Here is a 56,882-nt window from a genome sequence, read left to right as displayed (position 1 = left end):
GCCGCCGGCAGCCTGCTGGCGGCGCTGGCCGATTCGCTCACGGGCCTGCTCGCGGGCCGCGCGCTCCAGGGCGCGGGGGCCGTGTCGGCCGCCGTGACCGCCCTGCTGGCCGACCAGACGCGCGACGCCGTGCGCACCAAGGCCATGGCGCTGGTGGGCGGCAGCATCGGCCTGATGTTCGCCGTGGCGCTGGTGGCGGCCCCCGTGCTGGCGGCCCACATCGGGCTGGCGGGCCTGTTCGGCCTGACCTGCGCCCTCGCACTGGCCGGGGTGGCGGTGGTGATCTGGTGGGTGCCTGCGGAGCCCGCGCGGCACGGCGATGCCGCACGGGGCCGCCTGGCCGACGTGTGGAGCCACCCGGATCTGCTGCGCCTGAACCTGGGCGTGTTCGTTCTGCACACCGTGCAGCTATCGATGTGGGTGGCCGTGCCGGCCCTGCTGGTGCAGGCCGGCCTCGCCAAGGACCACCACTGGCAGGTCTACCTGCCCGCCGTGGTGCTGTCGTTCGGGGCCATGGGCGGGCTCTTCGCGCTGGAACGCACCGGCAGGCTGCGCGCGGCGCTGCTGGGCGCCATCGCGCTGGTGCTGCTCGTGCAGGTGGGCCTGGGCACGCTGGCGTCCAGCGCCGCGCCGCCGACGCTGTGGGTGCTGGGGCCGCTGCTGTTCGTCTTCTTCTGCGGGTTCAACGCGCTGGAGGCCAGCCAGCCCAGCCTGGTCTCGCGCATGGCGCCGCCCCAGCTGCGTGGCGCCGCGCTGGGCAGCTACAACACGCTGCAGTCGCTGGGGCTGTTCGCCGGCGGCGCGCTGGGCGGCGCGCTGGTGAAATGGGCCGGGGCTCCGGGCCTGTTCGCGGCGACCGCCGCACTCACGGCCCTGTGGCTGGCGCTGACCTGGCCGCTGCGGCCCGTGGGCCGCGGCGGCCATTGAGCACAACAAGCGGCGGCGGGCCTGGGCACGGCCGGGCGCTGCCGGGTGGGGGCTTCCATTGCCCCCCGCTTGCGGCACAATGGCGCGTTTGGCGCCCGGAAACTCTCTCCAAATCCGGCGCTTTGTTACTTCCTTAAGGCAAAGACAGCACCATGGCATCCGTAAACAAAGTCATCATCGTCGGCAACCTGGGCCGCGACCCTGAAATGCGCACTTTCCCCAGTGGCGACCAGGTGGCCAACGTGACGATCGCCACCACCGACAAGTGGAAAGACAAGCAGTCTGGCGAAATGCGGGAAGCCACGGAATGGCACCGCGTGGTCTTCAACGGCCGCCTCGCCGAGATCGCCGGCCAGTACCTGCGCAAGGGCTCGCAGGTGTACGTCGAAGGCTCCCTGCGCACGCGCAAGTGGACCGACCAGAGCGGCGTGGAAAAGTACAGCACCGAAATCCGCGCCGACCAGATGCAGATGCTGGGCAGCCGCCAGGGCATGGGCGGCCAGGGTGGTGGTGGCCAGCAGGGCGGCGGCTATGACGATGGCGGCTACGGCGGCGGCGACCAGGGCGGCGGCGGCTATGACCAGGCCCCCCGCCGCGCCGCGCCCGCGCCGCGCCCCATGGCGGCACCCGCCCAGCGCCCCGCCCCCGCACCCGCGGCCCAGGCACCGCGCGCGGCCTCGGGCTTTGACGACATGGATGACGACATCCCGTTCTGATGGACCCACCCCTCTTGCAATGACCCGGCCAGGGGCCCGCAGCACGGACGCTGCGGGCCCTTTTTTTTTGCCCCGGCGGGCGCCGCGCGGCGCTTTTACACCGGCCGCGGCGCCGCCCACCCCGCCACTTTGTCCAGTGCGGCACCGCCGCAACGGGGCCAACACTTTTTTACATCCGGCGCGCCCAACTCGAAGATCATCTCGTCCTTGCCGGCCGCTGCATCCAGCAGCGGCGGCAATTTCAGCCTGTATCCACAACATTCAAGCAAGAACGAGAGAGAGGGAACGTCATGCCAGGATTCGTCCGCAAGATTCTGATTTTCATCACCGGCTACGCATGGCTGCTGCTGCTGGCCGGCCCGGGCCTGATCGGCCTGTCGCTGTACAGCGGCTGGAAGGCCGAGGGCGACCATGCCTACGCGGCGCGCGAGAGCCTGCAGTCCGTGGCAGGCACCGTGACGCAGGCGTCCGAGGTGACGGTCAAGCGCAAGCGCCGCTCCACCAAGAAGTACTACGAAATCAGCGTGAAGCCCGATGCCGCGGGCGCCGAGGAGCGCAAGCTGCGCATCGACTACAGCACGCCCCAGCAGCTGGTTGGCAACCTCATTGACGAGAAGATCACCGCCCTGGTGGACAAGAGCGACAGCGACCTGGTGTACGAAGTGGCGGTCGATGGCAAGCCCGTGATCAGCTACGAGGCGACCCGGCAGCGCCTGCAGGCCGAGGCGGCCTCCTCCGCACGGTCCTTCAGCGGCGCGGGCACCTGGATCTTCGCGATTGTGCTCACCCTGCTGGGCGCCTTGGGCGTGTGGTGCAACCGCAAGCTGCGCGCCGCCGACCAGGAGCAGCAGCTCAGCGCTGCCTGAGAATTTTTCACAGAGAGGGAGGGAGGGGCGCTGTGGCCATGCCCTTCCCCTGTTTTCACAACGATCCAATGGAGGAATGCGCCATGAACCCCAATGCACTGACCCCTTCGACGCCCGAGGGCGCGCCGTTTGAACGGCGCGACTTCATCGTCTCCACCTACAAGCACCTGGGCGCCGCCATGCTGGCCTTCGTGGTGCTTTCCGCCGTGCTGATGGCGACCGGCTTTTCCGGTGCAACGGCCAAGATGCTGCTGGGCAGCGGCAACAAGTTCCTGTGGCTGGGCGTCATGGGCGCGTTCATGCTCGTGGGCTGGCTGGCCTCGTACATGGCCGACAACTCTGAAAACCCGCAAACACAGCTGATGGGCCTGGGCCTGTACGTGCTGGCCGAAGGCCTGATCTTCGCGCCGATGTTCGGCATCGCGCAGATCGTGGCCCCCGGCGCCATCGGAGCGGCGGCCTTCATCACGCTGCTGCTGGTGGGCGCGCTCACCTGGACGGCGTTCACCACCAAGACCGACTTCTCGTTCCTGGGCGGCATCCTGAAGGTGGGGGGCCTGGTGGCCCTGGGCACCATCGTTGCCGGCGCCATCTTCGGCTTCAAGCTGGGCATCTGGTTCTCCGGGATCATGGTGCTGTTCGCGGGCGCCTGCGTGCTGTACGACACCTCGCGCATCATCCACGACTACCCCGCCGACCGCCCTGCGGGCGCCGCGCTGCACCTGTTCGCCTCGATCGCGCTGATGCTCTGGTACGTGCTGCGCATCCTGATCAGCCTGGCGACCAACGACGACTGAGCCGAGCCGCCCGCGCGGCCCGCAAGGCCGGACTCCCGCCCGGAGTCCGGCCTTTTTTGTTGAGCGGCCACAGATGGAGGCAAGAAAACCGCCTCACCCCTTGCTGGCAAAGCGCCAGAAGCTACAAAAATAATAGCAAACCAGTGCACGCCACGCCGTGCGCACTGCCGGCCGGGACGCCAGGGCACTGCCGGCAGCGGGATGCGCCGGGCCGCCGCGCCCCGCCCAGCAAGCCCGCAGCCCCTTGCGGTGCCCCATTTCCCATCGTCCTTTGGGCCTGCTGCTGGCACAATTGGACACCGCCAGCCAGCCTGCATGCCGCGCATGCGCGCCGGCTGGCGCGCCGAGTGCGCCTTGCGCCATGCCCCGGTGCGGAGGCCTCCAGCACTGCGGCAGGTGCCGTGCTTGCGCACCCGCGCCACCCACCTGCCACCCACTGATCTTTCTTTCTGTCCATCATGCGCAAATCTCTTTGGCTTTCTTTGTCCTGTGCGGCCTTGCTCGCCAGTTGCGGCGGCGGCTCCTCCGATGGAGCGGATGTGGGCCCCGCCCCGGGGGTTCAGCAGTTCCCTGGCGGCGTGTGGGAAGGCACGGTGGGCACGGGCGCGGCGCAGCGCCAGGTCGTGGGCTACATCGATCCGGGCCCGATGGGCACCGGCGGGGAGTTCTACCTGGCGCGCGAAGCTCCCGGCGCGGCGGGCTTCGATGCGCTCTACGGGCGCCTGAATGTCAACGTCACCGCGGTGCTGGCCACCGGCGTGACGTATTTCTCGGTGCAGGACGGCAAATTCGCCACCGGTCTGACGCTGCGCGGAACGGCATCGAACAGCGGCAAGATCGGCCGCACCGACGGCATCAGCGGCAACTACAGCGATCCGGTGCAGACGGCGGCCGCCTCCGGCGCCGTGGTGCCGTTGAAGCTCTCGTACAGCAGCCTCAATTTCCACACCGCGACCGCCACGCTGATCGAGGGCACCTACCGGGGCACGGGCCTGTTTGGCGGCGGATGGGTGCTCACCGTCACTCCCCAGGGCCAGCTCTCGGGCCGCATTGGCGGCTGCCTGGTCACGGGCTCGGCAACGCCCCGCGCCGCGGGCTCGCCCCTGTACTCGCTCACGCTGAACCTCTCCGGCGACACGACCTCCTGCGGGGCCAGCGGCACCCAGCAGTCCGGCATCGCCGTGCTGCGCTTCGACGCGGCGGGCGTACCCAACGGCATCTGGGCGTTCACGCGCAACGCAACGGGCCCCGACAACACCTACACCCTCAACGGCATCGCCGACCCGCGCACCACGACGCCGCCCTCGGCCACGCCGCTGTCCGTGGCGGGCAACTGGCAGGGCGCCTTCACGCTGCCCACAGGCGTGATTGGCGACACGTCCGTCTGGGGCAGCGTGCTCCCGGATGGCGGCCTGTTCTTCTACACCAACAGCAGCCTGGACCACAATGCGCTGTACGGCCGGCTCATCCGCTACGCGAACAACGCGACGAACAACCGCTTCGTGACCGCGAACGACGGGGTGTTCTTCAACCGGCTGCTGGCCAACACGGGCGCCTACAACGAGTCCGTGCTGATCGACGGCACGCTGCAAAGCGCCACGGGCTCCAGCACCGCCAGCCTGTTCACCGGCACCTTCAGCTACCCCACCCAGCCCGGCGGCGCCCCGACCCGCTTCAGCGTCCAGCCCGACCCCCTGTATGCGCTGCCCGCCGGCAAGGTGCCCACCACGGCCCTGATCGTCGGCACCTACAAGATGGCAGGCACCGGCTTTGGCGGTGACACCACGACGCTCACGGTCTTCGCCGATGGCGCGATCACGGGCCTGACCACCAGCGGCTGCGAGGTCGCGGGCAAGCTCCTGGGCGAACTCGGCAGCGGCCTGAACCTGTACCGCGTGGAGGCGTTCGGCTACCTCGACAGCCCGAATGCCCCCATCACCTGCGGCCTGTCGTCCGGCCCGCCGCAGTCCGGTTCAGCGGCTGCGCAGTTCGACGCCAACGGCAACGTGGTCGGCCTGCGTATCCTGACCGCCGGGCTGTCCGTCGCGGGATCGCGCGCCCACACGGTGTTTGTGGGCGCCAAGCAGGCCACGCCCTGAAGGTAAGGGGGTGTGGCGCCCTGCCGCGAGGCGGGGGCCACCCGCCGGCCCCTCGACGGCTTGTGCATGCGATGCCTTGCGTGCGTGCAGGCAGGCTGAGGCACACAGGTAGGTAGGCTGGCAAGCAGGCCACACCCGTGGCCGCCAGCAAAAAAAGGCCCGCCGCACTTCATGTGCGGCGGGCCTTTTTGTTGCCTGCAGAAAGCTGGTGGGCCCTCTGGGAAGTTCTGTGGCCTCAGTAGCTATAGGGCGACCGCAGCGGGTTGACCGGGAAGGCCTGCAGGCCGCTGTAGGGCTGGAACGCGTACCGCACATACAGGCCCCCCGCGAATTCGCGGTAGTTGCGCGCGTTGTTGAGCGACAGGTGCCCGCCCAGGAACACCTGCGGGTGCATCTGGTACTCCATGGCGGCGCCCAGGTTGTAGCCCAGGCCCGTGCGGGACTGGCCGGGGTAGATGGCCGTGGCGCCGGTTTCGCCGAAGGCCAGCGCGTCGCTGGCCGCCTGGACGGCACTGGCCTGCCGCGACGGGCTGTTGGGGAAGTACGGTGCCGCGTCTTCCTTGAAGTACTGCACGCCCACCGAGCCCTTGAGCTGGTAGGACAGGCGGCCATTGCGCTGCGCCCATTCGACCGGAATGCCGAAGGACACGAATTGCTGCGGGCTGAAGTACCCGCCGTGGCCCACGGTGAAGTAGCGCAGGTTGCGCTGGTACGACAGGCCCGTGAAACTCAGGCCGGCCGTGAGGTCCTCGTTGGAGGTGCGGTGCACATGCCAGTACATGCCGCCGCCCAGTTCGGCCCGCGCATTGCTGCGCACACGGGTGCCGGTCAGGCCGTGCAGCGAGCCGTAGCCGTACACGCCCAGTTCGCCATCGTCCCAGGTGAGGTCCAGGCGCCCGCCCGTGGCCGACACCCCCCCCCAGCGGTCTCCCGTGCGCGCATCGCGGGCACCGGCGAACGACAGCAGGCTGTCGGTCACCGGGCGGCGCGACAGGTCTCCCGCCACGGTGAGGTTGTCGGTGAGGGCCGTGCGGTATCGCACGCCGGCCGTGACGTCCGACTGGCCGAAGCCCAGCGGCGTGCTGCCGATGTCGGCCCGGAAGCCGCCGTTTTCATAGCCCACGCTCAGCCCGATGCCGCTGTCGCTCTGCGACCCCGCCGCGCGCTCGGGCATGTCCAGCGCGGTGACCGGGCCGCCGCCAAAGCGGCTGACGGTGCCGTACGGAGACCCGGGCGATCCCGCGCTGGCGCCCGTGGGGGTCACGCCCAGGAGCAGGTGCCCGTCGCCCACGCTCATCTTCAGCTGGACGGGGGCTTCGATCTCGGAATGCTGGCTCATGCCCGCCTCGCCCTGCCGGGCACGCGCCGTGGCACCGACCGAGAAGCTGGATATCTGGCTTTGCTGGACTTCCCGCAGCTCGTCGCGGGCCGTACGGGGCCGCGCAGGGTCCGGCACGTTGCCCATCCCGGCCGTGGCCCAGGCCGAGGGAGCCGCCGCGGCAGGCGCACCGCCGCGCTGCAGCGGCTGGGGTGCCGCCGCATACCCGCCATAGGCCTGCGCGGGCGTGAGGTAGCCCCCGCTGGCGGCGGGCTGCGCAGGCACCTGGGAGGCGGACGGAGCAGCGTACGCGGGCGCCACGGCCGGTGCCGCGGGCGCGGCGGCGGACGACCGCTGGACGGGGGCCTGTGGCGCCGCGCCGCGTGCCGCCGTGGCGCGACGCGCGGTGCCTGCGGATGCAGCCACATCGGCCACCGCGGCCGGGCTGGCGGCCTCGGGGTAGTAGCTGGCGGGCGTCATGGGGGCGGCCGGGGCGTAGGCCTGTGGCGCCGTGCCAAAGCGGCTGGCCCCCGCCGGATCCGGAATGTACAGGCCTGCGGGCGCATTGCTGCGCGCCACGGGCTGCGGGGCGTACTGCTGGGGGGTGTAGCCCACCGGCGAGCGCACTGCCGTCGTGGCGGCGCCCGGCACCGACAGCCCACCACCGGCACGCTGGAACTGCTGCCCGGCGCGCTGGGCGAATGGATTCCCGGAGCGCGCCGGACCCGCCGGCACGCCACTGGCGGCCAGCACGGCATCGCGCTGCGCGTTTTCGGCCGCAACGGCCGCCGTGAAGAACTCGGTGGCCTTGGAGTTCTTGCCTTGCGCGCGGTACAGCCGCCCGGTGGCGGTCAGCACCTCGGGATCGCGGGGTGCGCGCGCCAGCGCCACGGACAGCAGCGACTCCGCGTAGCCGTAGTCCTTGGCGCCGGTGGCCATGGCCGCGGTCTGCAGGAGCAGGGACACATCATTGGGCGACTTTTCCAGCAGCCGCGCATACAGCGCCTGCGCCTGGGCATAGTCGTTGTTGGCCGCGTACATGCGGGCCAGCGCCGCCATGGCCAGGGGTTCGTCGGGCTGCTCGGCCAGCAGGGGGGCGAGCGTGTCGTAGGCGGCGACCAGGTCGCCCGCTTCGCGCAGGCCCTCGGCCTGGCGCACGATGTAGGCCCGGCGGATGTCGCTGAAGCTCTTGCGCTCGCGGTCGTTCATGGGGGCGGTCTGCAACTGCCGCAGGATGCCCGCCAGTTCCACGTCCTGCTGGGTCTTGAGCAGGGTCGCCGCGTACTGCAGGCGCAGGCCCACGTCGGGCCGGGCGGTGCGTGCCAGCACCTGGCGCACCATGCCCAGGGCGCGCTGCGGCTCGCCCGCGTCCGCGTAGGCCAGGGCCATGGCCCCCAGCAGCTCGGGATCTTGCGTGGCAAAGGACTCCGCCTGCGCCAGGGCGGCCAGCGCCTCGGACTGCCGGCCTTGCGCCGCCAGCGCCGACGCCGCCGAGGCCTGCACATGCACCCACACGCGCTTTTGCAGCGCGGCGATGTCCCGGGTGCGGTGCTTTTCGGGAATGCGGTCCAGGAGGGCCAGCGCACCCGGCCAGTCACCGGCCTCGGAGGCCAGCAGGGCGCCCGCGTACAGCGCCTCGGGCATGTTGGGGTTGGACAGCAGCAGCCCGTCCATCACGCCGCGGGCCTCGGCCACCGCGCCCATGCGCAGGTACAGGCGCGCGAGGTCCAGCCGCACCCAGGGGCTGGCCGGGTCGTTCAGCAGCGCGTCTTCCAGCGCGGCGCGGGCAGCCGCGACATCGCCGCGCTCCGTGGCGGCGCGCGCCTGGCCCAGGGCCTGCGCGGCGCGCAGGCGCCCCAGGGCGCCCACTTTTTCCTGCTGCGAGGGGGACAGTTTCTCGACGAGCGCCAGCGCTTCGGCGGCCTTGTTGTTCTGCGCCAGCACGCCCACCAGGCCGCGCACCGCGTCGGGGTTGTCGGCCTGGCGCGCCAGCACGCGCCGGTAGGCCGCCTCCGCCGCGTCGTATTGGCCGTCTTCGACCAGCAGGTCCGCCAGATCGCTCTCCGCCGTCACCTCGGCGGGATTGAGCCGCACGGCCTGTTCCAGCGAACGCCGGGCCGCCGCCGTGTCGCCGCGTTCGCGTTCCGTGGTGGCCTGCTCCACCAGGCTCCAGTAGGTGGCGCTGTCCAGGGCCTGCTTCCAGCGGCTGGCCGATCCGGCGCGCGAGGCGCGCTCCAGCAGCCCCCGCGCCTCGGCAAACCGCTCCTGGCGCAGCCGCAGGATGCCCAGGCCGCCCAGGGCGTCGCCATCGCTGGGGCGCGATTCGAGCACGTTCAGGAAGGCGGCCTCCGCCGCGTCCAGTTCGCCGTCGTCCAGGGCCTGGAATCCTGCCGTGGTGCGCTGGCGCAGCGGATCGGCCGTGCGGCCGGGAGCGGCCTGGGACTGCTTTTGCAGGTTCTGCGCCTGCACCAGGCGTGTCTGCACCGCCGTGTCGCCAGGATTGGCGCGCAGGAACTCCTGGTACAGCGGGATGTCGGCCGAGCGATTGCCTGTCCAGGCCAGCGCCTTGCGCCAGCTTTCCGTGGCAGCCTTGCCCACGTCGGGACGCCCCGCCAGCCGCGCCAGCTGGGCGATGCCGTCGCGGCGCGTGGACTCGCGGTAGGTCAGGTGCTGCGCTAGGGCCAGCGCGATCTGCGGATCCTCGGGCGACTCCTGCGCCAGGCGGCTCAGGCCGCGGCGGGCTTCGTCCCAGCCGCCCGCCGTGGCGCCCAGGGTCTGGTAGTACTCCAGGGCCAGCGGCCCGGTGGGGGCGCGGTCTCCCAGCGCCGCCTGGTAGGTGCTCAGCGCCTGGCTGGCCTGGCCGCTGCGGGCCTGCTGGCGCGCGGTTTCGATCTGCGGCGCGCTGCGCCCCGTGCGGATGGACTCCTGCAGCCGGCTCACCAGGGGGCTGCGCGGGTGCGCCGCCTGCAGCTGGTTCAGGTAGCGCTGCGCGCCCTCGGGGCGCTGGGCATTGAGCTCCACCAGCGCCATCCCGTACAGCGCCTGGGCATTCTGCGGGTTGATGCGCAGCAGCTTCTGCCATGCCTCGCCCGCCCGCTCGGTGTCACCGCGCTCCTGCCAGTACTGTCCCTGGTCCAGCAGGGTCTGCTCCGCCCCGGTCTGCGCCCAGGCCGCGGCGGGCGCCATCAGCGAGGCCAGCAGCCCCATGGCCAGTGTGTGGTGACGACGACGTTTGGAGGACATGCCTTCCTTCTCCCTGCGAGGTTCCCGGCCACCGAGGTGCCGGGACTGTGTTGCGTGATTCAGAAAATACCGGGCGTGCTTCGCCTTGCCTCAACCTTTTTGCTTGAGCCGCGCCCGTGCGCGCGCCCTGAGCGACAGGTACATGATGATCGCAATCAGCACCGCCGCCGACACGCCCAGCAGGATCAGCAGCAGCGGGTTGCGCGAAAGAAACCACTGCGCGTACAGCAGGGGGCCCAGCTGGCCCACATGGTAGTTTTTCTCGGCGACCAGGCTGTCCACCTGCTTGCCGCGGATCACCGTGGTGCTGCCCTGCACGTGCTTGAGCAATTCGGCGTCCAGCAGGGCATCCATCACCTGCCCCAGCCCCGCGGGCTGGTTGCTGGCCACGAGCACCACGCTGCGGCCGCTGCGCAGGGGCGATTCAAAACCAGCCACCAGCGCATCGGTGCTGTTGCTGGAGAACGCGACCTGGTTGCGCCGCGCGTGCACGCTGGACTCCTGGCCAAAACCCCACCAGCGCAGCAGGCGGTTGGCGAAGTCCGACATCTGGAAGCTCTTCGCATCGCCCTGCAAGGCCGCGGGGATGGCGCTGGCCCACTGCTTGAGCAAGGGCTGGTTGCCGCCGGAGGCAATGACCAGCAGGTCCTTGTCGGCGAGCCTGTCCACCTGCTGGGCCTGCGCCACGGTCACGCCCAGAGCGGGGTACCCCGTCACGCGCCCCATGACGCCCATCAGCCCCAGGTAGGCCGTGTACTCCTGCACCCCCGGCTTGTCCGGCATGACCACGGCGGACTCCGAGAGATCGGCCATGCGGGTGAACGGGAACCCGGCATTGCCGAAGGCGGCCAGGTCGGGCATCGCGATGAAATGCGGGAAGCCGGAGATGTCGATGGTCGAATCGGCCTCCACCGAGCCGCGCACGTTGTCCAGCGGCACGTCCTTGCACGCGCCCTGCTTGACCACGTCGTAGTAGTAGTGCATCTGCAGCTGCGACTGGGCTGGCAGCTTGAACAGCGGGATGTGGAAGCTCTCGCGCTCCGGCGCCATCTCGCCCTTGGGCATCACCGTCGTCAACAGGCGGTCGAGCGCGCCCGACTCCTCATGGTTCACCGCATGCAGCGGAAGGGACCGCAGGAACTGCTGGTTCACGTTGATATTGAGCGTGGACTTGTCCGCGTTGGGGCGCGGCGTATAGCGGTAGCGCAGGTCCACCGGGATGCCCTTCTGGCGCCACGCGAACAGGTCGGGCGGCAGGAAGAAGTTCACGCGGATCAGGTCGGGCGAATAACCGGACACGTTGAGCGCCTGGGCTTCGACCAGCTCGCCAAACTTCACCGGACGGTCGTTGGCCAGCCAGTTGGGCGCGTCGTAGGGCTTGCGGGGCTTGAGTTCCGTGACCTCGGTGATCCGCGCCAGCGGGCCGGACAGTGCCGAGGAGCCGATGGCCAGCGCCTTGGCGGCCACGGCCAGCTCAGCCTCGTCACGCCCCATGACCAGCAGCAGCTTGCCGTTGCGGTCGGCCGGGTGGCTGACCACCGCCACCGTGGGGCCCTGGATTTCGGGCAGCGCCAGACCCGCCGGGGCCTGGCCCCGGCCGGCCACCATCACGACGGCATTGCCGCGCGGTGGCAGTTCGCCAATGAAGGAGGGGAACTTCGCGCCCCGGAAACCCGCCAGCGCGCCGAACCAGGAAGACATGGTTCCCGCGGCCTGCAGCATGCCCGCGTTGGGCGCCGCGTTGAACACGATGGGCAGGTCCAGCGGCCGCACGTCCCGGCGGTCGAAGAACGGCTGGGGCAGCAGCGCCAGATCGTTCGTCTGCGCCACCGGCGCGACGGTGAGCTCCAGCACGCTGTCGTTGCCGATGTTGGCCCACAGGCTGGAGTGCAGCGGGTCCTCGCACTCCATGGTGTAGTGGCCGATGAGCTGCAGGTTCAGCCGGTTGAACTCGGTGATGAGGCGCGGCGGGATGGTGATCTCGCGCTGCAGGTTCTCGCCCGCCTGCTGCGTGTTCACCGGAATCGTCGCGGCCACCTGCTCGTTCACCAGCACCTTGATGTGGGACAGGTTGGTGAGCAGGGCGGGCGAGTACGAGTAGTTCAGCTTCAGCCGGGCGCCGGTGACCACCTCGTCGCCGCGCACGCTGAAGGCCACGCCGCTGGTGCCGTCCACGCCCCGCAGTTGCAGGGGAAAAAGGGCGCCCAGGTCCTTGAAGCTGGTGCGGTGCACGCGCACGCCGTCGGACTGCGGTGCCGCCGCCGCCGCGTCCACGCCGGCCGCCACGGGCGCGGGGGCGGCGGAGAGCTGCGAAACCGGCACGGCCGTCCCTGCCAGTACCAAGGCCAGCATGGCAGGCAGCATGCGCTTGCGCGGCAGCCGCGCTGTCGGATGTCTTTTGGAAATCATGGTGTGGAGTCTTTGGAAACAGGGAAAGGCTTGGAACGTGTCGGTGTTCTCAGCGGGGTTTCAGGGACTTGACGGCCGAGACGGTCAGCTGCCCCATGCCGCGCAGCCCGATCACGATCACGCTTCGGAGCGAGCGCAGTGGCTTGTCGCGCTGGCCGGTGCCCCAGCTGGTGATCCACGCATCGGCCCGCGCGAAGGTCAGCGACGCCAGCTCGGCCTGCTGGTGCAGGCTGAGGTTGTCGAACTTCACGCCCAGGCGGCCCTTGCCGCTGAACGTGACGACCGCGGGAAAGACACCTTCTTCGTCCGACCGGAACAGCGACACCGAAAGGCGGCTGCCCATGGGAATGTCGCTGTCCGGGGGCACGGACAGGCCCAGCCCGTGCTGGGAAAAGTCTTCGGTCTTGCACACCAGCGTGCGCCCGTTGTCGAAGCGGATCACGGCGGGCAGGGAGGCGGCCACGCGCGGCGTGCCCCGGATCTGGCGGGTCTCGCTGGCCACCGCGACGCTGGCGCCCAGCAGGATGACGTTGTAGGTGGTCCAGACCATGTTGATGACCAGCGTCGTGGTTTCATCGCCCGCCGACGAGAACAGCTTCCAGATTCCCACCGCGAACCCGACGAGATTGATGAGGAGCAGCACCACGTAGGGCCGTGCGATGGTCCAGTCGAAATAGGCCTTCTCGATCACCCCGCCCTTGGCCGTCACGTTGAACTTGCCCAGCTTGGGGTTGATGAACGCCACCAGCACCGGGCGCATGATGTACCAGGCCAGCACCGATTCGTACACCTCGTTCCAGAACGAATGGCGAAAGCGCCCCTGGATGCGGGAGTTGGTCACGCTGGCGTGGGCCAGGTGGGGCAGCGCATAGGCGGTGATCATCAGGGCGGTGGCCTGGAACACGTGCGCGCCAAAGAACAGGTAGGCCAGCGGCGCCGTCAGGAAAACCAGGCGCGGCAGGCCGTAGAAGAAGTGCAGCATCGCGTTCAGGTAGCACAGGCGCTGCCCGAACTTGAGGCCCTTGCCGAACAGCGGATTGTCGGTGCGCGCGATCTGCGCCATGCCGCGTGCCCAGCGGATGCGCTGGCCCACGTGGCCGGACAGGCTCTCGGTGGCCAGGCCCGCGGCCTGGGGCACCTCGAGGTAGGCCGTGTTGTAGCCCAGGCGGCTGAGCTTGAGCGCGGTGTGCGCGTCCTCGGTCACGGTTTCCACCGCGATGCCACCCACTTCCAGCAGCTCCTTGCGGCGGATGATGGCGCAGGAACCGCAGAAGAACGAGGCATTCCACAGGTCATTGCCGTCCTGCACGATGCCGTAGAACAGTTCGCCCTCGTTGGGCATGCGGTGGAACGTGTCCAGGTTGCGCTCGAACGGGTCCGGCGAGAAGAACACGTGCGGCGTCTGCAGCATCACCAGGTTGGTGTCCTTGAAGAACCAGCCCATGCAGATCTGCAGGAACGAGCGCGTGGGAATGTGGTCGCAGTCGAAGATGGCGATGTATTCGGAGTGCGTGACCTTCAGCGCCGCGTTGATGTTCCCGGCCTTGGCATGGTGGTTGTTGTCGCGGATCAGGTAGCCCACGCCCAGCTCTTCGCAGAATTCGCGGAACTCGGGGCGGCGGCCGTCGTCGAGCACGTACACGTGAAGCCGGTCGGCCGGCCAGTCCAGGCTCATGGCCGAGAACACGGTCTGGCGCACCACTTCGAGCGGCTCGTTGTACGAAGGGATGAACACGTCCACGCTGGGCCAGGTGCTGATGTCCTGGGGCATGGGAACCGGGCGACGTTGCAGCGGCCACGCCGTCTGGAAGTAGCCGATGAGCAGCACCGCGAACGCATACAGCTCCGCCAGCACCAGGCCGTACCCGAAAGCCGCATCCAGCAGGTTGGTGAACCCGATGGTGTCCGTGAAGCGCCAGTAGATGTAGCGCGACGACGCCGAGATCGACAGCACGATCATGGCCAGCGTGGACAGGCGGCCGGGCGTCTTGCTCAGCAGCAGGGCGGCACCGAACGAGCCCACGGAAAAGAGGATCTGGCCCTGGAGGTCGAGCGGCACGCTGATGACCAGCCCCATCAGGAGGGCGCTGAACACCACCGCCGCGACACGCACCACGGGGTGCTGCCACAGGTTCCACCCGGTGATGGCATGCACCACGGTGCGCCAGCGGGCCTGGGGGCTGTGGGAGTCGGCGTCGGCGACTTCGTCGGCCCGGGGACGCTGGTCGACGCTCATCGCGCGGCCCCCGCCAGCGGCAGGCGCAGGCGCTGCGCCAGGACGCGCGCGCAGGCGCGCAGATCATCGGCCGCCTGGCCCTGTGCGTCGTACTCCAGCACGCTCTGGTCGTAGGCCAGCGCTTCGCGCACGGCCTGGTCCTCGTGGATCACGCCCACCAGCCGCTCGCCCAGGTTGTCCTGCATGACGCGCGTGATGTCCTTGGACAGCTGGCGCGCGCCGTCGGCCTGGTTGAGCACATAGAGCGTTTCGGAAAAGTCGGGGCGCGGCGTGCAGTACGTGTGCACCAGGCGCTGCATCAGGGCGAGCGAGGCATACGATGCCGCGTCGGGCAGGCTGACCACGACGACCACCTGGGCCGCCGCCAGCGCCTGCTGCATGTAGACGGAGGGGCCGGGCGGCGTGTCGATCAGCACGACCGCGTCCTGCGGCAGTTCCAGGCTCTCCAGCTGCTGTGCCAGCCAGTGCGGATGCGCATCCAGATGCCGCTCGAAGGCCACGCGGTCGGCCTCGTTCACCACCCCATAGGGCAGCACATGCACCCCCGAGGGGCTTTCCACGCAGACGGAGGCCCAGCCTTCGCCCGCCAGGCTGGCCCGGGACACGCCCGCGAGGGAGCGGGGATCGGCCCCGAAGTGCAGGCCCAGCGCATTCTGAGGGTCCATGTCCACCACCAGCAAGGTCGCCACGCCCTGGCGCTCCAGCGCGGTGGCCAGGTTCGCGGTCAGTGTCGTCTTGCCCACGCCGCCCTTGGCAGAAACGATGGCAATCACTTTCATGGGTGGCCCTTGCGAGGCTGCCAGGCCGCTGCGGGCCGGGCCGGGGTGTCGCCCGCGCCCGCCAGGCGCGCAAACACCGACGGCAGATCGGCGGGCAGCGAACCGGGTTGCACCGCCGCCGCATCGGAAGGGGAAGGGGCCGCCGCGGTGCGCAGGCCGGCCAGGCCGGCCAGGGGCGAACGGGCGGCCAGCGCGGCCGACGGTGGCACGCGGTCCGCCGGGGTCATAGGCGCAGGCATGGGCGTGGGCGCCACCACGGGCGGAGGAACCTCGGCCGCAGGCCGCGCGGCGGGTTGCGCCCAGCCCGCGGGGACGGGCCGTGCCGAAGCCGGCGCGAGCGCGAAGGCCGCCTGGGGCGTCGGGGCGCCGGGGGCGCCGGCGCGGCGGTCTACGGAAGGAACGTCATCGGCGACGGCGTCCCGGACGGCCGACACCAGGGGCCAGCGCTCCCTGGAGAGCTTGTGCTCCTGCTGGCGGGCCAGCTCATGGTAGGGGTCCGCCTTGGCGCCGAACTGCTGAAAGAGGTTCACGATGTCGTCTGAATGCTTCATGGGTCACCGTCAATGCCGAAACGTAGAAATCCGAAATCCGCAGGGCTCAGCGTGCCAGCTGGAGGTGCACGCACCCCCAGGCATCCGCGGGCGCGCGCTGCACCACCTTGAGCTGGCCAGCGCCGGCCAGTTCGAACCAGCCCTGATAGACGCCCTCCAGGAAACCACCCGACCATGGTGCGTGGTCGGGCCCGAACGCAGCGGACACGGGCGACAGGCTGTGGTGGATGTCCAGTTGCGCCACGTCCTGCACCAGGCGGACCCAGCCCCAGTCGATGCGGGTCCACACGGCCGACATGGCCTGCTCCAGCTCCTGCAGGGTGGCGCACGCCGGCAGGGGATGCTCCGCCGCGAACCGTGCCCCCACCCGGAACATCAGCGCGCGCAGGTCTTCCGGCGCGAGTGCGGCGGCAAACTCCGACGCCAGGGCCTGAAAGAACCCCCTCCACTGGACCGTGCACTGCTGCTGGGCCAGGTGTTCGGCGATCTCGGGACTGGAGGGCATGGAAACGATGGAGGACATGGCGCGCACGCGAGCAAGCATCGGGCCGGTGATGGCCCTCGGCGGGGTGGACTAAGGGTTTACCATATGCATCGGTTGATACATGTGGTTTCAAACAGCGTTTGCAGGAATTTTAGGAGCCCTGCCCGCCGAAATGGCACTTGCCGCAGCGAACAGAAGGTCAACTTAGTTCAACTGGCGGTATCTACGTAGAGGGTTGTGGGTGCCACACCACATATCTCGCATCAATTGCTATTGAATTTTTCATTCGATAGTCAGTGACAATTGAAAAGCCCGCATTTGCGACCCGCCGCCAACTGGGCTGCGCTGGAAAAATTCCGAGTGTTTCAGTCTGTAGCCGACCCGATGACCCCGCCACCCAGGCACACCTCCCCGTCGTACAGGACCGCGCTCTGGCCGGGCGTGACCGCCCATTGCGCCTGGGAAAACCGCAGCTGGAAATCCGTGCCCGCCGCGCTGACGACCGAGCAGGCGGCGTCCTGCTGCCGATAGCGGGTCTTGGCGCCGTAGTGGCCGGGAACCGGTGGGTGGCCCGACGTCCAGCTGGCATCCTGGGCCTGCAGGGCGTGGGACAGGAGCCAGGGATGGTCATGCCCTTGCACCACGCGCAGCGTGTTCGTGGCGAGATCCTTGCGGGCGACAAACCAGGGCGCGTGATCGCCGCCGCCGCGCTGCACGCCTTTTTCCTTGATGCCGCCAATGCCCAGCCCCTGGCGCTGGCCCAGCGTGTAGAAGCTCAAGCCCACATGCTTGCCGATGGCGCGCCCCCGGTCGTCCTGGATGGGGCCCGGTGCGTGGCTGATGTAGCGGTTCAGGAACTCGCGGAACGGCCGCTCGCCGATGAAGCAGATGCCGGTGGAGTCCTTCTTCCTCGCGTTGGGCAGCCCGATCTCCTCGGCGATGCGGCGCACCTCGGTCTTGTGCAGCTCGCCCACAGGGAACAGGGTCTTGGACAACTGCGCCTGGTTCAGGCGGTGCAGGAAGTAGCTCTGGTCCTTGGACGGGTCGAGCCCCTTGAGCAGCTCGAACAGGCCCGAGGCCGGGTTCTGGCGCACCCGCGCGTAATGTCCCGTGGCGATCTTCTCGGCGCCCAGGCGCATGGCGTGGTCCAGGAAGGCCTTGAACTTGATCTCGGCGTTGCACAGCACGTCGGGGTTGGGCGTGCGGCCGGCCTGGTACTCGCGCAGGAACTCGGCGAACACGCGGTCCTTGTAGTCGGCCGCGAAGTTGACGTGCTCGATCTCGATGCCGATCACGTCGGCCACGGCGGCCGCGTCCACGAAGTCGATGTTGGACGAGCAGAACTCGCTGTCGTCGTCGTCTTCCCAGTTCTTCATGAAGATGCCGACCACCTCATGGCCCTGCTGTTTGAGCAGGTGGGCGGTCACGGCGGAGTCCACGCCGCCGGAGAGGCCGACGACGACGCGCTGCTTGGGGGATGCTGTCATCGCACCGATTGTATTTTTTGTAGCGGCAGGGCACGCGCGGGCGCCAGGAACGCCCTGTCCCCGGCAGGCCATCCGGCGGCCGGGGACAGGGCTGGGCGGAACTACACGAACTTGCCCGTGATGCCGCCGTCCACCACCAGTTCGGTGCCGGTCACATAGGCCGCCGCATCGCTGGCCAGGAAGGCGCAGGCATGCGCCACGTCCCAGGCGGTGCCCATGCGGCCCATGGGCACCTGGCGGGCGCGCGCGGCGCGGGCCTCGTCGAGGCTGGCGTCCGAGAACATCTTCGCCACCGTGGTCGCGATGCGCGGCGTGTCGATGAGCCCCGGCACCACGGTGTTGGCGCGCACGCCCTGGCCCGCGTACTGCTGCGCCACCAGACGCGTGAAGTGGGTGACCGCCGCCTTGGTGACGCCATACGCCAGGTGCGGGTAGCCCAGGTAGCGCATGCCCGCGATGGACGAGATCGTGATGATCGAGCCCCGGCCCCGCTCCACCATGCCTGGCAGCACCTCCTGGCAGGCCAGCAGCAGGCTGTTCACGTTCACGCCGTGGATGCGGTCGAAGTCCTCGGCGCTGGTCTCCAGCGGGCCGCCGGTCTTGCCGATGCCCACGTTGTGGTGCAGCACGTCGATGGCGCCGCCGAAGCGTTCGCGCGCCTCGGCGAACAGGCGTTTCACCTCCGCCGCCTCGGCCACATCGCCCACGAAGGTGGCGGCGGTGCCGCCTTCGGCATGGATCAACGCCGTGGTCTCTTCAGCGGAGGCCGCATCGCGGTCGGCCACGCACACGCTGGCGCCCAGGCGGGCGTAGGTCACGCAGGCAGCGCGGCCAATGCTCCAGCCCGGTCCGGCAGACCCGCCCCCGGCCACGAAGACCACACGGCCCGAGAGGTCCAGCGGCAGGGCGGGGGGATGCGGTACGGCGCTCACGCCGGGCCGCCCTGGCCCGCGCCGCCGACGAAGGGGATCGCATGCTCCACCGTGTCCCAGATGAAGCGGCCCGACGGGCTGTCTTGCTCCTCCACGATGTGCGCCACCAGGCCGGCCGCGCGCGAGATCACGGCAAAGCCGCGCATCACCGCCGTGGGCACGCCGATCTCGCCCAGCAGCGCCGCCACCGCGCCCGTGGCGTTGATGGTGATGGCGCGGCCTGCGACCTCATCGACGGCGCTGGACAGCATCTCCAGCGCGCGGATCTTGTCGCCTTTCAGCTCGGCCTCGGCGCGGCCCATCTCCAGCAGCTTGTAGGCGCGCGGGTCCACGGGCTTGTGCAGGTGGTGGCCAAAGCCGGGCACGGGGGATTTCAGGCCCTTGTAGTGGCGTGCAATGGCCAGCGCTTCGGCTTCGGGGTCCTCAGCCGCCGCGATGCGGTCGAGCAGACTGGAGCAGTTCTCCATGGTGCCCACGAAGGAGCTGCCCACGGCCAGCAGGCCCGCACTCACGGCACCCTGCAGGTTCTCGGGCGCGCTCATGTAGATCAGCCGCGTGGCGATCGCGCTGGGCGTGAGGCCGTGCTCCATGAGCACGATGAGCACCACGTCGGTGATGCGCAGGTCCACGCCGCGCGGCGCGCGGCCCAGGATCTGCATGAGCATCACCTCGGTGAAGGTCTTCTTCCCCATCAAGTCCTCGACCAGGTTCGCATCTCGGTAATGCAGGCTGGTGAGGGTGTGGGTGCACAGGCTGGTGACGGGGGTCTTGGAGGCGTTGGTGGTCATATGGATGGTTCCTTCAGGCCGTAGCGGCCAGTGCCGCATCGCGCACGGCGGACTTGAGCACCTTGCCCACGGGCGACCGCGGCAGGCTCTCGTGGAAATGGATGTGCTTGGGCGTCTGCACCGGGCCCAGGCGTTCGCGCACAAAGGCGATCAGCTCGGCTTCCGTGGCCTGCACGCCGGGGCACAGCTGCACGGCGGCCTGCACGGTCTCGCCCCACTTGTCGTCGGGCAGCCCGAACACGGCGCATTCGTGCACGGCCGGGTGCTGGCCCAGCGCGTTCTCCACGTCCACGGGGTAGACGTTGAAGCCGCCGGTGATCACCATGTCCTTGAGCCGGTCCTTGAGGTAGAGATAACCGCGTTCGTCGATGAGCCCGCGGTCGCCGGTGTGCAGCCAGCCGTCCACCAGGGTCTCGGCGGTCTTCTCGGGCAGGCGCCAGTAGCCGGTCATCAGCAGGTCGCCACGCGCCACCACCTCGCCCACCTCGCCCGTGGGCAGCAGGCGGCCATCGGGCGCCATGATGGCCACGTCGCTGAACCAGGTGGTGCGGCCCACGGCCGCCCAGTTGTGCGGGTCCTCGAAGTCTGCGGGCTGCATCACGGTGAGGATCTGCGGCGCCTCGGTCTGGCCATAGGTCGTGCCCAGCACCGGGCCGAAGAAGTCGCGCACCTGGCGGATCTTCTCGGGCGGCATGGGCGCACCGCCGTAGATCAGCCGGCGCAGGCGCGGAAAGTCCGCGCGCGACACGCCCGGCAGCGCCATCAGCATGTAGACCAGCGTGGGCGGCATGAAGCACACCGTGCCGCCGCGCTCGCGGAAGGCCGTGCGCACCGCCTCGGCGCCCGCGCCGCCCAGCACCACATGGCAGCCGCCCTGCGCCAGGATGGGCAGCAGGTAGGTGGAGGTACCGTGCGTGATGGGCGCGGCGACGATGTAGCGCTCGTGCTCGTCGAAGCCCCAGGCGTGGATCTGGTTGGTGATGTTGGCCATCCACGCGCGGTAGGGCTGCATCACGCCCTTGGGCGCGCCCGTAGTGCCGCCCGTGAACTTGATGGCCTGGGTGGCGTCGTCCGGCAAGTCGATCACCGGGCGCTGCGCGCCCGCATGCACGGCGGCCAGGTCGGCAAGCCCTGCGGTCGGCACGCGGGCACCGGGTGCCCCTTCGACCAGATCGGCACAGGCCGTGTCGAGCACCAGGATGGAGGGCTCGGTCGCGTCGATGATGCGGCGGATTTCGGGCCGGGTGCTCTTGGGGTTGAGCGGCACCCAGACCTTGCCGCAGGCCAGCACCGCCAGCAGCGCAGCGATGTGGTCGGCGCTGTTGCCCGCGCAGATGCCCACGCGGCTTTGGGGTGTGGGGTCGATGGCGGTGAAGCCCGCCGCCAGCGCTGCCACGCGGGCGGCCAGCGCGTCGTAGCGGATGGCGCCCTCGGGCGCGTCGATGGCGATGCGGTCGGGCCAGCGCTGGGCGGCGCGCCAGAAGAAGTCGATGGGGAACATAGGGGCGGCAGGGGAGGTTGCGGGAGGTTGCGTATTACTCGGCCGATGCGCCCGATTCCTTGACGACCTCGCGCCAGCGCTTGATCTCGGCGGCGGCAAAGCCGCGCATCTTGTCGGGCGTGCCCCCATCGGGCGTGGCGGCCAGCTCCTGCAGGCGGTTGCGCACCTCGGGCTGGGCCAGCACCTTGTTGAGGGCCGCATTGACCTGCTCGACCACGGCGCGCGGCGTGCCCGCCGGTGCGGCCAGGCCAAACCACGACTGCACGTCGAAGCCCGCATAGCCCGACTCGGCCAGCGTGGGCACATCCGGCAGCAAGGGCGAGCGCTGGGCGCTGGTGATGGCAATGGCGCGCAGCTTGCCCGCCTGCACATGCGGCAGCGCCGAGGGCGTGTTGTCGAACATCGAATCCACCTGGCCGCCCAGCAAGTCGGTGACGGCAGGCGCGCTGCCCCGGTAAGGCACGTGCAGCATCTTGAGCTTGGACTGCATCTTGAACATCTCGCCCGAGAGATGGATGGACGAGCCGCTGCCCGAGGACGCGAAGGTGATGCCGTCCTTGGACTCCTTGGCGTAGCGCACGTAGTCGGCCAGGTTCTTGATGGGCAGCCTGGGGTTGACCACCAGGATGTTCGGAATCCTGGCGATCATGCCGATGGGCTCGAAGTCCTTGACCGGGTCGTAGCCGAGCTTGGGGTACAGCAAGGCGTTGATGGTGTTGGCGATGGTGTAGACGTACAGCGTGTAGCCGTCGGCCGGCGAGCGCGCCACGGCCTCGGCGCCCACGTTGCTGTTGGCGCCCGCGCGGTTGTCCACCAACACGGGCTGGCCCAGCTGGTCGCCGAGCCTGGCGGCCACCAGCCGCGCGATCACATCGGTGGCGCCGCCAGCCGCATAGCCCACGACGAGCTTCACGGGCTTGGCGGGCCAGCCCGTGGCGCTGGCGGTCTGGGCCTGCAGGGGCAGGGCGGCGGTGCAGGCGATGGCGGCGGCCAGGGCCAGCAGGCGCCGGCGCGGGGCCGTGCCGGGGGTGGCAGAGGGGGTGGTGTGCGAGGTCATGTCTTGTCTCCTGGTGTGTCTGAAAATCCGTCTGGGCGCCCCGGCGGCGTGGCTCTGCGGCACACTGCGCGCTGGTTGCATCGACGGACAAATTCTTTCCCATGCCCTCCCGACCTGCGAATCGAAACGTCCGCCTGCCGGACGTTCCACCCCCGCCCGAAGCCCCCGACGACCCCGGCAGCCGCACGCTGCGCCGGGGCCTGCAGGTGCTGGACGCCGTGCTGGCCCAGGGTCGCGACGGCGCGCGCGTGGTCGACCTGTGCCGCGCGGCGGGGCTGGAACGCGCCACCGTCTACCGCCTGCTGGCCACGCTTCTGGAGAGCGGCTATGTGGCGCAGCGCGGGCGCTTTCGCTACGTGGCGGGCCCGCGCCTTGCGGCCATGGCCGAGCCCGCGGGCCAGCCCAACATGGCCATGCGCCTGGCGCCCGTGCTGGAGCGCGTGAGCCGCGCCTGCGGCGATGCGGCCTTCGCCATCGTGCGCGAGGGGCCCACTTCGCACTGCATCGCCCGCCACGTGGGCACGCACCCGGTGCAGATCCTCGTAATCCAGGTGGGCACGCGCCAGCCGCTGGGCGTGGGCGCGGCGGGCCTGGCGCTGCTGGCCGCATTGCCCGATGCCGAGATGCAGGCCGCCATCGCCGCCAACGCGCAGGCGCTGCCGCGCTACGGCGGCATGACGCCCGAGCGCCTGGCCATCCTGGTGCGCGCCACGCGCGAGCGCGGCTGGTCGGTGGTGGGCAACCACGCCACCCAGGGCGTGCTGGCCGCCGGCATGGCCGTGCGCAACGCGGCCGGCGAGCCCGTGGCCGCGATCAGCGTGGCATCCACCGTGGACCGCATGCCGCGCGAGCGCCAGCAGCTCATCGCGCGCTGGATGCGCGAGGCGCTGGCGGCGCTGCTGCCGGGCGGGGTGTGAGCGGCCGGGCGCCAGATACTATAAAAACAGTAGCTGCCAGCGCTGATGGATCAAGCGCTACAGGCCTATTTCGACCAAAACCCCGGTCGCGGCGGAATGTGCGAACATCCGCCCCATCACGCGCCGTGATGGCCGCGGCCCCGAGGACCCCGATGGAACTGAGACAACTGCGCTACTTCGTGCGCGTGGTGGAGCGCGGCTCCATGAGCCGCGCCGCGCTGGACCTGGACGTGGTGCAGTCCGCGCTGAGCCAGCAGATCACCCGGCTGGAGGGCGAGCTGGCCACGCGCCTGCTGCACCGCACGCCGCGCGGCGTGGCGCCCACCGAGGCGGGGCTGGCCTTCTTCCGCGAGGCGCAGCTCACCCTGCGCCATGCCGACCAGGCCGTGCGCGCCGCGCAGCAGGCGCGGCTGTCGGGCACCGTCACCGTGGGCCTGGCGCCCACCACGTCGAGCGTGCTGGGCCTGCCGCTGATGCAGGCCATGCGCGCGCGCTACCCCGACGTGCGGCTGCACATGGTCGAGAGCATGTCGGGCCACCTCACGGCCATGCTCAACGCGCGCGAGCTGGACCTGGCCGTGCTGTTCGACACCCGCCTGCACCAAGCGCGCCAGGCCAGCGGCGCGCGCCGCTGGGAGATGGCGCCTTTGCTCGAGGAAGACCTGTTCCTCATCTGCGCGCGCAGCGGCCCCGGCAACCCCGGCGGCCGGCAGCTGCCCGAGACCCTGACGGTGGCCGAACTGGTCCATGAACCCCTGATCCTGCCCACCGGCCCGCACGGCCTGCGCAGCACGCTGGACACCGCCTTCGCGCGCGACCGCGTGGCGCCGCACGTGGTGCTGGAGGTGGACTCGCTCGCCATGGTGATGGCCGCCGTGGACGCGGGCCTGGGCTCCACCGTGCAGCCCTGGGCCGCCATGGGCCGCTACCCGGATGCCGCCCTGCGCTTCCAGTGCGCGCGCCTGACCGACGCGCCCGCGCGCCGCGTCAACCTGCTGTGCAGCCTGCCCGATGAAGAGCTCTCGCCCGCCGCGCTGGCCACGCGCGTGGTGGTGGCCGACTGCGTGCGCCAACTCGTGGCCACCGGCCAGTGGTTCGGAACGACATGGATCGGTGGCGAGGGCGCGCCCGCCTGAACCTGCCACGCGCTGCCATCTCGATCCGTGATACCCCCATGACCTGAGCCTGCTGCACGGAGGGCCCACGTCTCCCTACAGTCGCCGTCACCACGATGAACGACACGGCGACCTCGCCAGGAGACACCCCATGGGCCCCAAAACCCCTTCTTCATTCCCCCACGCACAGCGCATGGCCTGGAGCTACCGGCCATGAGCGGCGACGCTGTGGTTGATGTGCTCGTCATCGGCGGCGGCAATGCCGCCCTGTGCGCCGCCCTGATGGCGCGCGAGGCGGGCGCCAGCGTGCTGTTGCTCGAATCGGCCCCACGCGCCTGGCGCGGCGGCAACTCGGCCCACACCCGCAACCTGCGCTGCATGCACGACGCGCCGCAGGACGTGCTGGTCGGCGCCTACCCCGAAGAAGAGTTCTGGCAAGACCTGCTCAAGGTGACGGGCGGCCTCACCAACGAACACCTGGCGCGCCTGGTGATCCGCAAGTCGAGCACCTGCCGGCCCTGGATGCGCCGCCACGGCGTGCACTTTCAGCCCGCGTTGGCCGGCACGCTGCACGTGGCGCGCACCAACGCGTTCTTCATGGGCGGGGGCAAGGCGCTGGTCAATGCCTACTACCGCAGCGCCGAGGCGCTGGGCGTGCGGGTGCGCTACGAAGCCCCGGTGGAGCGCCTGGACATCGACAACGGCCGCTTCGTCGCGGCGCACCTGGCCGGCGGCGAGCGCATCACGGCCAAGAGCTGCGTGCTCGCGGCGGGCGGGTTCGAGTCCAACCGCGAATGGCTGCGCGAGGCCTGGGGCCAGAACGAACGCGGCGAGTGGCCGTCGGACAACTTCCTCATCCGCGGCACGGCCTACAACCGGGGCGTGCTGCTGCGCCACCTGCTCGACGACCACGGCGCCGACCGCATCGGCGACCCCACGCAGGCGCACATGGTGGCCATCGACGCGCGCGCGCCACTGTACGACGGCGGCATCTGCACGCGCATCGACTGCGTTTCGCTGGGCATGGTGGTCAACCGCGATGGCGAGCGTTTCTACGACGAGGGCGAGGACTTCTGGCCCAAGCGCTACGCGATCTGGGGCCGCCTGGTGGCGCAGCAGCCGGGGCAGATCGGCTACTCGGTCATCGACAGCCAGGCCATCGGCCGCTTCATGCCGCCCGTGTTCCCGGGCGTGAAGGCCGACACCCTGCCCGAGCTGGCCGCAAAGCTCGGCCTGCCCGTGGACCGCTTCATGCGCACGCTGGACAGCTACAACGCCGCCTGCCGCGTGGGCACCTTCGACCACACCACGCTGGACGACTGCCACACCGAGGGCATCGCGCCCGCCAAGACCCACTGGGCGCGGCCCATCGCCACCGGCCCGTTCTACGGCTACGCGCTCAGGCCCGGCGTGACCTTCACCTACCTGGGCCTGCACACCGACGACACCGCCGCCGTGCGCTTCGGCGACGTGCCCAGCCCCAATCTGTTCGTGGCCGGCGAAATGATGGCCGGCAACGTGCTGGGCAAGGGCTACACGGCCGGGGTGGGCATGAGCATCGGCACGGCCTTCGGGCGCATCGCGGGAACACAGGCCGCTTTGGCATCCAAACAGGCTCCAGTGCTTATCCACAAAGCGCCAGCAGCTATGAAAACAGGAGTTAGTGATGCAAACGCTTGAAGCCCTGACGCGCGACGCCCGGGCGCTGGCGAACGGCAACATCGTGCTGTCGGCCCCCGAAACCGAAGTGGCGCGCCAGCTGCAGATCTGCAACGCCTGCCGCTACTGCGAGGGCTTTTGCGCCGTCTTCCCCGCCATGACGCGGCGGCTGGAGTTTGGCAAGGCCGACATCCACTTCATTGCCAACCTGTGCCACAACTGCGGTGCCTGCCTGCACGCCTGCCAATACGCGCCGCCGCATGAATTTGCGGTGAACGTACCGCAGGCCATGGCCCAGGTGCGGGGGCAGACCTACACCGACTACGCCTGGCCCCCGGCGCTCGGTGCGCTCTACCAGCGCAACGGGCTGACCCTGGCACTGGCCCTGGTGGCAGGCCTCACGCTGTTCATGGTGCTGGCCGTAGCGCTGCATGGCCAGGGCCTGGGTGCGCTGTGGCAGTCGCCCGTGGGTGGCTTCTACGGCATCTTTCCGCACAACCTGCTGGTGGGCCTGTTCGCGCCGGTGTTCCTGTTCGCCACGCTGGCGCTGGGCCTGGGCGTGCGCCGCTTCTGGCGCGATATCACGCCCGCCACCAGCGGCGCGCCACTGAGCGCGCCCGCCACGGCCGAGGCCGCCAACGCGGTGCTGCGCCTCAAATACCTGGACGGCGGCCATGGCGACGGCTGCCACAACGAGGACGATGCCTACACCCTGTCGCGCCGGCGGTTTCACCACCTCACGTTCTACGGCTTCATGCTGTGCTTTGCCGCCACCAGCGTCGCCACGCTGTACCACTACCTGCTGGGCGCGCCCGCACCGTACGACCTGCCCAGCCTGCCCAAGCTGCTGGGCGGCGTGGGCGGCATCAGCCTTGCCATCGGCACGGCGGGCCTGTGGCGCTTGAACCTGCGCCGTCACCCACAGCATGGCGACGCCGCGCAAAAGCCCATGGACCGCGCCTTCATCGCGCTGCTGTTCCTCACCGCCACCAGCGGCCTGCTGCTCTGGGCCGCGCGCGGCACGCCCGCCCTGCCGCTGCTGCTGTGCCTGCACCTGGGCGCGGTGATGGCGCTGTTCGCCACCCTGCCCTACGGCAAGTTCGCGCACGGCATTTTCCGCACCGCATCGCTGCTGCGCCATGCGGTGGAAAAGCGCCAGCCCAACCCCATCGGGCTGGGCGCTGATTGATTCACTGACACCACACAACCCACGATGAAGGAGACCCCATGACCCCCAAACGAACCCTGCTGCAATGCGCCCTGGCGCTGGCAATCCTGCCCCTGGCCTTCGGCGCCGCCGCGCAAGACTTTCCGCCCAAGAAGCCCGTCACCCTGGTCGTGGGCTTTGCCGCGGGCGGCGCGGCCGATGCGGCCGCCCGCCTGATCGCCAAGAAGCTCTCCGAGAACATCGGCCAGTCGGTGGTGGTGGACAACAAGGGCGGGGCGGGCGGCAACATCGCACACCAGTTCGTGGCCAATGCGGCGCCGGACGGCACGGTGCTGCTGCTGGGCTCGGTGGGGCCGCTCACCATCGCGCCGCACCTGATGAAGCTTCCCTACGACCCGTTCAAGGACCTGGCGGCAGTGTCGGGCGGGGTGAACTTTCCGAACGTGCTGGTGGTGCACAAGGCTGCGGGCGCGAAGACGCTCGCAGAATTCGTGCAGCTGTCCAGGAAGAAGCCCGGCAGCGTGGACTTCGCCTCCACGGGCGCGGGCTCGGCATCCCACCTGGCGGGCGAATTGTTCAACCAGCGCGCGGGCATCGACATGACCCATGTGCCCTACAAGGGCGGGGCACCCGCCTTGCAGGATTTGCTGGGCGAACGCGTCACCTCGTACTTTGCCGCGCCCCCCACCGCGCTGCCGCATGTCGAAACGGGCAAGCTGATCCCGCTGGCCACCACGGGCCTCACGCGGCCGGCCTATCTGCCCAATATCCCCACCGTGGCGGAATCGGGCTTTCCCGGCTTCGAGGCGCTCAACTGGTACGCCTTCGTGGCGCCGGGGAAAACGCCGGTGCCGCTGCTGGAACGCTGGAACCAGGAGATCGTGAAGGTGCTGAACGACGCGGGCGTGAAAGAGGCGCTCAACAAGCATGGCCTCACGCCCCAGCCCACCACGCGCGCCGAACTCACGGCCTTCATGAAGAAGGAATCGACCCAGTGGGCCACCATCATCAAGGAGCGCAAGCTCACGGCGGAGTAGAGGGGGGAAGAATCACTCCCTTGAGGCACTGCACGGCGTCCCGTGGGCACGCCGGTGAAGAGGATGCGGCAGTCCCGGGCCTCAGGGCCGCGCCGTGTCCGGCATCTGCAGCACGCTGGGGTCGGTATGGATCAAGTCCAGCGGAAAGCGCTGCCCGGCCAGGTAGTCCTGGATGCACTGCAGCACCAGAGGCGTGCGGTGGCGGTCGGCGCAGGACCTGATCTCGTCCAGCGTCATCCAGACCGAACGCACGATGCCCGCGTCCAGCGGGCGCCACGCATGGTGCGTGCCCAGGCTGCCGGCGAACGCAAAGCGCATGTAGGTGATGTCGTCGCCCGTGCGCGTCTTGGTGAACCGGTTCATGTACACCCCCACGAGCGCCGTGGGCACGAAATCATGGGCCGTCTCTTCCAGCACCTCGCGCGCGCAGGCCTGGATGGGCGATTCGCCCGGGTCCAGGTGGCCGGCGGGGTTGTTGAGCTTGAGACCGTCGGTCGTCTCTTCCTCGACCAGCAAAAAACGGCCATCGCGCTCGATGAGGGCGGCCACGGTGACGTTGGGTTTCCAGCGGTGGGGCATGGCGCGCATTATGACCACGGGCCATGACGCGCGCTGCCGCGGCCGGCATCGCCCTTCGCAGCGCCGTCCCGCGCTCAGCGCTGCGGGGCCGGTGCGGGCCGCAGCACCAGCCACAGCGCCAGCGCGATCAGCACGCCGCCGGCGGCGTGCGCCAGCGTGGCCACCTCGCCCAGCACCAGCCAACCCCAGGCCACGCCGAACAGCGGGATCAAGAAGGTCACGGTGAGCGCCTTGACGGGCCCCACGTCGGCGATGAGCCGGAAATACAGCACGTAGGCGGCCGAGGTGCACAGCAGGCCCAGCGCCAGCATCGCGCCCCAGACGGCGGGGCCGGCCGCGAGCCAGGTGGCCACCGGCTGGTGCGCCGCCTCCCACAGGGCGAACGGCGCCAGCGCGAGCACGGCCCCCCACTGGCTGCCCAGCGCCACCAGGCGGCTGTCGAGCCCGCCGCGCTGCGTGATCCAGCGCCGCGTGAGAAAGCCCGCCAGGCCGTAGCAGGCCGTGGCCACCAGGCAGGCGGCGATGCCGCCCAGCACCGGCGCGCTGAGCGCCACCGGCCCCGCCTGCGCGAGCACCGCCACGCCCGCCATGCCCAGCAGCACGCCGCCCACGCGGGCGGGCGTGAGGCGCTCGCCGAATGCCAGCGCACCGATCACCACGCCCATGAGCGGCGTGGTGGCATTGAGGATGGCGCTGTAGCCCGCTGGCAGCACGCGCGCGGCCAGCGCGAACATCAGGAACGGTATGCCCGAATTGATGGCGCCCAGCACCAGCGCGGCGCCCAGCTTGCCCCCGAACGCGGGCCGCAGCCGCACCACCGCCAGCAGCGCGAGCAGCCCCGCCGCGCCCAGCACCACGCGGCCGAACGCGGTGGGCACCGCCCCCCACACCGGCGCGGCGATGCGCATGAAGAGAAAGCTGCCGCCCCACAGGGCGGCCAGGGCGAAAAGACGGAGCAGGCTGGGGAGGTTCATGCCCGGCATCTTCGGGGCATGGTGCCGTGGCGGCAAACCATTTATCCTGCACACCCGTTTAGCCACGCTATACAAGCACCATGCGCCTGCCGCCCCTGATCGCCGTCCGCTTCTTCGAGGCCACGGCCCGCCACGCCAGCGTGCGGCGCGCGGCCGAGGAGCTGCATGTCACGCCCGGCGCCGTCTCGCAGCAGGTGCGCAAGCTCGAGGAGTTCCTCGGCTGCGCGCTGTTCGAGCGCCAGCCGCGCGGCCTGACGCTCACGGCGGCCGGGCGCGACTACCAGGTGGCCTGTGCCGAGGGCCTGGCCCTGATCGGGCATGCCACCTCGCGCATCGCGTCGACGAACCGGCGGCACGTGGTGCTGGTGAGCTGCACACCGGGTTTCGCCGTGCAGTGGCTGGTGCCGCGCCTGCATGGCTTCTTGCAGCAGCATCCGGACATGGACGTGCACGTGGGCACGACCAACCGCGCGGTGGACCTCGCGGCCGAAGGCGTGCACTTTGCCGTGCGCCATGGGCAGGGTGCATACACCGGCCTGCGCTCCGAGGTGCTGGTGGCCGACGACCTGGTGCCCGTGTGCAGCCCGCGCCTGCTCGCGCCGCGCCGGTCGGCGCGCGTGGCCGACATCACCAGCGCCCGGCTGCTGCACGACGAGCACCGTGGCGACTGGCGCCTGTGGTGCGAGGCGCACGGCGTGGCGGGCGTGGATTGCGACGGCGGCGTGGTGTTCGCGCATTCCAACGCGGCCATCGAGGCCGCCGTGGCCGGGCGGGGGTTTGCGCTGGCAAGGCGTGCGCTCGTGCAGCAGGAGCTGGACGCGCGCGAGCTGGTCTGCGTGCACTGCAAGCCCCTTCCGGCGCCGCTGGCCTACCAGCTGGTGTACCGGCCCGAAGCCCTGATCGACCCCGCGCTGCGCCGCTTTCGCGACTGGGTCATGGCGCAGGGGAGCGCCGGTCAGGGAGCGAGTGCACGCACCATGTAGACCGCGCCGTCTCCATAGCTCGCCAGCCGTTCGCGCTGCGCCGCATCGGCCAGGGGTTGCACGGCATAGCCTTGCCGCTCCCAGTACGCCTGCGAGCCCTGCACCGACACCAGCGCCGTGTGCCGCAGGCCCTGGCCCCGGGCCTCTTCCCACATCGGCTGCAGCAGCGCGCGGGCCAGACCCTGGCCCGCGCAGGCGGGCAGCACGGCCATGTCGTGCAGGTAGAGCGTATCGGGCTGCGGCACGGCCTCGAAGCCGCCATGCAGCGGCGTCACCTTGCCCATCGCCGACCGGTAGGCCGCCAGATAGGCGCACACCACGCCCGCGCGCTCCAGCACCAGCGAGCAGTTGGCCGGGCTGGCCAGGCGGGCCGCGAAGACCTCGCCGCTCTCCACGAAGCCCGCGCCATAGCAGGCCAGCTGCACCGCGAGCAGGCCAGGCAGGTCGGCGACGACCAGGGGGCGCACCCTCGTCATCGGATCATCGGAAGGGGCCACCACGCCAGGGGCCCGGATGTGTTCCATTCAATGCGGCAACACCGGCGGCTGCACGAAGTCGTCGAGCGACAGGCCCTTTTCCCTGAGCAGGGCTTCCAGCACCGGCTGCAGCCGGCCCAGGCTTTCCTGCACGGCCTCGCGCACCGTGTCCACCACCACCTGGGTGCTGCGCTCGATCTCGATGTTGAGCGGGTCGCCCACCTTCTTGTGTTCAAACACCGTCGCACGGCGCGTTTCGGGAATCATCCAGATCTCGAACCAGCCCTCCTGCCGGTTCACCTCGGCCACCGTGAGGCTCGCGCCGTGGATGGCGATGTAGCCCTTGGCAAAGATGTAGCGGCGAAACGCCTCGGGCACGGCCACGCGCCACACCAGGTTGTTGTCGAACTCGCGGCGCTCGATGAGCGTGCCGGTGAAATCCACATGGCCCGACAGCGGGTGGCCGCCGATCTCGGCGCCGTCCTTGGCCGCGCGTTCCACGTTCACGCGGTCGCCCTGCTGGTAGCCGCCCAGCGTGGTGATGTTCAGGCTCTGCAGCATCACGTCGAAGCTGGCCTGCGTGGGCGAGAGGATTTCCGTCACCGTGAGGCACACGCCGTCGGTGGACACGCTGGCGCCGATGGCGAGGTCCTGGCAGAAGCCTTCCGGGAAGTCGAGCGTGAAGGTGCGCAGGCCTGCGCGATCGTGGATGGCGGCAATGCCTGCCGTGGCTTGGACGATGCCTGTGAACATGGCGCGGTTTCCGGGTAGGTGGCAGAGGGGAGGGCCTTCAATTTTGCCACCCGGCCCCGCGCGCCGGGGCGGCGCGGTCCCGCCGCGCCTACGGGCTGTGCGCCAGCGGGGGCGCACGCCGCGCGTGGCCCACCAGGCAGCCGACAAAGTCCATGAGCGTGGCCGAGACACGCTCGCGGTGCCAGACCACGGTGATGGGCCCGAAGCGGATGCTGGAGTCGATGGCGATCTTCCTGAACAGCCCCAGCGACGCCATGTAGTCGGCCATGGATTCCGAACACACGCCCACATAGTCGCCCTTGTGCAACAGCGCCTGCATCATGGCCAGCGACGCCGTCTCGGCCTTCGGCACCAGCCATGAGGCCTCCTGCGCGATCAGGTAGGCATCCATCTGGATGCGCGTCAGCGTGCCGCTGGGCGGCATGACCCAGTTTTCGTGCAGCACGTCCGCGAAGCCCAGCCCCGCGCTGCGCGACCAGTACTTGCTGCCGTGCCCGATGACGACGGCCACCTGGTCGTCAAACAGGACCTGGTGGTCCAGCCCCGGCCGGTGGGCCCGCGCATCGAGCACGCCGATCACGGCATCGAGCGCGCCCGTCTCCAGCCCCTTGAGCAGATGGTCGAACGGCCCGTCGTGGATCGACACGGCCACATCGGCATGGTCCTGCTGAAAGGCGCTCACGGCCTCGGGCAGGCCGCCGGCGATACCCGCCCAGACACTGCCCACGTTCAGGCGCGGCACGCGTCCCTCGGCCATGGCGTGCATCTCCCGGCCCGTGCGGGCAATGTCGCCCAGCACGTTGATGGCCAGCCGCTTGAGCAGGTGCCCGGCGGGCGTGAGCTGCACCTTGCGCCCGCGCACCACGAGCGCCGAGCCCACCACGCCCTCCATCTCGGCCAGCCAGTGCGACATGGCCGACTGCGTCATGTGCAGCCGCGCCGCCGCCAGCGTGAGCGTGCCCGCCTCGTCCAGCACCAGGAACGACTCCAGGTGCCGGACCTTGATGCGCCGCGCCCAGGACGTGCCTTCCGAACGATCAATCATGAACAAATCCTCATGGCCCCATTCTGCCTTTTCACTAGGCAATCAGCAGTATTCGTCATGACAATGTGCTCATCTTTTCTGTAACTTCCCCGTCGAGGTCACCGTGTTCAACACAATCAACAACGTCTCCAGGCTACTGATGGGCGTCGCTGCCGCAGCCGCCACGGCCACCGCCGCGCATGCGCAAGGCGCCTACCCAAACCGTCCCGTGCGCCTGGTGGTCTCGCAGGCGGCGGGCGGCAGCTCCGACACGATCGCGCGCCTGTGGGCAGAACATGCCGGCAAGGCCCTGGGCGGCACCATCGTGGTGGAAAACAAGCCCGGCGCAGGGGGGCTCATTGCCGCACAGAACGCGCTGAGCGCCCCCGCCGACGGCTACACCCTGCTGTACGGCAGCGTGTCGCTCATGGTGCTCAACCAGTTCACCTACAAACCCCTGCCCTACAACCCCGAGAAGGATTTCACGGGCGTGGCCATGCTGACCACCGTGCCGATCGTGCTGTCGGCCAATCCCGCCACGGGCATCAAGACGCTGAAAGACCTGACGGAGAAGGCCAAGGCGGCCCCCGGCAAGCTCAACTTCGCGTCCGCCGGACTGGGCAATTCCACCCACCTCGCCGTGGAACTGGTGAATGAAGCGCTGGGCATTTCGATGACCCACATCCCCTACAAGGGCGAAGCGGACGGCGTCATGGCCACCATGGGCGGGCAGACCGAACTGATGGGCGTGGTGTATGGCACAGCGTTGCCGCACATCAAGGCCAAGAAACTCAATGCGCTGGCCGTGCTGTCCCCCCAGCGCGCACCCGAGCTGCCCGATGTGCCCACCCTGGGCGAGCTGGGCGTGAAGGGTTTTGACTCCCTGGGATGGAGCGCCGTGGTGGCGCGCGCCGGCACGCCGGCCGACATCGTGGACAAGCTCAACAAGGCCACGGAAAGCTTCCACAAGAGCCCCGAAGTGCAGGCCAAGCTCAAGACCATGGGCGTGATCGCCGTGTCCGGGCCTGCGTCGCTGGTCATGGAAACCACGGTGCGCGACGCCAAGGCCTGGGGCCCCACGCTCGAAAAGCTGAACCTCAGCGCCAAGTAAGCCCGCGCCCCGCAAGCCCCTCCCTCCATCCACCCGTGCCGTGTCACTGATGCCGCACGGGGTTCGCCCTTGAATGCTATGAAAAAAGAAGCCATGGTGGTCTGCCCGCAGCCCGAGGCCGCCGAATCCGGTATCGACATCCTGCGCGCCGGCGGCAATGCCGTGGATGCGGCGGTCGCCTGCGCCCTGGCCCAGACGGTGGTCGATCCGCTGATGTGCGGCATTGCGGGCTTTGGCACGGCCGCCGTGTACCTGCCCGGCGCCCGGGTGCATGAGTATTTCGACTTCCACTCGCCCGCGCCGCTGGCAGCCCGGGAGAACATGTGGGAGCACCTGCTCGAAGGCGAGACCAAGGACGGCTTCGGCTTCATCTTGACAGGCCGCGTCAACGACATCGGCCCCCAGTCGATTGGCACACCCGCCACGCTCAAGGGCCTGGAAGCCATGCACCAGGCGCATGGCCGCCTGCCGTGGAAGCAGGTGGTGGAGCCCGCGATCCGCTGGGCCTCGGACGGTTTCTTTGTGCGCCCCGGCATGCACGCCTTCTGGATCGACGAGCCCGCCATGGGCCGCGTCGGCAACCTGGAGCGGCTGCAGTACTGCGAGGACAGCCGCAACCTGTACTGCCGCCCCGATGGCCGCCCCAAGCCCATCGGCACGCCGCTGCGGAACGTTGGCATGGCCAGCGTGCTGCGCCAGATCGCCGAAGAAGGCTCGCAGCCGTTCTACCGGGGCGATCTGGCCCAGAAGATGATCGCGCACCTGCAGTCGCTGGGCGCGTTGATCACGCTCGAGGACCTGGCCCGGTACGAGGTCACGCGCAACCCGCCGCTGGTGGGCAGCTACCGCGACCGCACCGTCACCACCAACCAGCCCCCCGGCGGCGGCGCCATGCTGCTGGAGATGCTCAACATCCTGGAGCACTTCGAGCTGCGCGGCATGGAGCACAACAGCCCCGAATACATCCGGCTGGTGTGCGAGGCGATGAAGAAGGCGACGGCCGACAAGGACCGCTGCATCGGCGATCCGAAATTCTTCGACGTGCCGCTCGACAAGCTCCTGTCCAAGGACATGGCCCGCGAGGCGGCCGAACAGATCCGCGCGGGCCAGCGCTTCAGCGTGGAGCGCGTGAACCCCGGCGCGCCCGTGCCACGCGACACCACGCACCTGAGCGTGGTCGATGCGGACGGCAACGCCGTGTCGATGACGCACTCGCTGGCCATGCCCTCGGGCATCATCACGCCGGGCATGGGCTTCCTGTACAACGGCTGCATGGGCGTGTTCGACCCGCGCCCGGGCCGTGCGGGCAGCATCCAGCCGGGCAAGAGCCGCTTCACGTCGTCCTGCCCCACCATGACGTTCAAGGACGGCGGGCTGGACATCGTGCTGGGCGCACCGGGTGGAACGCAGATCGCCATGGGCGTGCTGCAGGTGCTGCTCAACGTGATCGACCACGGCACGGAGATGCAGGCCGCCGTGTCGGCGCCGCGGTTTTCGTCCACCAGCAACGCCATCGACGTGTGCAACCGCATCCCGCGCCACACCACGCGCGCGCTCGAAGCCCAGGGCTACGCGGTCGGCCGCAACCCCTACAACTACACCATTGGCTGGGTTCACGGCGTGCAGGTGCAGCCCGACGGCCTGCACGGCGGCGCCGACCCCGGACGCGATGGCGTGGCGTACAAGCTGCGCATGGACGCGGCGCACTGAGCGCCAGCGGGCGGGCAGGCGGGCCCGCGGCGAAGCCGCGTCACTCGCTCCTCTTTGGATAGCTGGTGGCGATTCATCGATCAGCGCCACCCGCCTCTCCGGCCCCTGATCGGCCGCTCAACGTAACGCAGCGCAGGGCGGGGTGCGCGGGCCGGGGCGCCAAGGCATCATCGGCCCGCTCCCGGCATGCGCCGACCGGCTTGCCCCTACCTGGCCCGCAGCAGTTCGCCCACTTCCAGCAGCACCAGCTCGTTGTCATCGGCCTTGTTCGGCTCGCGGCTGCTGCTGAAGGGCAGGTTGTTGTCGTTGCCCACGACGATGTGCGTGCCGTCCACCACGTCCACGTTCTCGATGGTGAAGAACGGGAAGGTGAGCACGCCGTTGTTCAGCGGCTTCCGGGCCAGGCGCTGCGGGTCCTGGATGTTCATCAGGTCGATGTAGCCCACCTTGCGGATCTCGCCGCCCACGTTGGCGTCGCTCATCTCGACCTTGTAGACGCGCTTGAACTTGGCGAGGTCGTGGAAGCAGTCGGTGCGCTTGTGGCCTTCCGGGCAGGCCTTGTCGGCTGTGCCTTCGCCGTTGTCGCGTTCGATGATCAAACCCGTGGTGCTGTCGATCATGTTGAAGTCGCCGATCGCGTGGTGGTTGGCCTCCAGCACGTACTTCCAGTGGCGGCCCGTCCACTGCTCGCTCTTCACATCGAACTCCAGCACGCGCAGGTACTGCCTGCCGCCCACGTTCTCATACGCCTTGGCCTCATCGTTCCACAGCGCGCCTTCCAGCAGCGCATAGAGCTTGCTGCCGTCCCTGGACGCGGCCATGCCTTCGTAGCCCTTGGAGCGCTTGACCTCGAACGGCGTGGGCTTGGCGTCCGGCGCGCCGGGCATCAGCACGCCGGGGGCGTCGGGCGAGCGCACCACCTTGCCGTCCACCTTGGTCTCGAACACACCCAGCACCTTGCCGTTCAGGTCGGCCTTGATGAGGGAGGGACCGAACTCGTCGCCGATCCACAGCGCGCCGCCCGCGAACTGGAAGCTCTCGGGGTCGAAGTCGGCACCGGTCAGGTAGCGCTGTTCCGTGCCTTCGTGCGTGATGCGAAACGGCACCTTCTTGTCCGGGTCGTGCAGGAACACGGTCTTGATCCGGTTGAACTGGCCGCTCTTGAAGTCCACGGCGTAGTGGTTGAGGTAGAGCATGAAATCCGGCGAATTGGCCTTGGCGCCCGCGCCGTTGTCGGTGAGGATCCAGAACGAGCCGTCGGCCATGCGCTTGATGCCCGAATGGCCCTGGATGGGCTGGCCCCTGAAGGGCACGGACACGCCGGTGTCGCGCCCGCCCGACTGGCCCATCACGGTGCCCACGGCCTCCACGCGGCGCGGGGTGGTGAACTTGCCGCTGACCTGCAGGTCCTGCGGGGCGTCCTTGGGCGCGGCGATCAGCGTGAAGGCCGGCAGCACGGCGTGGCCCGCCAGCGTGGCGGGGTAGGCCTGCTGGGCGTGGGAAGGAACCAGGGCAGCGCAGGCCAAGGTGGCGCCAGCAGCAATGCGTGAGAGGTGAAACATGCGTCGACTTTGAAGAAACAAAAGGCGGACGATGCCGGGGCGGTGTGACAGGGAAGTGACGGAGGGCACACGCGCGTTCTTTTCTACGCACCGGAAAACCTCGACACCCCCCTTGCCGTGCGGGCGGGTGGTCCGACGCGGCTAAAAATCCAATATGATGGACAAAATCCCATTTGATGGAAATCCAATGCCCCTCTCCGCCGAGGACATCAGCGCCAGGATTGGCCGCCGCATCCATGGGCTGCGTGCGTCGCGCAACGACAGCCTCGACAGCCTGGCCGCCCGTTCCGGCGTGAGCCGCTCAATGATCTCCGTGATCGAACGGGGCCAGACCAACCCGACGGCGGTGGTGCTCGACCGCCTGGCATCGGCGCTGGGCGTGTCGCTGGGCGAACTGTTCGGCGAGGCGCCGCCCACCCCGGCGCGGGCCGCTCCGCTGGTGCGGCATGGCGACCAGGTGGAGTGGGTGGACCCGCAGTCCGGCTATGTGAGAAAGCAGGTGTCGCCCCCCGCGTGGCCCTCGCCGCTGCAGCTGGCGGAGGTGCGGTTTCCCGCCGGCGCGCGCGTGGCCTACGAGGGCGGCCGGCTGGACGGCTCGCTGCACCAGCAGGTGTGGGTGCTCAAAGGCCGCATGGAGATCTCGCAGGGAGACACGCTCCATGTGCTGCGCAAGGGCGACTGCCTGGCCGTGCGGCTCACGGAGCCCCTGGTCTTTTCCAATCCCGCCGACCAGGAGGCCCACTACCTGGTCGCTCTCTGCGATGTGGCCACCCACGGCCACCGCTGACCGGATTCCCGCCACTTTGTCCATCTCCGCCACCATGAACTCCACCACCACGCCCTCTCCCGACGTCCATCTCATCGACTGCACCGAGCCAGCGCATGCCAGCGCCATTCTGGACATCCTCAACGATGCCATCGTGACCTCGACGGCGCTGTATGACTATGTGCCCCGCCCGCCGTCGGCCATGGCCAGCTGGTTCGCCGCCAAGCGGGCCGGCGGATTCCCGGTGCTGGGGGCCGCCGATGCCCAGGGCAGGCTGCTGGGCTTTGCCTCGTGGGGCACATTCCGCGCGTTTCCGGCCTACAAGTACACGGTCGAGCACAGTGTCTATGTCCACAAGGACTGCCGGGGCCGCGGACTGGGCGCCTGGCTGATGCGGGCCTTGATCGAGCGGGCGAAGGCCGCCGACATCCACGCCATCGTGGGGTGCATCGACGCGGCGAACGCAGGCAGCATCCGGCTGCACCAGCAGCTGGGGTTCGTGCACACGGGCACGATGCCCCAGGTGGGTTTCAAGTTTGGGCGGTGGCTGGATGCGGCGTTCTACCAGCTCACGCTGGACACCCCCCGCACCCCCATCGACGGCTGACACCGCGGAGGGCGCCGCCCCTGGCAAGGGTGGGGCCTGGTGTCATGGCGCCCGCCCCCTGTCAGGAGGCGGCGCCCTCCTCGATGCGCACCAGCGTGCCGACGGCGACCCGGTCGAACAGGTCCATCACGTCGGCATTGGCCATGCGCACGCAGCCGTGCGAGGCGGGCACCCCGAGGGGCGATCCCTCCGGGCAGCCATGGATGTAGATGAAGCGGCGCAGCGTGTCCACCGCGCCGCCCCGGTTCACGCCGGGTTCGCAGCCGGCCAGCCAGAGGATGCGGCACAGGATCCAGTCGCGCCCCGGGTGCCGTGCCGCCAGCGCGGGCGAATAGATCTCGCCGGTGGCCCGCCGCCCGACGAACACCGTGCCCGGCGCGCAGCCCGCGCCCACCTTGGCGCGCACGCGGTGCTGGCCGCGCGGGGTGCAGCCGCTGCCCTTGCGTTCGCCCACGCCGTTCAGGGCGGTCGATACCGGGTAGCTGCGCTCGATGGCCCCGGCCACCACCAGGTGCAATCGCTGCTGCGCCACGTGGATGTGCAGTTCAGGCCCAGCCATCGGGGTCAGCCCGCCGCCACCAGCCCCGCGCCGTGCCCGCGCGTGAAGGCCTCTTCGAACACCGAGTAGCCCGACCAGTCGCTGTGCGCGAACGCCAGCCGCGCCGTGGCGGGGGTGGGAATCCAGGGCGTTTGCTCACCATTTGATAGCTGCCTGCGCTTTTCTGGTAAGCGCTGGAGGCCAATCTGACTTAAAAAGCCGAGCATCCCGGGCGTGGGGATGGCCATGGCGTGGCCGTAGCGCGTGATGTCCACGCGCGTGGCGCGCTGGCGCAGGTCGGGGTGGGGCACCGCCAGCGCGGCCAGGATCGGATCGGCCCAGTGCTGCCAGGGCTGGGTGGCGAGGTGCTGGCGGCCGTCGGGAGCATCGCCCAGCGCCTGGTAGTAGGTCAGCACCGTGGGCCCCGCGAGCACGGCACGCGCGTCCAGGCGCTGGTGTCCGGCGTTCACGTAGCCCAGGCCGCCCGCCGTGGGGTCGGCGTACAGAACGTTGTCCCAGGCGGGGGCGGCGCCGGGCCTGTCGGTCAGGGCACTGTCGATGTGGATGTTGGCCACGAGCCAGGGCGCCCAGCCCAGGCGCCTTGCGGCGCCGGTGAGGAACGCGGGCGGGTTTTGCACCACGCGCGCCGCCATGAACACCGGCAGCGCCACGATGCAGCGCGGCGCCTGCCAGCGCTCCACGCTGTCGGTGGCGTGGTTGAAGGCATCCACCTCCACGCCGTGGCGGTTCTCGGTGATGCGCAATACGCTGGTGGCGGCGCGCAGCTGGCCGCCACCTTGGGCACTGTTCTGCAGCGGGGCCGCCAGGCGCTGGGTGATCCAGCCATTGCCCTGCGGCCAGGTGAGCACGCTTTCGCGTGCCTCGTCCGCGGCCTCGCCCGGGGCGTGAAAACCATGGCGGCTCGCAAAGTAGTGGATGCCCGCCCATGCCGACACATGCGCGGTGCCCGCGCCGTAGTCGTCGCGGCAGCAGTAGTCGAGGTACCAGCGCAGGTGCGGATCGTCCAGCTCCTGCTGCTGCAGCCAAGCGTCGAACGTCACCGCATCCAGCGCCTGGTGCGCGGGTGCCAGGGGCTTTCTGGCGTCCAGCGACTTGAGCACCGGCATGGTGAAGCGCGCGGCCTTGGACTGCTGCGCCACGGCCTGCGCGAAGCGGCGGTACTGGGCCAGGGTTGCATCGTCCACGCCCTGCACCGGCAGCAGGCCTTCCTGCCATGCGCCCTCGAAGAACAGGCGCTCCTGCGGGCTGTGGCACAGGTGGCGCTCGTCGTAGCGCCAGCGGCCGGCCACGCGCTGGCGCAGGCCCAGCTCTTCCAGCAGGTCCTGCACTTCGCGCGCATCGTCGCCGGGCACCGGCAGGTAGTGCGCGCCCAGCGGGCAGGCAATGCCCTGCACGGCCCCGCCCCGGCTGTTGCCGCCCGCGCTGTCCTCCAGCTCCAGCAGCGCGAAGTCCGCGATGCCCGCCAGCCGCAGCGACCGCGCCGCCGCCAGCCCCGCCACGCCGCCGCCCGCGATGATGACCTGCGCGCGCCGCACCACGGCCGGCGCGGGCCAGGAGCCGGTCTTGAGCCAGTCGCGCAGCTGGTGGCCGCGCGCCATGTCGATGCCGGTGAAGCCGCCTTCCAAGACGCGAGGGGCCTTGTCGCAACCCGGCAGGAGCACCGCGGCGGCAGCCGAGGCGGCGGCGGTGGCTAGGAAATGGCGACGTTGCATGGCGTCAGTGTCTCCGGGTGTACGCAACGCCTGCGCGGCTTGCGACCGGCGCGGCCCAGACCAGCGGCCCCCGCGCAAGGGCCGCAAAGCCGCATTGGCGGCGCTTCGCTGGCGTGCGCTGGGGGCGTCCCCCTGCCCGCTGCGCGCAGCGCTGCGAGAGCGGGGGGAAGACGCGAAGCGGCTCAGGGGGGCTTCTCAATGTTTTCCCCACTCGCGCTCGTACGTGTGCACCAGCGCCTGGTTGGACAGCCGGTTCACCTCGGCGGGCACCCGCGCCATGTCGCGCGGAAAATCGAACAGCAGGGGCAGCGAGTCGGTGCCCAGAAACCGCAGGCCATCGGGCAAGGCCCCGGGCAGGCGCCAGGGCCTGCGGCTGGCGATGATGAAGCCCCATTCGCCAAAACTGGGCACATGGGCGTGGTACGGCGCGGCCTGCAGGCCCACGGACTCGATGGTCTGCACCACGGTCCAGAAGCTCTGGCGCGCCACCAGCGGCGACGTGGTCTGCACCACCGCATAGCCGCTGGCCGCCAGGCGCTTGTCCAGCAGCGCATAGAAGCTGTTGGTGTAGAGCTTGCCGATGGAAAAATTGGTGGGGTCGGGAAAGTCCACCACGATGACATCAAACGTGTCCGATCCCTCCTGCAGCCAGCCAAAGGCATCGGTGTTGACGATCTTCACCTTGGGGTTCTGCAAGGCGTTGCCGTTCAGGCGCGCGAGCGTGGGGTTCTCGCTGAAGATCTTTGTCATGGCCGGGTCCAGTTCGACCAGCGTCACGGACTCGACCGACGGGTACTTGAGGATCTCGCGCACCGCCATGCCGTCGCCACCGCCCAGCACCGCCACGCGTTTGGGCGCACCGTGTGCCGACATGGCGGGGTGCACCAGGGCCTCGTGGTAGCGGTACTCGTCGGACTGCGCGAACTGCAGGTTGCCGTTGAGGTACAGCCGGTGCCCCACACGCCCGTGCGTGACCACGATGCGCTGGTAGGGCGATGCGGTGCTGAACACGATGCGGTCCTGGTAGAACTTGTCCTCGGCCACGCTGGTGATGTATTCGGCCCCCGCCAGGGCGGCCAGCAGGATGCCCAGCACCATCACGCAGGCCGCCAGGTGCGCCTTCAGGCGCCGCAATTCATGCCGGAACAGCCACACCGCCCACAGCGCCACGGCCGCGTTCATCAGGCCGAAGAGCAGCCCCGTGCGGATGAGCCCCAGGTGCGGCACCAGCAGCAGCGGGAACGCCAGCGACACCGCCAGCGCGCCCAGGTAGTCGAACGTGAGCACCTGCGAGACCAGGTCCTTGAGCGCCACGTTGCGCTTGAGGATGCGCATGACCAGCGGGATCTCCAGCCCCACCAGCGTGCCCACCATGAGCACCATGCCGTACAGCAGGAAGCGGAACGCGCCCGGCGTGTAGGCGTTGGCCAGGAACAGGGTGGCCGGCAGCGCGCCGCCAACCAGCGCCACCAGCAGCTCGATGCGCAGGAAGTGCGCCGGCAGCTGCCGCTCGAAGTAGCGCGACAGCCACGAACCCACGCCCATGGCGAACAGGTAGGTGCCGATGATGGTGGAGAACTGCAGCACCGAGTCGCCCAGCACATAGGACGCGAGCGCGCCCGCGGCCAGCTCGTACAGCAGGCCGCAGGCGGCCACGACGAAGACGCTGGTGAGCAGGGCGATCTCGATGGGGCGGGGGCCGGAGCGGGCGCCCATGGCCTCGGGCGGGGAGGCGGGGGAATTCAGGTCGGATTGCAAGGCGGTCACCGGCGCGGCCCCGGGGGGAGCGCCGCTTCAGGCAAGGTGCGTCAGTGGATCGCCGCCGCCACGATGATGCTGATGCCCAGGCACATCGCCGCCACCACCAGGCCCAGCGCCTGGTTCTGCTTCTCGACGATTTCGCGCCACAGGTCATACGGCGTGATCTTGTCGACGATGACGAAGCACAGCCAGAAGATGACCACGCCAATCAGCGCATACAGGATGGACCCGAGGAACGCCGCGGGCCTGAGCCATTCGATTCCCATCATGATGTGATCTCCTTGAACGAAAAGGTTGCCGCCAGACAGGCTGGCGGGAAAGGTTGCAAAACTGCCGGCGCCCCCCGGGCTTGCGGCAACCCGGGGCTACTTGTGGCTGCCGCCGGACGAATACCCGCCATACGAGCCGCCCGAGCTGCGGTAGCTGGACGACGAGCAGTTCTCCACCCGCGGGTCGCAGCGGCTGCAGCGGCTGAGCAGCAACAGCAGGATGAGGATGACAATGGCGATGAGGATGACGGTGCCGCAGCCCAGCCCGGACTTGGCCACGAAGGGCCCCGGGTCGTCGCGCTGCAGCACGTCTTTCTTGTCGTCGAGCTTGAAGGCCTTGGCCACCGTGTCGCTGGCGAGCTTGTCGCCGGCCGACCAGGTGATCTCATTGGGGCTTTGCTCCATCGAGAGCAGGCCTTTGGCGCTGGCGAAGTCGCGGTTGGTGGTTTTCTGCCCGCGCGTGACCTGCCAGTAGAACTCGCCCAGCACATAGGTGGTTTCGGCCTCGTAGGTGTACTTGAGGTCGTACTTGGTGCCCATGTAGGTGGCCGAGCGCCCCGTGGCCGCCATCTGCGGCGCGCCCGTGGTGGGGCGCACCATGCTCCAGCCTTCTTCGGAATCGACCAGAAAGGCAAAACCGCGCTTCTGGTTGTAGAGCAGGTATTCGCTCCAGCCGAAATGCTCGTCGTCGCCGGGCTCCAGGCCCATGCGGTGCTGAAAGCCCACCACCTGCCAGTGCACGCCCTGCAGCTGGCCCTTGCTGCCCAGCGGAATGAGGGGCTGCACGGGCTCGTCCTGCTCGGCCGAGCGCAGCTCGCCGCCCACACCGCTGTCCAGGCTGATGATGCTGGCGCACGAGCCACAGGTGACGCTCTTGGAGGTGGACAGCTGCACCTGCACGGGCGCGCCGCAGTGCGGGCAGTTGAACTGGCGGCCTTTTTCGTCCTTGGCCGATTCGTCCTTGAGGCCGGTGAGCTGCAGGTCTTCCAGCAGCACGGCCTTGCCGCGCTCGACGTTGGGCGGCGTGTGGCCGTAGTCGATGCTGACCACTTCGCCGTCGGCGCTGCGCAGTTCGACCATGCCGAACGGATGGCCCAGCGGCGGCAGCTTGGGCAGCTCGCCCTGGGCCGAGATGAGCGATGCCTGGCCCGTGTAGGCCACGCTGTAGGGCTTGCCGTTGATGGCGGTGGTGCTGCCGATGCGAAAGCGCGCGGCCTCGGGCATCTCGCGGCCCGGGTCGATGGGGCGGGTGAAGACGTAGGCGCCGTTGTCCTCGCCCAGCGTGGCCAGGGTGCCGTCCTGCAAAAAGGCGGCCCATTCGGTCCAGGTGCCCGCGTCGCCCTTGTACTGCAGGCGGCCGATGAGGGTGAAGGGCACATCCTTGCCATCGAGCTGGATGCGCCCGCTGGCCATGAGCTGCAGCGGGCTGTGGTCGTCGAACAGCTCGGCCATCTTGCCCAGGCGCTGGAGCACGTCGCCGTTGCGCACCACGGTGCTCTGGCAGTAGCCGCAGACGGCGTGCGTGGACTGCGCGCTGCGGAATTCAACCGGCGCGCCGCAGCCCGGGCAGGGCGCGCGGTAGTAACGCTGTGTGGGGTCGGTGGCCATCGGGGGGCTGCTGCCTGCGCCGCGCTACGCGGCTTTGGGGCCTTTTTGGCCTCTGGCGCTGATCCCTCCAGCGCAAGCAGCTATATTTATGATAGCAACCGGAATCAGACCAGCTTCTTGAGCAGTTCGGCCTTCTTGGCGTCGAACTCTTCCTGGGTCAGGATGCCCTTGGACTTGAGCTCGCCCAGCTTCTCCAGCGTGGCCATCACGTCCTCGGGCTTGACGCCCACTGCGGCAGCAGCAGCCGCCGCAGGCGCTGCCTGCGCGGCCGCACCGCCGCCTTGCAGGCCCTGCTGCAGGTTCTGCGCCAGCACCTGGCCCAGCGCCACGCCCGCGCCCAGGCCCATGGCGTCGCCCGCGATGCCGCCACCGCCATTGCCCGCGCCTTCGGCGAACTTGGGGATGGCCTGCGCCGTCTGGTACTGCATGAACTTGCCCATGTCGTTGCCGACCATGCCCATGCCGATCTTCTGGTCGAGGATCTTTTGCAGCTCCTCGGGCAGCGAGACGTTCTGCACCGTGAGGTTCTCGATCAGGAGGCCCAGCTTGGCGAAGACGGGCGCGAGCTCCTTGGTCAGCGCATCGGCGAACATGACCTGGTTGGCCGCCAGGTCCAGGAACGGCAGGCCGCTGCCCGCGATGGCGTTGCTGATGTTCTGCAGCACCAGGCCGCGCAGCTGGCCTTCGAGGTCGGCCACGGGGTAGGACTCGCGCGTGCCGGAGATCTCGGTGTGGAACAGCTTGGGGTCGGCGATGCGGAACGCGTAGTTGCCGAACGCGCGCAGGCGCACGGCGCCGAAGTCCTTGTCGCGGATCGTGATGGGCTGGGGCGTGCCCCACTTCTGGTCGATCTGCTGGCGCGTGCTGAAGAAGTAGACGTCGCTCTTGAAGGGGGACTCGAAGAGCTTGTCCCAGTTCTTGAGGTAGGTGAGCACCGGCAGCGTCTGCGTGGTGAGCTTGTAGGTGCCGGGCGCGAACACGTCGGCCACCTGGCCCTCGTTCACGAACACCGCCATCTGCGACTCGCGCACCACCAGCGTGCCGCCGTTCTGGATTTCCATGCCCGCCATCGGGAAACGCCAGGCCAGGGTGCCGTCCCCCTCTTCAGTCCACTGGATGATGTCAATGAACTGTTTCTTGATGAAGTCCATGAGGGCCATGTGTGCTCCCGGCGGTTGTAAGAGGGGGTTGAAAAGAGCGGCCATCATAGCAACGGCACCGGTGCCGGCCGGCGCTTTTTTCAGCCCGCCGGCGTGAAGGGCTTCCCACCCGGGCGCGGCCCCGCCGCACCACCCGTCCGGCGCGGGCGTTTGATAGCGCCTATGTTTGTATTAGCCAGTACCAATTGGCTTTTGCTATTGAGAATGACTACCATTCCTTCATCCCTGCCGCCACGGCGGGGCTTGCAGATACCCGGAGTCCTCCATGTCCCACATCCGCCGCGCCGCCCGCCAGAACAAGACCATGCTGCTGAAGACGGGCAGCTACTACCTGATCCACATTGGCGTGGCCGCCCTGGTGGCCTACGCCGTGACCGGCAACCTGTGGGCCTCGCTCACCCTGAGCCTGCTCGAGCCCACGGTGCAGGCGGTGGCCTTCTTCTTCCATGAGAAGGCCTGGGACCGCGCCGCCCGGCGCCGCGCGCGCGACTCCGCCCTCGCCCACACGCCCAACGCGGCGCTGCAGGCCGGCTGACCCCCGTCATCCCAAGGAGCCACCATGTACACAATCCCCCTGCGCAGCCGCACCGCCACGGGCCTGGCTTTTCAGCGCTGGCTGGTCCAGCGCCTGGCCGGGCTGGCCCCCGCCGGCCCCGGCTAGGCACCGGAAGGAAACAGGAAAAGAAAAAAGCCCCGGCTGGCGGGGCTTTGTCGGGGGCGTGGACCGCGATGGCCGTCAGGCCTTCACGTCCAGCAGCGAGCCCATCATCTCATCCTGTGTCTTGAGGGTCTGCAGGTTGGCCTTGAACGCATAGGTGGCCGACATCTGCTCGACGGCCTCCTTCTCCAGCGCCACCCCTTGCGCCTCCTGCTCGCGCTGCACCGTGGCGCGCACCCCCGCGCTGTCGGCGGCCTCTTCCTGCGCCACCACCTCGCGGCGGTAGCCCGGGGTGTTCATGTTGGCCACGTTGTTGGCCGACGCGTCCAGCCGCAACTGGGCGGCCTGAAGGCCGGAGCTGCCGATCGAAGAAATGCTTGCCATCACGTACCCCGCGCACAGCGCCCAGTCAAGGAACGGGGATTGTCCGCCCGCACCGCTGCGCAGGCAAGGAAGGCGCCATCAACCATGCGCCTGCAGCAGGCATTGCGCGAAGGCCTGGGCCGCGCGCGGGGGCTGCGGCGACTTGCGCAGCACGCTCACGAACTGGCAGCGGTAGTGGAACCGCCCGGGCAATACCGCCTGCATGAGCCCCTGGCGCTCGAAGCCCTCGGCATAGTGGTCCGGCAGGAAACCCAGGTAGCGGCCCGAGAGGATGAGCGTGGCGATCGACTCCTGGTCGAAGCCCGTGGCCTTGCGCGGCAGGCGCGTGCTGTGGCTCAGCTCCATGTTGGGCGAGTGGTAGCCCAGCCCCGCGAACTGGTAGGCGCGCAGCGATTCCCAGGTCAGCGCGGCATGGTCGGTGCCGTGCAGGGGGTGGCGCGCGCCGCAGTACAGCAGCATGGTTTCGGCGAACAGGTCGGCATAGACCAGGCTTTGCGATGTGCGGTGCGCCGGGATGATGCCCACGTGGAAGCTGCCGTCGATCAGCCCGCGCTCGATGGCCGGGATCGAGGCCACGTGCATCTGCAGGCTCACTTCGGGCGCCTGGCTGGCGAACAGCGCGATCGCATCGCCAATGTGGGCGGCCGGGTTGCTGGCGGTCTTGTCGAACACCGCCACCTCCAGCCTGCCGCCCATGCGGCGGTGGATGTCATCGATGCTGCTGCGAAACGCGTCCACCGCGGACAGCAGCCGCAGGGTTTCGTCGTATACGCGCTGCCCCTCGGCCGTGAGCGCGAAACCGGCCCGCCCGCGCCGGCACAGGGTGAGGCCCAGGCGGGTCTCCAGGTCCTTCATGTGGCGGCTCACGGTGCTGGTGCCGATGTTCAGTTCCAGCTCGGCGGCCGACATGCCCCCGCACTCCGCCACGCTCTTGAACACCTGCAGCAGGCGCAGGTCCATGTCGCTGAGCTGCCCCAGCACGGCGCGGTGCCGGGCCGCGCTGGCGGGCGGGGCAGCGGCTGGGGTGGCGGTGGCGTGCGGGGTGGCGGGCATTACTTGCATAAACCGTCAAGTAAACATTGATATTGGACTATTTTAGAGATTAACCGCCAGCGCAACAATGCCACGCACCCGCCCTGCATGGACGGGCCTGCCCCTGCTTTTGCCGCCGTCTTGCACTGGAGAATCCCATGAGCTTCGTCAACATCGAAAAAACCGCCGCTGGCGCCGAAGGCCCCCGCATGGACGCCGAATGGCTGGAGGCGCACTGGATGCCCTTCACCGGCAACCGCAACTTCAAGGCCAAGCCGCGCATGATCGTGAGCGGCCAGGGCGCCTACTACACCGACGCCGAGGGCCGCAAGATCTTCGACGGCCTGTCGGGCCTGTGGTGCTCGGGCCTGGGCCATGGCCGCAAGGAAGTGGCCGAAGCCATCGGCAAGGCCGCCGCGACGCTGGACTACTCCCCGGCCTTCCAGTTCGGCCACCCGGCTTCCTTCGAGCTGGCCAACCGCCTCAAGGCGCTGACCCCCGCCGGGCTCGACTATGTGTTCTTCACCGGCTCGGGTTCCGAGTCGGCCGACACCTCGCTCAAGATGGCCCGCGCCTACTGGCGCGCCAAGGGGCAGGCCAGCAAGACGCGCCTGATCGGCCGCGAGAAGGGCTACCACGGCGTGAACTACGGCGGCATCTCCGTGGGCGGCATCGTGGGCAACCGCAAGACCTTCGGCCAGGGCATCGAGGCCGACCACATTCCCCACACCCAGCCACCGGCCGGCACCTTCCAGAAAGGCATGGCCGAGGACGGCGGCCGTGCGCTGGCCGACAAGCTGCTCGACGTGATCGCGCTGCACGACGCATCGAACATCGCCGCCGTGATCGTGGAGCCGTTCTCGGGCTCGGCCGGCGTGGTGATCCCGCCCAAGGGCTACCTGGAACGCATCCGCGAGATCTGCACGCAGAACAACATCCTGCTGATTTTTGATGAAGTGATCACCGGTTTTGGCCGCTGCGGCGCCTGGACGGGGGCCGAGGCCTTCGGCGTGACGCCCGACATCCTGAACTTCGCCAAGCAGGTGACCAACGGCGCGCAGCCGCTGGGCGGCGTGATCGCCACCAAGGAGATCTACGACACCTTCATCAGCCAGGGCGGCCCCGAGTACATGCTGGAGTTCCCGCACGGCTATACCTACTCGGCCCACCCCGTGGCCTGCGCGGCGGGCAACGCGGTGCTGGACATCCTGCAAAAGGAAGACATGCCCGGCCGCGTCCAGGCGCTGGCACCGTATTTCGAGCAGGCCGTGCATGGCCTCAAGGGCACCAAGCACGTGGCGGACATCCGCAACTACGGCCTGGCCGCGGGCATCACCATCGCCGCGCTGCCGGGCGAGCCCGCCCGCCGGCCCTACGAGATCGCCATGAAGTGCTGGGACAAGGGCTTTTACGTGCGCTACGGCGGCGACACCATCCAGCTGGCCCCGCCCTTCATCAGCACCGAGGCTGAAATCGACCGCATGGTGAACGCCCTGGGCGACGCCCTGGCGGAAACCGCCTGACACGCGGCACGCCTTTTGCTCCTGAATTGATAGCTTTCAGCGCTTGTCACATGGGCGCTGGAAGCATTTTTTAATCATATCCAGACATGAACCACGACAAGAACGTCACCACCACCATCGGCCACCTGATCGACGGCCAGCCCGTTGCCGACACGGCGCGCACCCAGCCGGTGTTCGACCCCGCCACCGGCGAGTCCCACACGAGCGTGGCCCTGGCAAGCAAGGCCACGGTGGAACAGGCCATCGCCTCGGCCCAGGCCGCCTTCCCGGCCTGGCGCAACACCCCGCCGCTCAAGCGCGCGCGCGTGATGGGCAAGCTGAAAGTCCTGCTCGAGGACAACGCCGACAAGATCGCCGCCCTGATCACCGCCGAGCACGGCAAGGTGCTGGCCGATGCGCATGGCGAGCTGCAGCGCGGCATCGAGAACGTGGAGTTCGCCAGCTACGCGCCCGAGCTGCTCAAGGGCGAGCACAGCCGCAACGTGGGCCCGTCCATCGACTCCTGGAGCGAATTCCAGGCTCTGGGCGTGTGCGCCGGCATCACCCCGTTCAACTTCCCGGCCATGGTGCCGCTGTGGATGTGGCCCATGGCCGTGGCCTGCGGCAACACCTTCGTGCTCAAGCCGTCGGAGCGCGACCCGTCCTCGACGCTGTTCGTGGCCCAGCTCGCGCTCGAAGCCGGCCTGCCGCCCGGCGTGCTCAACGTGGTCAATGGCGACAAGGAAGCGGTGGACACGCTGCTGGCCGACCCGCGCGTGAAGGCCGTGAGCTTCGTGGGCTCCACGCCCATCGCCGAGTACATCTACGCCGAAGGCTGCAAGCACGGCAAGCGCGTGCAGGCCCTGGGCGGCGCCAAGAACCACGCGGTGCTGATGCCCGATGCCGACGTGGGCAACGCCGTGAGCGCGCTGATGGGCGCGGCCTATGGCTCCTGCGGCGAGCGCTGCATGGCCATCCCCCTGCTCGTCGCCGTGGGTGACGAGGTGGGAGACGCCGTGGTCGCCGGGCTGAAGGCCGAGATCGCCAGGATGAAGGTCGGCCCCGGCACGGACAACGGCAACGACATGGGCCCGCTGGTCACCCGGCAGCACTTCGAGAAAGTGAAGTCCTATGTGGACAGCGGCGTGGCCGAAGGCGCGACCCTGGTGGTGGATGGCCGGGGCGTGCAGGTGGCCGCAGGCCATGAGAACGGCTACTTCCTGGGCGCGTGCCTGTTCGACAACGTCCGGCCCGGCATGAAGATCTACCAGGAAGAGATTTTCGGCCCCGTGCTGGGCGTGGTGCGCGTGAAGACGCTGCAAGAGGCGATGAACCTGATCGACGCCCACGAATACGGCAACGGCACCTGCATCTTCACGCGCGACGGCGAAGCCGCGCGCTACTTCACCGACCACATCCAGGTCGGCATGGTGGGCGTGAACGTGCCCCTGCCCGTGCCCGTGGCCTACCACTCGTTCGGCGGCTGGAAGCGCAGCCTGTTCGGCGACCTGCACGCCTACGGGCCCGATGCCGTGCGCTTTTACACCAAGCGCAAGACCATCACGCAGCGCTGGCCCTCGGCCGGCGTGCGCGAAGGCGCTGTGTTCAGCTTCCCCAGCAGCCGCTGACCGAGCCCCCGCGCCCAGGCCAAGACGCCCCGCAGCCGCCCCGGCTGCGGGGCGTCTTGCCTTGTGGGGGATTGCAGCCGATGGGGTCATGGCTGATCCACCCATATAAGCAGATTCGCTTACTAGGGTTTTCACGACCACCGCCCTACAATCGCAGACCCTTACAAAGCTGACAGCCACTGCAGCGCCTCTGCAGCCCGGTTTTTGCACCCACCCCCTGAGTTGGAGACACTGAATGCCCGAGAACACCACGGCCCAGAACAACAACAACGATTCCGACAAGCGCGCCCAGCTGCGCCGTGCCGCTCTCGAGTACCACGAATTTCCCAAGCCCGGCAAGATCGCCATCGCCGCCACCAAGCAGATGGTGAACCAGCACGACCTGGCCCTGGCCTACTCGCCCGGCGTGGCCGCGCCCTGCGAGGAGATCGTGAAGGACCCCGCCAACGCCTTCCGCTACACCGCGCGTGGCAACCTGGTGGCCGTCATCAGCAACGGCACCGCCGTGCTGGGCCTGGGCGACATCGGCGCGCTGGCCTCCAAGCCGGTGATGGAAGGCAAGGGCGTGCTGTTCAAGAAGTTCGCCGGCGTGGACGTGTTCGACATCGAGATCGACGAGAAGGACCCGGCCAGGCTGGTGGAGGTGATCGCCGCGCTGGAGCCGACGTTCGGCGCGATCAACCTCGAAGACATCAAGGCACCCGACTGCTTCTACGTGGAGCGCGAACTGCGCAAGCGCATGAAGATCCCCGTCTTCCATGACGACCAGCACGGCACGGCCATCACCGTGGCGGCGGCCATCGTGAATGCGCTCAAGGTGGCGGGCAAGAAGATCGAGGACGTGAAACTGGTCACCAGCGGCGCGGGCGCGGCGGCGCTGGCCTGCCTGAACCTGCTGCTCAAGGTGGGCGTGCAGCGCAAGAACGTGTTCGTCACCGACCTGGCCGGCGTGGTCTATGAAGGCCGCGAAGAGCTGATGGACGACGACAAGCGCCAGTTCATGCAGAAGACCGAGGCCCGCAAGCTGGCCGAGGTGATGGTGGGCGCGGACGTGTTCCTGGGCCTGTCGGCGGGCAACGTGCTCAAGCCCGAGATGGTGGCCACGATGGCCGAGCGGCCGGTGATCTTCGCGCTGGCCAACCCCAATCCGGAGATCACGCCCGAGCTGGCGCACAGCGTGCGCGGCGACATCATCATGGCCACGGGGCGCTCGGACTACCCCAACCAGGTGAACAACGTCCTGTGCTTCCCCTACATCTTCCGGGGCGCGCTGGACTGCGGCGCGACCACCATCACCGATGAGATGGAGATCGCCGCCGTCCACGCCATCGCCGACCTGGCCCAGGCCGAGCAAAGCGAGGTGGTGGCCGCGGCCTACGTGGGCGAGAAGCTGACGTTCGGCCCCGAATACCTGATCCCCAAGCCGTTCGACCCGCGCCTGATGATGAAGATCGCGCCGGCCGTGGCCCAGGCCGCCGCGGACAGCGGCGTGGCGCAGCGCCCCATCGCCGACATGGACGCCTACCGCGACCGGCTGCAGACCTTCGTCTACGCCTCGGGCACGACGATGAAGCCCATCTTCGACGCCGCGCGCACCGCGGCCCGCAAGCGCGTGGCCTACGCCGAGGGCGAAGAGGAACGCGTGCTGCGCGCCGCGCAGATCGTGGTGGACGAGAAGGTGGCCCGTCCCACGCTGATCGGCCGCCCGGCCATCATCGCCCAGCGCATCGAGAAATTCGGCCTGCGCCTGAAGGAAGGCGTGGACTACGACGTGGTCAACACCGATTTCGACCACCGCTACCGCGACTTCTGGCAGACCTACCACCGCATGACCGAGCGCAAGGGCATCACCCAGCAGGTCGCCAAGATCGAGATGCGCCGGCGCCTCACGCTCATCGGCTGCATGATGCTGCACAAGGGCGAGGTGGACGGCCTGATCTGCGGCACCTGGGGCACCACGGCCAACCACCTGCTCTACATCGACCAGGTGATCGGCAAGCACGCGGGCGGCGCCGACAGCACGGCGCAGGACGTGCCCGTGTATGCCTGCATGAACGGCCTCATGCTGCCAGGGCGCCAGGTCTTCCTGGTGGACACGCACGTCAACTACGACCCCACGCCCCAGGAGCTGGCCGAAATCACCGCGCTGGCCGCGGAGGAAATGATGCGCTTTGGCATCAAGCCCAAGGCCGCGCTCCTGTCGCACTCCAATTTCGGCACCAGCAACCACCCCAGCGCCGTGAAGATGCGCCAGACGCTGGAACTGCTGCGCCAGCAGGCGCCCTGGCTGGAAGTGGACGGCGAGATGCACGGCGACGTGGCCTTGGACGGCAAGGCCCGTGCGGCCCTCATGCCCAGCAGCGAACTGACGGGCGACGCCAACCTGCTGGTGTTCCCCAACATCGACGCGGCCAACATCGCCTACAACCTGCTCAAGACCGCCGCGGGCGGCGGCATCGCGATCGGCCCGGTGCTGCTGGGAGCGGCCAAACCGGTCCACATCCTGACGCCCAGCGCCACCGTGCGCCGCATCGTGAACATGACAGCCCTGACCGTGGCGGATGCCAACGTGTCGAGATAAGCCCAAAATAGATAGCAAGCACTAACTTAAAAAGCTGCTTGCCCCCTTCAGCGTCTGCCCAATCTTTGTGCAGACGCTTGCTTTTTGGGGGCCGTTGAGCGACACTAGCGGCTCGAAATTTCGGGTTAACCCGTAGTTTCTGAAAGGTTCGTTGATGCTGAAGGCTGTAGCCACCCGGGCGCGCAAAGCAGGGTTTTTGTGTGTTTTGGGTGTTGCGTTCGTGTTGTCCCCGGTGGCGGGGCATGCCCGGAAATCCCCGTCCACCGACGGTTCCCTCACCCCCATCGCACTGGCCGAGTTGCCGCCCCAAGGGCGTGCGACGTATGCGCTGATCCGTGAGGGGGGCCCCTTTCCGTATGACAAGGACGGATCGGTTTTTGGTAATCGCGAGCGGCTGTTGCCCGCCCACAAGCGGGGCTATTACCGTGAATACACCGTCAGAACGCCAGGATCGCGCGACCGGGGAGCCCGGCGCATCGTGTGCGGCGGCAAGCCCCGGGTTCCGGACGCCTGCTACTACACCGGCGACCACTACGCCAGTTTTCGCGAGATCGTCGAATGACCCCCGATGCGGTGCACGCAGACCAGAAGAACCCTGGCAGCGCACACCGCGCCACCTTGAATCCCCCACGCGCAGGCCGCATTCCGCAGCCTTGCGAGAAGCCAGAAGTTTGTGGACTTTATAAAGAAAGAGTAGCGGAGATGCAGACGCCACTTCGTAAAGACCTGGAAACGCCACTGCGTGGCGTGCGCACCAACATCGTGCAGTCCATTCGCGCCTTCCGCGTGCAGGACCTGCAGGATGCCGCCACCTCCATGGGTCACCATTTCTTGTACGCCAACCTGGCCCACGCGCAGTCCAAGCAGGATGTGCTGGACCTGATTGCCGGGCAATTCACCTTCCCGTCGCACTTCGGCAAGAATTTTGATGCGCTGTACGACTGCATGACGGATCCCTTGCACAAATCGGGCCCGCAGCCTGGTTTCATCGTGGTGCTGGAGCAGATCCCCGCCACCGGCAAGTTCGACAAGGAAGCGCGTGAACAGCTGCTCGATATCTTCCGCGACGCCGCCGACTATTGGGGCGACCGAAAAATCCCCTTCCGCTGTTTCTATTCTTTTCTGTAGCCCGTTCTGCATCCACCAGCCAAGCAGAACGGGCGAACGAGGCTACCGGCACCCAGGGTGTCGAGGGCATTGAGATCGCCGCGGAGCCCGCCGAGAAAATGCCGACCGACAAGCTCGTCGACGTGTCCCCGATGGCGCTGCGCATGAGCAGCCCTTTCAACGCCGGCTACTGGCTTTCGGCTGCCTGAGTCTGGCGGCTCATCCCCCTGAGCGGCTGCGCGCCGCTTCCCCCTTCTCCCGGCGTCGCCGGAAAGGGGGGATGCCCTCACTGCGGGGCGCCCCTTGCCTGGCATCCTCCGCTCGGGCCGTGCCAGTGGCTGTCATCTTAGTCAAATCAGACTCTAGCGCTTATCCATCAAGCGCGAGCAGCTATTGATTCAAGAGCACTGCTGTGCCAAGGCCACAAACTCGCTCACCGGAACCTCCTCGGCGCGGCGCTGGGTGTCGAAGGTGCCGGCGAACTGGCGCGCTTCGAGCCAGCGGCCCAGCGTGTGGCGCAGCAGCTTGCGGCGCTGGCTGAAGGCGACCTGCACCAGCTCTTCCAGAAGGGGCACCGACAAGGGCGCGGGCTCTGCGTGCGGCACCATGCGCACCACGGCGCTGTCCACGCGCGGGGGCGGGTCGAAGCTCTCCGGGGGAACGAACAGCACGTTTTCCATGGCGTAGCGCCATTGCAGCATCACCGACAGGCGCCCGTAGTCGCTGGTGGCAGGCTGGGCCACCATGCGGTCGATCACTTCCTTTTGCAGCATGAAGTGCTGGTCTTCGATGACCTGCACATGGTCCAGCAGATGGAACAGGATGGGCGTGGAGATGTTGTAGGGCAGGTTGCCCACCACGCGCAGCCGCAGGCCAGGCTGCGCGGCCTTCTCGCGCATCGCTTGCGCCAGCGCGGTGAAGTCCACCTTGAGCACGTCGGACTCGATCACCTCCAGCTGGCCATGCAGCCGCAGGCGCAAGGCCAGGTCGCGGTCCAGCTCGATGACCGTGAGGCGCCCCAGGCGCTCCACCAGGGGCTGCGTGAGCGCCGCAAGGCCCGGTCCGATCTCGACCATGGGCTGGCCCGGCTGGGGCGCAATGGCCTGCACGATGTCTTCGATGATGCCCTTGTCGGACAGGAAATGCTGCCCGAAGCGCTTGCGGGGGATGTGCTTCATGCCATTGGCCCGCTGGTGCTGTCGATATGCCGGGAGACGGCATGCGAGCTGTGCAAGGGCGGCCAAGCCGCGCAGGCGGCGCTTCGCCGGGGGGCGCTGGCGGGGGCCCCTCCCTTCCCGCATCGCGCAGCGATACGGAAGAAGGAGGAGGAAGGTGCGCAGCGCCTCGGGGGAACGTACTCCATCTTCATTGCGGCGGGTCGCGGTATTCCACATACGCGCGCCCGCGCAGTTCCTGCGCCCAGGTGGCGTAGGCCTCGTCCAGCTTCTTCTCGCGCACGGTATCGCGCGCCATGTCGCGCTGCTCGCGCTGCGTGAGCTTGGCCTCGCGGCGCTCGAGCAGCTGGATCAGGTGCACACCGAAGCGCGACACCAGCGGCTCGCTGACATCGCCGGGCTTGAGGCTGTTCAAGGCCTGCTCGAATTCGGGCACGTAGCGGCCCGGATTGGCCCAGCCCAGGTCGCCGCCCTCCTTGGAGCTGCCGTCCTGGGAATGCTCGCGCGCCAGCGCCGCGAAGTCGGCCTGGCCCGCCAGCACGCGGCGCCGGTAGTCCGCCAGGCGCGCCGCGGCGGCGGACTCCGTCAGCTGCGGCCCGGTGCGCAGCAGGATGTGGCGGGCATGGTTCTGCACCACCGTGGTGGGCACCCCCGCCGTGACGCGCTCCACCACCTTGAGCACGTGAAAGCCCGCAGGCGACCGCACGGGCCCGACGATGCTGCCCACCGGCAGGCCCAGCGTGGAGTTCACGAACAGTTCGGGATACCGGTCCGCCGGGCGCAGGCCCAGCAGGCCTGCGGCGCGCTGCCCTTCGGGCGCGTCGGAGAACTCGCGCGCGACGGCCGCGAAGTCCTCACCCGCGCGCACCTTGTCCGCCGCGCGCTGGGCGCGTGCCTGGCGCTCGGCCACCTGCACGGGGCTGGCATTCTCGGGGACGAGGACGAGCACGTGCCCCAGGTTGATCTCCATCGAGGCCACGTCGGCGCCCCGTTGCTGCTCGCGCAGGTACTGGTCGATGTCCAGGTCGGACACCTTCACGCGCGCCTCCACTTCACGTTCGCGCAGGCGCTGCTGCAGCAGCTGGTTGCGCAGCTCTTCACGGAAGCGCTCCTTG

At 69.0% G+C, this 56,882-nt stretch carries 48 protein-coding genes (2 of these 48 running past the window's edge); 21 read left to right on the top strand and 27 right to left on the bottom strand.

Translation table 11 applies throughout. The annotated features are described in order from the left end of the window. The 5 genes from KW843_RS21015 to KW843_RS20995 form a co-directional block, all read left to right on the top strand. A protein-coding gene (locus KW843_RS21015; protein ID WP_218297094.1) for an MFS transporter crosses the window boundary here: on the top strand, positions 1–927 show its 3' portion. It extends 252 nt beyond the left edge of the window; the window shows 927 of its 1,179 coding nt (coding positions 253–1,179); its start codon lies off the left edge, out of view; its stop codon occupies positions 925–927. A gap of 152 nt (positions 928–1,079) precedes the next feature. Next, positions 1,080–1,643: a single-stranded DNA-binding protein gene (gene ssb / locus KW843_RS21010; RefSeq protein ID WP_218297093.1), complete on the top strand. Its 564-nt coding sequence runs from the start codon at positions 1,080–1,082 to the stop codon at positions 1,641–1,643. Between the two features lie 290 nt (positions 1,644–1,933). Further along, a complete protein-coding gene (locus KW843_RS21005; protein ID WP_218297092.1) occupies positions 1,934–2,509 on the top strand; it encodes a hypothetical protein in 576 nt (191 codons plus the stop codon). An 83-nt stretch (positions 2,510–2,592) separates the two neighbouring features. Then, positions 2,593–3,306: a Bax inhibitor-1 family protein gene (locus tag KW843_RS21000; protein WP_218297091.1), complete on the top strand. Its 714-nt coding sequence runs from the start codon at positions 2,593–2,595 to the stop codon at positions 3,304–3,306. Positions 3,307–3,764: 458 nt separating this feature from the next. Beyond that, on the top strand, positions 3,765–5,405 hold the full coding sequence (locus tag KW843_RS20995) for a hypothetical protein (protein ID WP_255594850.1): 1,641 nt from the start codon (positions 3,765–3,767) through the stop codon (positions 5,403–5,405). A gap of 235 nt (positions 5,406–5,640) precedes the next feature. Here KW843_RS20995 and KW843_RS20990 read toward each other — a convergent pair whose 3' ends face one another. From KW843_RS20990 to KW843_RS20940, 11 genes are all read right to left on the bottom strand, one after another. Next, positions 5,641–9,966 (bottom strand): cellulose biosynthesis protein BcsC, encoded by a 4,326-nt coding sequence (locus KW843_RS20990; RefSeq protein ID WP_255594849.1) that lies wholly within the window; start codon positions 9,964–9,966, stop codon positions 5,641–5,643. Positions 9,967–10,056: 90 nt separating this feature from the next. Continuing rightward, a complete protein-coding gene (bcsB, locus tag KW843_RS20985) occupies positions 10,057–12,375 on the bottom strand; it encodes a cellulose biosynthesis cyclic di-GMP-binding regulatory protein BcsB (protein WP_218297090.1) in 2,319 nt (772 codons plus the stop codon). A 49-nt stretch (positions 12,376–12,424) separates the two neighbouring features. After that, positions 12,425–14,611: a UDP-forming cellulose synthase catalytic subunit gene (bcsA, locus tag KW843_RS20980; RefSeq protein ID WP_218297089.1), complete on the bottom strand. Its 2,187-nt coding sequence runs from the start codon at positions 14,609–14,611 to the stop codon at positions 12,425–12,427. After that, positions 14,608–15,390: a cellulose biosynthesis protein BcsQ gene (bcsQ, locus tag KW843_RS20975; protein ID WP_218297088.1), complete on the bottom strand. Its 783-nt coding sequence runs from the start codon at positions 15,388–15,390 to the stop codon at positions 14,608–14,610. The genes bcsA and bcsQ overlap by 4 nt, the downstream gene beginning before the upstream one ends. After that, positions 15,387–15,941, bottom strand: coding sequence for a cellulose biosynthesis protein BcsP (gene bcsP / locus KW843_RS20970; protein WP_218297087.1), 555 nt, complete (start codon positions 15,939–15,941; stop codon positions 15,387–15,389). The genes bcsQ and bcsP overlap by 4 nt, the downstream gene beginning before the upstream one ends. Before the next feature lie 46 nt (positions 15,942–15,987). Further along, complete coding sequence (bcsD, locus tag KW843_RS20965; protein ID WP_255590973.1) at positions 15,988–16,464, bottom strand: cellulose biosynthesis protein BcsD; 477 nt, start codon at positions 16,462–16,464, stop codon at positions 15,988–15,990. 326 nt (positions 16,465–16,790) lie between these two features. Further along, on the bottom strand, positions 16,791–17,912 hold the full coding sequence (mnmA, locus tag KW843_RS20960) for a tRNA 2-thiouridine(34) synthase MnmA (protein ID WP_218297086.1): 1,122 nt from the start codon (positions 17,910–17,912) through the stop codon (positions 16,791–16,793). 101 nt (positions 17,913–18,013) lie between these two features. After that, the gene (locus KW843_RS20955) at positions 18,014–18,844 is read right to left on the bottom strand and encodes an SDR family NAD(P)-dependent oxidoreductase (protein ID WP_218297085.1); all 831 of its coding nucleotides are present in this window, start codon (positions 18,842–18,844) and stop codon (positions 18,014–18,016) included. Next, positions 18,841–19,632, bottom strand: a complete 792-nt coding sequence (locus KW843_RS20950) for a citryl-CoA lyase (RefSeq protein ID WP_218297084.1) — start codon at positions 19,630–19,632, stop codon at positions 18,841–18,843. The genes KW843_RS20955 and KW843_RS20950 overlap by 4 nt, the downstream gene beginning before the upstream one ends. A 13-nt stretch (positions 19,633–19,645) precedes the next feature. Then, on the bottom strand, positions 19,646–21,133 hold the full coding sequence (locus tag KW843_RS20945; protein WP_218297083.1) for a class I adenylate-forming enzyme family protein: 1,488 nt from the start codon (positions 21,131–21,133) through the stop codon (positions 19,646–19,648). Between the two features lie 34 nt (positions 21,134–21,167). Beyond that, complete coding sequence (locus KW843_RS20940) at positions 21,168–22,190, bottom strand: tripartite tricarboxylate transporter substrate binding protein (protein WP_218297082.1); 1,023 nt, start codon at positions 22,188–22,190, stop codon at positions 21,168–21,170. Between the two features lie 101 nt (positions 22,191–22,291). Between KW843_RS20940 and KW843_RS20935 the strand changes: the two genes are divergently transcribed. The 5 genes from KW843_RS20935 to KW843_RS20915 all read left to right on the top strand — a co-directional run bounded on the left by KW843_RS20935 (position 22,292) and on the right by KW843_RS20915 (position 28,086). Next, on the top strand, positions 22,292–23,107 hold the full coding sequence (locus KW843_RS20935) for an IclR family transcriptional regulator (protein WP_218297081.1): 816 nt from the start codon (positions 22,292–22,294) through the stop codon (positions 23,105–23,107). A gap of 152 nt (positions 23,108–23,259) precedes the next feature. After that, complete coding sequence (locus KW843_RS20930) at positions 23,260–24,243, top strand: LysR substrate-binding domain-containing protein (protein WP_218297080.1); 984 nt, start codon at positions 23,260–23,262, stop codon at positions 24,241–24,243. Positions 24,244–24,435: 192 nt separating this feature from the next. After that, on the top strand, positions 24,436–25,902 hold the full coding sequence (gene tcuA, locus KW843_RS20925; RefSeq protein WP_218297079.1) for an FAD-dependent tricarballylate dehydrogenase TcuA: 1,467 nt from the start codon (positions 24,436–24,438) through the stop codon (positions 25,900–25,902). Then, positions 25,889–27,070 (top strand): tricarballylate utilization 4Fe-4S protein TcuB, encoded by a 1,182-nt coding sequence (tcuB, locus tag KW843_RS20920; RefSeq protein ID WP_218297078.1) that lies wholly within the window; start codon positions 25,889–25,891, stop codon positions 27,068–27,070. Before tcuA ends, tcuB begins: the two co-directional genes overlap by 14 nt. A gap of 38 nt (positions 27,071–27,108) precedes the next feature. Then, a complete protein-coding gene (locus tag KW843_RS20915; RefSeq protein ID WP_218297077.1) occupies positions 27,109–28,086 on the top strand; it encodes a tripartite tricarboxylate transporter substrate binding protein in 978 nt (325 codons plus the stop codon). 81 nt (positions 28,087–28,167) lie between these two features. Here the strand turns inward: KW843_RS20915 and KW843_RS20910 are convergent, their stop codons facing one another. Continuing rightward, positions 28,168–28,665, bottom strand: a complete 498-nt coding sequence (locus KW843_RS20910; protein ID WP_218297076.1) for an NUDIX hydrolase — start codon at positions 28,663–28,665, stop codon at positions 28,168–28,170. A gap of 74 nt (positions 28,666–28,739) precedes the next feature. Then, a complete protein-coding gene (locus KW843_RS20905; RefSeq protein WP_218297075.1) occupies positions 28,740–29,639 on the bottom strand; it encodes a DMT family transporter in 900 nt (299 codons plus the stop codon). Positions 29,640–29,719: 80 nt separating this feature from the next. On the opposite strand from KW843_RS20905, the gene gcvA reads away from it, so the two are divergent. Next, positions 29,720–30,622, top strand: coding sequence for a transcriptional regulator GcvA (gcvA, locus tag KW843_RS20900; RefSeq protein WP_218297074.1), 903 nt, complete (start codon positions 29,720–29,722; stop codon positions 30,620–30,622). On the opposite strand, the gene KW843_RS20895 is transcribed toward gcvA, so the two are convergent. The 3 genes from KW843_RS20895 to KW843_RS20885 form a co-directional block, all read right to left on the bottom strand. Then, positions 30,595–31,098 (bottom strand): GNAT family N-acetyltransferase, encoded by a 504-nt coding sequence (locus tag KW843_RS20895; RefSeq protein WP_218297214.1) that lies wholly within the window; start codon positions 31,096–31,098, stop codon positions 30,595–30,597. The genes gcvA and KW843_RS20895 overlap by 28 nt on opposite strands. 48 nt (positions 31,099–31,146) lie before the next feature. Next, positions 31,147–31,851 carry a riboflavin synthase subunit alpha gene (locus KW843_RS20890; RefSeq protein ID WP_218297073.1) on the bottom strand — a complete coding sequence of 235 codons (705 nt, stop codon included), beginning with the start codon at positions 31,849–31,851 and terminating at the stop codon, positions 31,147–31,149. Between the two features lie 88 nt (positions 31,852–31,939). Further along, positions 31,940–32,896: a LysR family transcriptional regulator gene (locus KW843_RS20885; protein ID WP_218297072.1), complete on the bottom strand. Its 957-nt coding sequence runs from the start codon at positions 32,894–32,896 to the stop codon at positions 31,940–31,942. 139 nt (positions 32,897–33,035) lie between these two features. Here KW843_RS20885 and KW843_RS20880 point away from each other — a divergent pair, with 139 nt between their 5' ends. Together KW843_RS20880 and ggt are read left to right on the top strand one after the other, a co-directional pair. Continuing rightward, positions 33,036–33,986, top strand: a complete 951-nt coding sequence (locus tag KW843_RS20880) for a tripartite tricarboxylate transporter substrate binding protein (RefSeq protein WP_218297213.1) — start codon at positions 33,036–33,038, stop codon at positions 33,984–33,986. A 78-nt stretch (positions 33,987–34,064) separates the two neighbouring features. Further along, positions 34,065–35,696 (top strand): gamma-glutamyltransferase, encoded by a 1,632-nt coding sequence (ggt, locus tag KW843_RS20875; protein ID WP_218297071.1) that lies wholly within the window; start codon positions 34,065–34,067, stop codon positions 35,694–35,696. Positions 35,697–35,902: 206 nt separating this feature from the next. On the opposite strand, the gene KW843_RS20870 is transcribed toward ggt, so the two are convergent. Continuing rightward, positions 35,903–37,258 (bottom strand): esterase-like activity of phytase family protein, encoded by a 1,356-nt coding sequence (locus KW843_RS20870; RefSeq protein WP_218297070.1) that lies wholly within the window; start codon positions 37,256–37,258, stop codon positions 35,903–35,905. Between the two features lie 187 nt (positions 37,259–37,445). Here KW843_RS20870 and KW843_RS20865 point away from each other — a divergent pair, with 187 nt between their 5' ends. Next, positions 37,446–38,045 (top strand): helix-turn-helix domain-containing protein, encoded by a 600-nt coding sequence (locus tag KW843_RS20865; protein WP_218297069.1) that lies wholly within the window; start codon positions 37,446–37,448, stop codon positions 38,043–38,045. A gap of 34 nt (positions 38,046–38,079) precedes the next feature. Further along, the gene (locus KW843_RS20860; protein ID WP_218297068.1) at positions 38,080–38,631 is read left to right on the top strand and encodes a GNAT family N-acetyltransferase; all 552 of its coding nucleotides are present in this window, start codon (positions 38,080–38,082) and stop codon (positions 38,629–38,631) included. A gap of 61 nt (positions 38,632–38,692) precedes the next feature. Here KW843_RS20860 and KW843_RS20855 read toward each other — a convergent pair whose 3' ends face one another. The 6 genes from KW843_RS20855 to KW843_RS20830 form a co-directional block, all read right to left on the bottom strand. Next, the gene (locus KW843_RS20855) at positions 38,693–39,190 is read right to left on the bottom strand and encodes a L,D-transpeptidase (protein WP_218297067.1); all 498 of its coding nucleotides are present in this window, start codon (positions 39,188–39,190) and stop codon (positions 38,693–38,695) included. 5 nt (positions 39,191–39,195) lie between these two features. Next, on the bottom strand, positions 39,196–40,902 hold the full coding sequence (locus tag KW843_RS20850) for an NAD(P)-binding protein (protein WP_218297066.1): 1,707 nt from the start codon (positions 40,900–40,902) through the stop codon (positions 39,196–39,198). Positions 40,903–41,097: 195 nt separating this feature from the next. Beyond that, positions 41,098–42,618 (bottom strand): polyamine aminopropyltransferase, encoded by a 1,521-nt coding sequence (locus tag KW843_RS20845; protein ID WP_218297212.1) that lies wholly within the window; start codon positions 42,616–42,618, stop codon positions 41,098–41,100. A gap of 92 nt (positions 42,619–42,710) precedes the next feature. After that, complete coding sequence (locus KW843_RS20840; protein ID WP_370627755.1) at positions 42,711–42,932, bottom strand: DUF350 domain-containing protein; 222 nt, start codon at positions 42,930–42,932, stop codon at positions 42,711–42,713. 96 nt (positions 42,933–43,028) lie between these two features. Next, positions 43,029–44,540, bottom strand: coding sequence for a DUF4178 domain-containing protein (locus KW843_RS20835; RefSeq protein WP_218297065.1), 1,512 nt, complete (start codon positions 44,538–44,540; stop codon positions 43,029–43,031). Positions 44,541–44,644: 104 nt separating this feature from the next. Next, positions 44,645–45,700 (bottom strand): SPFH domain-containing protein, encoded by a 1,056-nt coding sequence (locus tag KW843_RS20830; RefSeq protein WP_218297064.1) that lies wholly within the window; start codon positions 45,698–45,700, stop codon positions 44,645–44,647. 265 nt (positions 45,701–45,965) lie between these two features. On the opposite strand from KW843_RS20830, the gene KW843_RS20825 reads away from it, so the two are divergent. Next, complete coding sequence (locus tag KW843_RS20825; RefSeq protein ID WP_218297063.1) at positions 45,966–46,235, top strand: DUF2061 domain-containing protein; 270 nt, start codon at positions 45,966–45,968, stop codon at positions 46,233–46,235. 201 nt (positions 46,236–46,436) lie between these two features. Here KW843_RS20825 and KW843_RS20820 read toward each other — a convergent pair whose 3' ends face one another. Both KW843_RS20820 and KW843_RS20815 read right to left on the bottom strand, forming a co-directional pair. Then, the gene (locus tag KW843_RS20820; RefSeq protein ID WP_218297062.1) at positions 46,437–46,742 is read right to left on the bottom strand and encodes a flagellar basal body protein; all 306 of its coding nucleotides are present in this window, start codon (positions 46,740–46,742) and stop codon (positions 46,437–46,439) included. A gap of 78 nt (positions 46,743–46,820) precedes the next feature. Then, a complete protein-coding gene (locus KW843_RS20815) occupies positions 46,821–47,723 on the bottom strand; it encodes a LysR family transcriptional regulator (RefSeq protein ID WP_218297210.1) in 903 nt (300 codons plus the stop codon). Between the two features lie 209 nt (positions 47,724–47,932). Here KW843_RS20815 and KW843_RS20810 point away from each other — a divergent pair, with 209 nt between their 5' ends. From KW843_RS20810 to KW843_RS20790, 5 genes are all read left to right on the top strand, one after another. Beyond that, on the top strand, positions 47,933–49,297 hold the full coding sequence (locus KW843_RS20810) for an aspartate aminotransferase family protein (protein ID WP_218297061.1): 1,365 nt from the start codon (positions 47,933–47,935) through the stop codon (positions 49,295–49,297). 86 nt (positions 49,298–49,383) lie between these two features. Beyond that, positions 49,384–50,904, top strand: a complete 1,521-nt coding sequence (locus KW843_RS20805) for a CoA-acylating methylmalonate-semialdehyde dehydrogenase (protein WP_218297060.1) — start codon at positions 49,384–49,386, stop codon at positions 50,902–50,904. Positions 50,905–51,139: 235 nt separating this feature from the next. Continuing rightward, positions 51,140–53,485 carry an NADP-dependent malic enzyme gene (locus tag KW843_RS20800; RefSeq protein WP_218297059.1) on the top strand — a complete coding sequence of 782 codons (2,346 nt, stop codon included), beginning with the start codon at positions 51,140–51,142 and terminating at the stop codon, positions 53,483–53,485. 154 nt (positions 53,486–53,639) lie between these two features. Beyond that, positions 53,640–54,047 carry a ribonuclease domain-containing protein gene (locus KW843_RS20795; RefSeq protein ID WP_218297058.1) on the top strand — a complete coding sequence of 136 codons (408 nt, stop codon included), beginning with the start codon at positions 53,640–53,642 and terminating at the stop codon, positions 54,045–54,047. Positions 54,048–54,187: 140 nt separating this feature from the next. Continuing rightward, positions 54,188–54,613 carry a barstar family protein gene (locus KW843_RS20790; protein ID WP_010464776.1) on the top strand — a complete coding sequence of 142 codons (426 nt, stop codon included), beginning with the start codon at positions 54,188–54,190 and terminating at the stop codon, positions 54,611–54,613. Between the two features lie 377 nt (positions 54,614–54,990). Here KW843_RS20790 and rsmA read toward each other — a convergent pair whose 3' ends face one another. Both rsmA and KW843_RS20775 read right to left on the bottom strand, forming a co-directional pair. Next, on the bottom strand, positions 54,991–55,770 hold the full coding sequence (gene rsmA, locus KW843_RS20780) for a 16S rRNA (adenine(1518)-N(6)/adenine(1519)-N(6))-dimethyltransferase RsmA (RefSeq protein WP_218297057.1): 780 nt from the start codon (positions 55,768–55,770) through the stop codon (positions 54,991–54,993). A gap of 187 nt (positions 55,771–55,957) precedes the next feature. Continuing rightward, positions 55,958–56,882 carry the 3' portion of a peptidylprolyl isomerase gene (locus KW843_RS20775; protein ID WP_218297056.1) on the bottom strand. The gene runs 494 nt beyond the window's last position, so the window shows 925 of its 1,419 coding nt (coding positions 495–1,419); the start codon falls outside the window, past its right edge — the gene reads right to left on this strand; the stop codon is at positions 55,958–55,960.

This window comes from Acidovorax sp. sif1233 (assembly GCF_019218755.1).
GTDB lineage: Bacteria > Pseudomonadota > Gammaproteobacteria > Burkholderiales > Burkholderiaceae_C > Acidovorax.
Note: the sequence above shows the minus strand (reverse complement) of the source record. Positions and strands in the feature narration are given on the sequence as shown.

Excerpts from the sequence above, each read along its gene's own strand:
- KW843_RS20800 (WP_218297059.1), top strand. The coding sequence starts at position 51,140 with ATGCCCGAGAACACCACGGCCCAGAACAACAACAACGATTCCGACAAG.
- bcsD (WP_255590973.1), bottom strand. The coding sequence starts at position 16,464 with ATGTCCTCCATCGTTTCCATGCCCTCCAGTCCCGAGATCGCCGAACAC.
- KW843_RS20835 (WP_218297065.1), bottom strand. The coding sequence starts at position 44,540 with ATGGCCACCGACCCCACACAGCGTTACTACCGCGCGCCCTGCCCGGGC.
- KW843_RS20935 (WP_218297081.1), top strand. The coding sequence starts at position 22,292 with ATGCCCTCCCGACCTGCGAATCGAAACGTCCGCCTGCCGGACGTTCCA.
- KW843_RS20905 (WP_218297075.1), bottom strand. The coding sequence starts at position 29,639 with ATGAACCTCCCCAGCCTGCTCCGTCTTTTCGCCCTGGCCGCCCTGTGG.
- KW843_RS20820 (WP_218297062.1), bottom strand. The coding sequence starts at position 46,742 with ATGGCAAGCATTTCTTCGATCGGCAGCTCCGGCCTTCAGGCCGCCCAG.
- KW843_RS21005 (WP_218297092.1), top strand. The coding sequence starts at position 1,934 with ATGCCAGGATTCGTCCGCAAGATTCTGATTTTCATCACCGGCTACGCA.
- tcuB (WP_218297078.1), top strand. The coding sequence starts at position 25,889 with ATGCAAACGCTTGAAGCCCTGACGCGCGACGCCCGGGCGCTGGCGAAC.
- rsmA (WP_218297057.1), bottom strand. The coding sequence starts at position 55,770 with ATGAAGCACATCCCCCGCAAGCGCTTCGGGCAGCATTTCCTGTCCGAC.
- KW843_RS20950 (WP_218297084.1), bottom strand. The coding sequence starts at position 19,632 with ATGACCACCAACGCCTCCAAGACCCCCGTCACCAGCCTGTGCACCCAC.
- KW843_RS20865 (WP_218297069.1), top strand. The coding sequence starts at position 37,446 with ATGCCCCTCTCCGCCGAGGACATCAGCGCCAGGATTGGCCGCCGCATC.
- ssb (WP_218297093.1), top strand. The coding sequence starts at position 1,080 with ATGGCATCCGTAAACAAAGTCATCATCGTCGGCAACCTGGGCCGCGAC.
- KW843_RS20915 (WP_218297077.1), top strand. The coding sequence starts at position 27,109 with ATGACCCCCAAACGAACCCTGCTGCAATGCGCCCTGGCGCTGGCAATC.
- KW843_RS21000 (WP_218297091.1), top strand. The coding sequence starts at position 2,593 with ATGAACCCCAATGCACTGACCCCTTCGACGCCCGAGGGCGCGCCGTTT.
- mnmA (WP_218297086.1), bottom strand. The coding sequence starts at position 17,912 with ATGACAGCATCCCCCAAGCAGCGCGTCGTCGTCGGCCTCTCCGGCGGC.
- KW843_RS20895 (WP_218297214.1), bottom strand. The coding sequence starts at position 31,098 with ATGACGAGGGTGCGCCCCCTGGTCGTCGCCGACCTGCCTGGCCTGCTC.
- KW843_RS20910 (WP_218297076.1), bottom strand. The coding sequence starts at position 28,665 with ATGCCCCACCGCTGGAAACCCAACGTCACCGTGGCCGCCCTCATCGAG.
- KW843_RS20880 (WP_218297213.1), top strand. The coding sequence starts at position 33,036 with ATGGGCGTCGCTGCCGCAGCCGCCACGGCCACCGCCGCGCATGCGCAA.
- KW843_RS20930 (WP_218297080.1), top strand. The coding sequence starts at position 23,260 with ATGGAACTGAGACAACTGCGCTACTTCGTGCGCGTGGTGGAGCGCGGC.
- KW843_RS20940 (WP_218297082.1), bottom strand. The coding sequence starts at position 22,190 with ATGACCTCGCACACCACCCCCTCTGCCACCCCCGGCACGGCCCCGCGC.
- bcsQ (WP_218297088.1), bottom strand. The coding sequence starts at position 15,390 with ATGAAAGTGATTGCCATCGTTTCTGCCAAGGGCGGCGTGGGCAAGACG.
- KW843_RS20840 (WP_370627755.1), bottom strand. The coding sequence starts at position 42,932 with ATGATGGGAATCGAATGGCTCAGGCCCGCGGCGTTCCTCGGGTCCATC.
- KW843_RS20995 (WP_255594850.1), top strand. The coding sequence starts at position 3,765 with ATGCGCAAATCTCTTTGGCTTTCTTTGTCCTGTGCGGCCTTGCTCGCC.
- bcsP (WP_218297087.1), bottom strand. The coding sequence starts at position 15,941 with ATGAAGCATTCAGACGACATCGTGAACCTCTTTCAGCAGTTCGGCGCC.
- KW843_RS20870 (WP_218297070.1), bottom strand. The coding sequence starts at position 37,258 with ATGTTTCACCTCTCACGCATTGCTGCTGGCGCCACCTTGGCCTGCGCT.
- tcuA (WP_218297079.1), top strand. The coding sequence starts at position 24,436 with ATGAGCGGCGACGCTGTGGTTGATGTGCTCGTCATCGGCGGCGGCAAT.
- KW843_RS20825 (WP_218297063.1), top strand. The coding sequence starts at position 45,966 with ATGTCCCACATCCGCCGCGCCGCCCGCCAGAACAAGACCATGCTGCTG.
- KW843_RS20850 (WP_218297066.1), bottom strand. The coding sequence starts at position 40,902 with ATGCAACGTCGCCATTTCCTAGCCACCGCCGCCGCCTCGGCTGCCGCC.
- KW843_RS20830 (WP_218297064.1), bottom strand. The coding sequence starts at position 45,700 with ATGGCCCTCATGGACTTCATCAAGAAACAGTTCATTGACATCATCCAG.
- KW843_RS20945 (WP_218297083.1), bottom strand. The coding sequence starts at position 21,133 with ATGTTCCCCATCGACTTCTTCTGGCGCGCCGCCCAGCGCTGGCCCGAC.
- KW843_RS20790 (WP_010464776.1), top strand. The coding sequence starts at position 54,188 with ATGCAGACGCCACTTCGTAAAGACCTGGAAACGCCACTGCGTGGCGTG.
- ggt (WP_218297071.1), top strand. The coding sequence starts at position 34,065 with ATGAAAAAAGAAGCCATGGTGGTCTGCCCGCAGCCCGAGGCCGCCGAA.
- KW843_RS20810 (WP_218297061.1), top strand. The coding sequence starts at position 47,933 with ATGAGCTTCGTCAACATCGAAAAAACCGCCGCTGGCGCCGAAGGCCCC.
- bcsA (WP_218297089.1), bottom strand. The coding sequence starts at position 14,611 with ATGAGCGTCGACCAGCGTCCCCGGGCCGACGAAGTCGCCGACGCCGAC.
- bcsB (WP_218297090.1), bottom strand. The coding sequence starts at position 12,375 with ATGATTTCCAAAAGACATCCGACAGCGCGGCTGCCGCGCAAGCGCATG.
- KW843_RS20795 (WP_218297058.1), top strand. The coding sequence starts at position 53,640 with ATGCTGAAGGCTGTAGCCACCCGGGCGCGCAAAGCAGGGTTTTTGTGT.
- KW843_RS20860 (WP_218297068.1), top strand. The coding sequence starts at position 38,080 with ATGAACTCCACCACCACGCCCTCTCCCGACGTCCATCTCATCGACTGC.
- KW843_RS20805 (WP_218297060.1), top strand. The coding sequence starts at position 49,384 with ATGAACCACGACAAGAACGTCACCACCACCATCGGCCACCTGATCGAC.
- KW843_RS20845 (WP_218297212.1), bottom strand. The coding sequence starts at position 42,618 with ATGGGCGCCCGCTCCGGCCCCCGCCCCATCGAGATCGCCCTGCTCACC.
- KW843_RS20890 (WP_218297073.1), bottom strand. The coding sequence starts at position 31,851 with ATGTTCACAGGCATCGTCCAAGCCACGGCAGGCATTGCCGCCATCCAC.
- gcvA (WP_218297074.1), top strand. The coding sequence starts at position 29,720 with ATGCGCCTGCCGCCCCTGATCGCCGTCCGCTTCTTCGAGGCCACGGCC.
- KW843_RS20990 (WP_255594849.1), bottom strand. The coding sequence starts at position 9,966 with ATGTCCTCCAAACGTCGTCGTCACCACACACTGGCCATGGGGCTGCTG.
- KW843_RS20855 (WP_218297067.1), bottom strand. The coding sequence starts at position 39,190 with ATGGCTGGGCCTGAACTGCACATCCACGTGGCGCAGCAGCGATTGCAC.
- KW843_RS20885 (WP_218297072.1), bottom strand. The coding sequence starts at position 32,896 with ATGATTGATCGTTCGGAAGGCACGTCCTGGGCGCGGCGCATCAAGGTC.